This window comes from Micromonospora andamanensis, assembly GCF_016863495.1.
Classification (GTDB): domain Bacteria; phylum Actinomycetota; class Actinomycetes; order Mycobacteriales; family Micromonosporaceae; genus Micromonospora; species Micromonospora andamanensis.
On record NZ_BOOZ01000003.1, the window covers coordinates 1 to 56599 of the forward strand.

General features: G+C 70.5%; 56 protein-coding genes, 1 tRNA gene and 1 pseudogene. 31 read left to right on the forward strand and 27 right to left on the reverse strand.

Annotated features, from left to right (window positions below; translation table 11 throughout):
- Positions 1-38: 38 nt before the first annotated feature.
- The 4 genes from Van01_RS02465 to Van01_RS33420 form a co-directional block, all read right to left on the reverse strand.
- A complete protein-coding gene (locus Van01_RS02465; protein WP_505745406.1) occupies positions 39-2111 on the reverse strand; it encodes a TrbL/VirB6 family protein in 2073 nt (690 codons plus the stop codon).
- A 44-nt stretch (positions 2112-2155) separates the two neighbouring features.
- Positions 2156-2602 carry a pilin gene (locus tag Van01_RS02470; RefSeq protein ID WP_203998978.1) on the reverse strand — a complete coding sequence of 149 codons (447 nt, stop codon included), beginning with the start codon at positions 2600-2602 and terminating at the stop codon, positions 2156-2158.
- Positions 2603-2874: 272 nt separating this feature from the next.
- The gene (locus tag Van01_RS02475) at positions 2875-3699 is read right to left on the reverse strand and encodes a hypothetical protein (protein ID WP_203998981.1); all 825 of its coding nucleotides are present in this window, start codon (positions 3697-3699) and stop codon (positions 2875-2877) included.
- Between the two features lie 460 nt (positions 3700-4159).
- Entirely contained in the window at positions 4160-4282 is a 123-nt protein-coding gene (locus Van01_RS33420) for a hypothetical protein (protein ID WP_275410233.1), read from the reverse strand.
- A 64-nt stretch (positions 4283-4346) separates the two neighbouring features.
- On the opposite strand from Van01_RS33420, the gene Van01_RS02480 reads away from it, so the two are divergent.
- From Van01_RS02480 to Van01_RS33720, 6 genes are all read left to right on the forward strand, one after another.
- Entirely contained in the window at positions 4347-5069 is a 723-nt protein-coding gene (locus Van01_RS02480; RefSeq protein ID WP_204000481.1) for a hypothetical protein, read from the forward strand.
- Positions 5070-5127: 58 nt separating this feature from the next.
- On the forward strand, positions 5128-6309 hold the full coding sequence (locus tag Van01_RS02485) for a TRM11 family SAM-dependent methyltransferase (protein ID WP_239098844.1): 1182 nt from the start codon (positions 5128-5130) through the stop codon (positions 6307-6309).
- Entirely contained in the window at positions 6306-6515 is a 210-nt protein-coding gene (locus tag Van01_RS02490; RefSeq protein WP_203998987.1) for a helix-turn-helix transcriptional regulator, read from the forward strand. The genes Van01_RS02485 and Van01_RS02490 overlap by 4 nt, the downstream gene beginning before the upstream one ends.
- Positions 6516-6518: 3 nt before the next feature.
- A complete protein-coding gene (locus Van01_RS02495) occupies positions 6519-7724 on the forward strand; it encodes a tyrosine-type recombinase/integrase (RefSeq protein WP_203998990.1) in 1206 nt (401 codons plus the stop codon).
- 1546 nt (positions 7725-9270) lie between these two features.
- Positions 9271-9807, forward strand: coding sequence for a Panacea domain-containing protein (locus Van01_RS02500; protein ID WP_203998993.1), 537 nt, complete (start codon positions 9271-9273; stop codon positions 9805-9807).
- Entirely contained in the window at positions 9791-10201 is a 411-nt protein-coding gene (locus Van01_RS33720; RefSeq protein ID WP_203998996.1) for a type II toxin-antitoxin system PemK/MazF family toxin, read from the forward strand. The genes Van01_RS02500 and Van01_RS33720 overlap by 17 nt, the downstream gene beginning before the upstream one ends.
- Before the next feature lie 71 nt (positions 10202-10272).
- Here Van01_RS33720 and Van01_RS02510 read toward each other — a convergent pair whose 3' ends face one another.
- The 3 genes from Van01_RS02510 to Van01_RS02520 all read right to left on the reverse strand — a co-directional run bounded on the left by Van01_RS02510 (position 10273) and on the right by Van01_RS02520 (position 13138).
- Positions 10273-11220: an NAD-dependent epimerase/dehydratase family protein gene (locus tag Van01_RS02510; protein WP_203998999.1), complete on the reverse strand. Its 948-nt coding sequence runs from the start codon at positions 11218-11220 to the stop codon at positions 10273-10275.
- Position 11221: 1 nt separating this feature from the next.
- The gene (locus Van01_RS02515) at positions 11222-12709 is read right to left on the reverse strand and encodes a helix-turn-helix domain-containing protein (protein WP_239098823.1); all 1488 of its coding nucleotides are present in this window, start codon (positions 12707-12709) and stop codon (positions 11222-11224) included.
- 72 nt (positions 12710-12781) lie between these two features.
- Entirely contained in the window at positions 12782-13138 is a 357-nt protein-coding gene (locus Van01_RS02520; RefSeq protein ID WP_203999002.1) for a helix-turn-helix domain-containing protein, read from the reverse strand.
- A 640-nt stretch (positions 13139-13778) separates the two neighbouring features.
- Between Van01_RS02520 and Van01_RS02525 the strand changes: the two genes are divergently transcribed.
- From Van01_RS02525 to Van01_RS32820, 10 genes and pseudogenes are all read left to right on the forward strand, one after another.
- The gene (locus tag Van01_RS02525; protein ID WP_373306200.1) at positions 13779-14024 is read left to right on the forward strand and encodes a DUF6284 family protein; all 246 of its coding nucleotides are present in this window, start codon (positions 13779-13781) and stop codon (positions 14022-14024) included.
- Complete coding sequence (locus Van01_RS02530; RefSeq protein WP_203999005.1) at positions 14024-14398, forward strand: RRQRL motif-containing zinc-binding protein; 375 nt, start codon at positions 14024-14026, stop codon at positions 14396-14398. The genes Van01_RS02525 and Van01_RS02530 overlap by 1 nt, the downstream gene beginning before the upstream one ends.
- 26 nt (positions 14399-14424) lie before the next feature.
- Positions 14425-14736, forward strand: a complete 312-nt coding sequence (locus Van01_RS02535) for a hypothetical protein (RefSeq protein ID WP_204000490.1) — start codon at positions 14425-14427, stop codon at positions 14734-14736.
- Positions 14733-15599 (forward strand): ABC transporter permease, encoded by an 867-nt coding sequence (locus tag Van01_RS02540; protein WP_203999008.1) that lies wholly within the window; start codon positions 14733-14735, stop codon positions 15597-15599. The genes Van01_RS02535 and Van01_RS02540 overlap by 4 nt, the downstream gene beginning before the upstream one ends.
- 94 nt (positions 15600-15693) lie before the next feature.
- Positions 15694-16161 (forward strand): DUF3307 domain-containing protein, encoded by a 468-nt coding sequence (locus tag Van01_RS02545; RefSeq protein ID WP_203999011.1) that lies wholly within the window; start codon positions 15694-15696, stop codon positions 16159-16161.
- Between the two features lie 91 nt (positions 16162-16252).
- Entirely contained in the window at positions 16253-16435 is a 183-nt protein-coding gene (locus Van01_RS02550) for a hypothetical protein (RefSeq protein ID WP_203999014.1), read from the forward strand.
- A 115-nt stretch (positions 16436-16550) separates the two neighbouring features.
- Positions 16551-16721, forward strand: a complete 171-nt coding sequence (locus tag Van01_RS02555) for a hypothetical protein (RefSeq protein WP_203999017.1) — start codon at positions 16551-16553, stop codon at positions 16719-16721.
- On the forward strand, positions 16718-16906 hold the full coding sequence (locus tag Van01_RS02560) for a hypothetical protein (RefSeq protein ID WP_203999020.1): 189 nt from the start codon (positions 16718-16720) through the stop codon (positions 16904-16906). Before Van01_RS02555 ends, Van01_RS02560 begins: the two co-directional genes overlap by 4 nt.
- Positions 16907-17018: 112 nt before the next feature.
- Complete coding sequence (locus Van01_RS02565) at positions 17019-17192, forward strand: hypothetical protein (RefSeq protein ID WP_203999023.1); 174 nt, start codon at positions 17019-17021, stop codon at positions 17190-17192.
- Positions 17193-18380: 1188 nt separating this feature from the next.
- Positions 18381-18851: pseudogene (locus tag Van01_RS32820) on the forward strand (FtsK/SpoIIIE domain-containing protein); the annotation flags it as partial.
- 789 nt (positions 18852-19640) lie between these two features.
- Here the strand turns inward: Van01_RS32820 and Van01_RS02575 are convergent.
- From Van01_RS02575 to Van01_RS02595, 5 genes are all read right to left on the reverse strand, one after another.
- Positions 19641-21206: a hypothetical protein gene (locus Van01_RS02575; RefSeq protein ID WP_203999026.1), complete on the reverse strand. Its 1566-nt coding sequence runs from the start codon at positions 21204-21206 to the stop codon at positions 19641-19643.
- Positions 21203-22249 (reverse strand): bifunctional DNA primase/polymerase, encoded by a 1047-nt coding sequence (locus Van01_RS02580; protein ID WP_203999029.1) that lies wholly within the window; start codon positions 22247-22249, stop codon positions 21203-21205. The genes Van01_RS02575 and Van01_RS02580 overlap by 4 nt, the downstream gene beginning before the upstream one ends.
- A gap of 160 nt (positions 22250-22409) precedes the next feature.
- On the reverse strand, positions 22410-22697 hold the full coding sequence (locus Van01_RS02585) for a hypothetical protein (protein WP_203999032.1): 288 nt from the start codon (positions 22695-22697) through the stop codon (positions 22410-22412).
- Positions 22694-23008: a hypothetical protein gene (locus Van01_RS02590; RefSeq protein WP_239098824.1), complete on the reverse strand. Its 315-nt coding sequence runs from the start codon at positions 23006-23008 to the stop codon at positions 22694-22696. Before Van01_RS02590 ends, Van01_RS02585 begins: the two co-directional genes overlap by 4 nt.
- 147 nt (positions 23009-23155) lie before the next feature.
- The gene (locus Van01_RS02595; RefSeq protein ID WP_203999035.1) at positions 23156-23482 is read right to left on the reverse strand and encodes a hypothetical protein; all 327 of its coding nucleotides are present in this window, start codon (positions 23480-23482) and stop codon (positions 23156-23158) included.
- A gap of 73 nt (positions 23483-23555) precedes the next feature.
- On the opposite strand from Van01_RS02595, the gene Van01_RS33725 reads away from it, so the two are divergent.
- Both Van01_RS33725 and Van01_RS02600 read left to right on the forward strand, forming a co-directional pair.
- Positions 23556-23924, forward strand: a complete 369-nt coding sequence (locus Van01_RS33725) for a helix-turn-helix domain-containing protein (RefSeq protein ID WP_373306201.1) — start codon at positions 23556-23558, stop codon at positions 23922-23924.
- Between the two features lie 62 nt (positions 23925-23986).
- Positions 23987-25501, forward strand: a complete 1515-nt coding sequence (locus Van01_RS02600) for a LacI family DNA-binding transcriptional regulator (RefSeq protein WP_203999039.1) — start codon at positions 23987-23989, stop codon at positions 25499-25501.
- A 120-nt stretch (positions 25502-25621) separates the two neighbouring features.
- Here Van01_RS02600 and Van01_RS02605 read toward each other — a convergent pair.
- Both Van01_RS02605 and Van01_RS02610 read right to left on the reverse strand, forming a co-directional pair.
- A tRNA-Pro gene (locus tag Van01_RS02605) sits at positions 25622-25698 on the reverse strand.
- 65 nt (positions 25699-25763) lie between these two features.
- Positions 25764-26657: a metallophosphoesterase gene (locus Van01_RS02610; RefSeq protein ID WP_203999042.1), complete on the reverse strand. Its 894-nt coding sequence runs from the start codon at positions 26655-26657 to the stop codon at positions 25764-25766.
- A 25-nt stretch (positions 26658-26682) separates the two neighbouring features.
- On the opposite strand from Van01_RS02610, the gene Van01_RS02615 reads away from it, so the two are divergent.
- Complete coding sequence (locus tag Van01_RS02615) at positions 26683-27138, forward strand: GatB/YqeY domain-containing protein (RefSeq protein WP_203999046.1); 456 nt, start codon at positions 26683-26685, stop codon at positions 27136-27138.
- Positions 27139-27249: 111 nt separating this feature from the next.
- On the opposite strand, the gene Van01_RS02620 is transcribed toward Van01_RS02615, so the two are convergent.
- Positions 27250-29709, reverse strand: coding sequence for a penicillin-binding protein (locus Van01_RS02620; protein WP_203999064.1), 2460 nt, complete (start codon positions 29707-29709; stop codon positions 27250-27252).
- A gap of 402 nt (positions 29710-30111) precedes the next feature.
- Here Van01_RS02620 and Van01_RS02625 point away from each other — a divergent pair, with 402 nt between their 5' ends.
- Complete coding sequence (locus Van01_RS02625) at positions 30112-30432, forward strand: WhiB family transcriptional regulator (RefSeq protein WP_203999067.1); 321 nt, start codon at positions 30112-30114, stop codon at positions 30430-30432.
- A gap of 46 nt (positions 30433-30478) precedes the next feature.
- On the opposite strand, the gene bagB is transcribed toward Van01_RS02625, so the two are convergent.
- Genes bagB through Van01_RS02640 form a run of 3 tightly spaced genes read right to left on the reverse strand, consistent with a single transcriptional unit; the run spans position 30479 to position 33275 of the window.
- Positions 30479-31630 carry an ArsA family ATPase gene (gene bagB, locus Van01_RS02630; RefSeq protein ID WP_203999071.1) on the reverse strand — a complete coding sequence of 384 codons (1152 nt, stop codon included), beginning with the start codon at positions 31628-31630 and terminating at the stop codon, positions 30479-30481.
- Between the two features lie 53 nt (positions 31631-31683).
- Positions 31684-32661: an ATPase BagA gene (gene bagA / locus Van01_RS02635; RefSeq protein ID WP_203999073.1), complete on the reverse strand. Its 978-nt coding sequence runs from the start codon at positions 32659-32661 to the stop codon at positions 31684-31686.
- Between the two features lie 26 nt (positions 32662-32687).
- Entirely contained in the window at positions 32688-33275 is a 588-nt protein-coding gene (locus Van01_RS02640) for an Rv0361 family membrane protein (RefSeq protein ID WP_203999076.1), read from the reverse strand.
- Between the two features lie 326 nt (positions 33276-33601).
- Here Van01_RS02640 and Van01_RS02645 point away from each other — a divergent pair, with 326 nt between their 5' ends.
- The 7 genes from Van01_RS02645 (at position 33602) to Van01_RS02675 (ending at position 41563) form a co-directional block, all read left to right on the forward strand.
- The gene (locus Van01_RS02645; protein WP_203999079.1) at positions 33602-34096 is read left to right on the forward strand and encodes a hypothetical protein; all 495 of its coding nucleotides are present in this window, start codon (positions 33602-33604) and stop codon (positions 34094-34096) included.
- A gap of 44 nt (positions 34097-34140) precedes the next feature.
- Positions 34141-34296: a Sp36 family protein gene (sp36, locus tag Van01_RS02650; RefSeq protein WP_013736319.1), complete on the forward strand. Its 156-nt coding sequence runs from the start codon at positions 34141-34143 to the stop codon at positions 34294-34296.
- Positions 34293-34763: a RidA family protein gene (locus Van01_RS02655; protein ID WP_203999082.1), complete on the forward strand. Its 471-nt coding sequence runs from the start codon at positions 34293-34295 to the stop codon at positions 34761-34763. Before sp36 ends, Van01_RS02655 begins: the two co-directional genes overlap by 4 nt.
- A gap of 125 nt (positions 34764-34888) precedes the next feature.
- Complete coding sequence (locus tag Van01_RS02660) at positions 34889-35716, forward strand: MBL fold metallo-hydrolase (protein ID WP_203999085.1); 828 nt, start codon at positions 34889-34891, stop codon at positions 35714-35716.
- Entirely contained in the window at positions 35713-39306 is a 3594-nt protein-coding gene (locus Van01_RS02665; protein ID WP_203999088.1) for an adenylate/guanylate cyclase domain-containing protein, read from the forward strand. The genes Van01_RS02660 and Van01_RS02665 overlap by 4 nt, the downstream gene beginning before the upstream one ends.
- Before the next feature lie 222 nt (positions 39307-39528).
- Positions 39529-40071, forward strand: coding sequence for a hypothetical protein (locus Van01_RS02670; protein WP_203999091.1), 543 nt, complete (start codon positions 39529-39531; stop codon positions 40069-40071).
- Between the two features lie 31 nt (positions 40072-40102).
- Positions 40103-41563, forward strand: a complete 1461-nt coding sequence (locus Van01_RS02675; protein WP_203999094.1) for a serine/threonine-protein kinase — start codon at positions 40103-40105, stop codon at positions 41561-41563.
- Between the two features lie 22 nt (positions 41564-41585).
- Here the strand turns inward: Van01_RS02675 and Van01_RS02680 are convergent, their stop codons facing one another.
- Positions 41586-41921 (reverse strand): hypothetical protein, encoded by a 336-nt coding sequence (locus Van01_RS02680; protein ID WP_203999097.1) that lies wholly within the window; start codon positions 41919-41921, stop codon positions 41586-41588.
- A 225-nt stretch (positions 41922-42146) separates the two neighbouring features.
- Between Van01_RS02680 and Van01_RS02685 the strand changes: the two genes are divergently transcribed.
- Positions 42147-43946 carry an alpha/beta hydrolase gene (locus Van01_RS02685; protein WP_203999100.1) on the forward strand — a complete coding sequence of 600 codons (1800 nt, stop codon included), beginning with the start codon at positions 42147-42149 and terminating at the stop codon, positions 43944-43946.
- 117 nt (positions 43947-44063) lie between these two features.
- On the opposite strand, the gene Van01_RS02690 is transcribed toward Van01_RS02685, so the two are convergent.
- Positions 44064-44417, reverse strand: a complete 354-nt coding sequence (locus Van01_RS02690; protein WP_203999103.1) for a winged helix-turn-helix transcriptional regulator — start codon at positions 44415-44417, stop codon at positions 44064-44066.
- Positions 44418-44494: 77 nt separating this feature from the next.
- Here Van01_RS02690 and Van01_RS02695 point away from each other — a divergent pair, with 77 nt between their 5' ends.
- The 3 genes from Van01_RS02695 (at position 44495) to Van01_RS02705 (ending at position 47284) form a co-directional block, all read left to right on the forward strand.
- The gene (locus Van01_RS02695) at positions 44495-45109 is read left to right on the forward strand and encodes a DUF8737 domain-containing protein (protein WP_203999106.1); all 615 of its coding nucleotides are present in this window, start codon (positions 44495-44497) and stop codon (positions 45107-45109) included.
- 82 nt (positions 45110-45191) lie between these two features.
- Positions 45192-46133: a transporter substrate-binding domain-containing protein gene (locus tag Van01_RS02700; RefSeq protein WP_203999109.1), complete on the forward strand. Its 942-nt coding sequence runs from the start codon at positions 45192-45194 to the stop codon at positions 46131-46133.
- On the forward strand, positions 46130-47284 hold the full coding sequence (locus Van01_RS02705) for a hypothetical protein (RefSeq protein WP_203999112.1): 1155 nt from the start codon (positions 46130-46132) through the stop codon (positions 47282-47284). Before Van01_RS02700 ends, Van01_RS02705 begins: the two co-directional genes overlap by 4 nt.
- A gap of 9 nt (positions 47285-47293) precedes the next feature.
- Here the strand turns inward: Van01_RS02705 and Van01_RS02710 are convergent, their stop codons facing one another.
- From Van01_RS02710 to Van01_RS02740, 7 genes are read right to left on the reverse strand one after another with little or no spacing between them, the layout of a single operon-like run.
- Entirely contained in the window at positions 47294-48457 is a 1164-nt protein-coding gene (locus Van01_RS02710; RefSeq protein WP_203999115.1) for an acyl-CoA dehydrogenase family protein, read from the reverse strand.
- On the reverse strand, positions 48454-50475 hold the full coding sequence (locus Van01_RS02715; protein ID WP_203999118.1) for an ATP-binding protein: 2022 nt from the start codon (positions 50473-50475) through the stop codon (positions 48454-48456). The genes Van01_RS02710 and Van01_RS02715 overlap by 4 nt, the downstream gene beginning before the upstream one ends.
- Before the next feature lie 8 nt (positions 50476-50483).
- Positions 50484-52085, reverse strand: a complete 1602-nt coding sequence (locus Van01_RS02720; protein WP_203999121.1) for an acyl-CoA carboxylase subunit beta — start codon at positions 52083-52085, stop codon at positions 50484-50486.
- The gene (locus tag Van01_RS02725; protein WP_203999124.1) at positions 52082-53293 is read right to left on the reverse strand and encodes an acyl-CoA dehydrogenase family protein; all 1212 of its coding nucleotides are present in this window, start codon (positions 53291-53293) and stop codon (positions 52082-52084) included. The genes Van01_RS02720 and Van01_RS02725 overlap by 4 nt, the downstream gene beginning before the upstream one ends.
- The gene (locus Van01_RS02730; protein WP_204000496.1) at positions 53290-55002 is read right to left on the reverse strand and encodes an acyclic terpene utilization AtuA family protein; all 1713 of its coding nucleotides are present in this window, start codon (positions 55000-55002) and stop codon (positions 53290-53292) included. The genes Van01_RS02725 and Van01_RS02730 overlap by 4 nt, the downstream gene beginning before the upstream one ends.
- A gap of 55 nt (positions 55003-55057) precedes the next feature.
- Positions 55058-55858, reverse strand: a complete 801-nt coding sequence (locus Van01_RS02735; protein ID WP_203999127.1) for a TIGR03084 family metal-binding protein — start codon at positions 55856-55858, stop codon at positions 55058-55060.
- Between the two features lie 25 nt (positions 55859-55883).
- A complete protein-coding gene (locus tag Van01_RS02740) occupies positions 55884-56504 on the reverse strand; it encodes a TetR/AcrR family transcriptional regulator (protein ID WP_203999130.1) in 621 nt (206 codons plus the stop codon).
- Positions 56505-56599: the final 95 nt, after the last annotated feature.

A 56599-nucleotide genomic window follows, 5' to 3' on the forward strand; every position in this document is an offset into this window, starting at 1 on the left:
TACCCGAGCCCGCATCGGCGCCTCGTCGGTGTGGCGGTTCACGGCTGATCACCCCTCGGTGTGGACGGGCGCCGCTGCGGCGCGGACGGTCGAACCCGCCGATCCGGCGGCGGGGACGGAGGCCGTCCAGCGCGCACGGCGGACGGGTCCACCGGAGTCGCGCTGGTGGGTGCGGACGGCCACGCCAGACGAGGCGGGGACGGACGGGGTGGGGACGGTGCCGCCGACCGGCGATCGTCCGGGGACGGCTGGACGGACGGGGACTGCGCATGGGGACGGGGCGTGCCGGTCGCCGTCGCTCGCCGGGCGGCGGTGCTCGCCGCTGGTGGGGTTCGCGCGGGTGTGCCGCTGGCGGGTTGTGGGGTCGGGGTGACACGCCGCGCCGCTGTGGGCCGGGTAGCGGGCGTGGAGCCTCGTGGGGTGCCTCCCGGCGGCACCGACCCGGACCCTCGACGTCCGGTCCGAGTGCCGGTTGTGGGGGTGGCCTGGGCTGCGGAGAACACCGGTGTGACCGGGGCAGGTGGCCGGCGCGGCGCGCTCTGCGGCGCGGATGCGGTCGAGAACACCACCGCCGGTGCCGCACCGCTGCGCGCTGGTCTCGGTGTCGTCGTCCCGGTGTGGCTGAAGGCGACCCGGGCCGGTGGCGCGGCCGGGACTGGCGGGCTCGACTGGGACGGGGACGGGTGGGAGAACTGCACGGCCGGGACACCTGCGGACGGCGGGGACGGTGCCGTGGACGAGGCGGCCGGGTGGCTGAAGGTGGGCGCGGCGTTCGTCCCGGACGGCGCGGGCATCGGCGTGTGGACGGCCGGTGCGTGGCTGAACGCGGCCGGTCCCGGCGGGGACGGCGGGACCGGAGTCGGCCCCGGACGAGGCAGACGGGACGGGCGGGGCGGACGGGGGCCACCCGGCAGCGGACGGGGGCCGGACGGACGCGGTGCCGTCCGGGCGGCGGTCCGGGCGGTGCTCGCGCCGCCCAGGATGCCGGCCGCCGCGCCAATCGTTTTGATCATCAGGAAGGCGTGGACGAGTTGCCCGATCAGTCCCCGGCCGTTGCGCTGCCCGAGCGGGCCGAGGACGAACTGCCGCATCCAGCCCGGCAGTTTGATCAGCAGCCACAGCATCGTCAGGCACACCACGACGCCGAGGAGCCCGTGCCCAGTCGCCGGCACACCCATCACAGTCGGGCCGGCAGGGGTGAGGAACACCTTGATACTGGCCATCACGACGATGGCCTGGGCGATCTGCAAGCCAAGGCAGGCCAGGAAGCAGCGCCACCACAGGTGAGCCACACCCTCCGTGAGTGGACTGGCGTGGCAGATCAACGCCGCCGGGGCAACCCCGAGGAGGATGATCAGGGCGGCGAGCCGGAGCACGAAGGTGAACTCCAGGACGAGGCACATCACGATCACCACGATGACCAGCAACGCCAGCAAGAACCCCTGGCCTTGCAGGGCGTTGTCCACGACCTGCCGGATCGCCGTCGCCGCACTCGGGCCGTCGATCGTGTTACCAGCGATGGCCACGGTCAGCGCGTTGGTCAGCTCGATCGCCTTCTGCCCGAGGATCAAGCTGCAATTGGCCAGGACCACGCCGACGGCGATGCGGGGTAGCACCTGCTTGAGGCCGTACTGCGTTTGCAACGTTTCCCGAGCGGTGACCAGGAACCCTCCGGCCACGATGAACAGCACGATGATGCCGTTGGCAACGATCAGACTGGTGGTCCAGATCGCCTTCACGTGCTCGTTCACGGTGAGATCAGGGGTCGACAGCCACGATGCGCCGAGGGCTTCCATCACCGGCTGGAGGGCCTGCTCAGCAGCCCACACGACCAGGTCCACGACGGCCTTGCGGATCTGCCCGCCGACGTCGTACCAAGCCGGATCGTCATCAACTCCCTGAGACGGCGGGCCGGGAGTCGGGGCCGGGCCGGGAGCGGGTGCCGGCGTCGACGGTGACGGCTCGGCTCCCGGCGGGCGGACGCCCGGGTCGGGCACACCCGGCGTCGGTGTGCTGGGAGGACCAGGGGCCGGGCTCGGCTGCGCGAGCGCCGGCCCAGCGAACACGAGAACCAGGCCGGCGAGAAGCATGACGCCGAGCCACAGCAGCACCACCCGCCGGACAACACGGTGAGGTCGGATCGAGAGAGCGCCCATCACGCCACCCACGCGCCGACGATGGTCACGAACAGCGGCGCAAGCAGCGCGAGGCCGTAACCGATGGCGGCGGACCGCAACGCGAGCTTGGCCTTCTCGACCTCGCCGGGATCACCGTTCGCGGCCAGGTAGCGCAGGCCACCGACGGTCAGGAACAGCGTGGCGACCGCGACGAGAATGCCGACGAGCCAGGCACGGATGTTGTTGGCAACCTGTTGGATCGACTCGGCGGCCAGCACCACCGAGGCGGGCTCGGCCGCGTAGGCGGCGACGGGCACAGCGGCGAGGGCCACCAACACGGCGGCGGCACCGAGCACCACCAGCCCGAGACGGACCGTTCGAAGAACGTATCGACGCAGGCGAGGAACGATCAGCCGTCCCCGCCTGCCCGCCCCGAGGCGGCGGGACGCCGCCACCTCGGGACGCGGGACAGGACGATGGTTCATGGGATCGGGCACCTCCAAGGACGCACGCCGAGGCAGCCCCAGGCAGGGGCGCGGGGTGTGCGAATGGGCTTGGCGAAGGCGGGACCGGGCGATGCGAGGTGACCTGCGGGTGCCGACCGGCGCGGCCGTCCTCCTCACCAGACGTGGCGACGGGGCGGGAGCCGTGCGGGGTGTCAGCGCCGTCAACGGGTCCGGTCGAAAACAAGGTCACCTGCGGAAAAGTCCCGCACTAGGGGATTACAAATCCGAGCCTCGGATTGGAAAACCGCAGCTCAGTCGCGCCGCTTCCAGGCGGCGGGACCGTCGAGGACCACCGTCGCGGTGGCCTCGTTGACCACGTCGGCGTACGGGTCGGACAGGGCGCCGGACTCGATCGCGGCCCGCAGCCGGGCGACAGCGGCGGTGCGCCGCTTGTAGAGGTTCCAGCGGGGCTGGCCGGTACGTTCGGCGTAGACGGTGAGGCTGACCTCTTCCAGGTAGGTCGCGCCGATCAGCTCGGCCTCCTGCGCGGTGATGACCTCGGCGGTGACCGCGCGGGCGAGGACGAGATCCGGGTGGCCGAACGGGGCCGGCGGCACCACCGAACTTGGGGCGTGGTTCGGCGCTCCGGACGAGGCGGGCTCCAGGTCCCGCAGCTCGGTGCGGGCCTTGGAGAACGCGGCGGACAGCAGGTTTCCGACCACGCCCGGCTTGGCTACATCGACCGTGGCGAGAGCGCGTAGGAAGTGCTCAACGATGGCGGCCTGCACGTCGCCGGTGAACAGCTTGGCCAGCAGGTACGCCTTGAACCGTAGGCCCGGCAGCGCGACGCCGACCGCACCGGCACGCCACGCCGGGTCTCCGGTACGAGCACGGCCGACCAGCAGCCGCCATGCCGCGTCCCGGGCGGCGTAGCCGCAGGACGGATGCATCAGAATCGCCGACAACTCCGGCAGAGCAATGGCCCGGCGAGGCAGGCCGTGACCGAGGCTGCGGCCGTCCACCGACAGCGGGCTCGGTCCCTGCCCCATCAGCCGGAACCGGTACTCGATGTCGTTGAGCAACGTCTCGCCACGCGGTCCGACAGCCGGGCCGGTGGTAGGGGTACGACGGTCCATGGTGGTGCTCCCTCGTGATGACCGTGTGCCGTCCGGCGGGAATGCCGGTCGGCGCTGTGCCACCACGCCACCAGGGCCTTTGAACAGATCATGAACACCCGTGATCTTGTTCAAGCGGGCTCGACACGTGTTCAACCCGGCTGTCACCGATGCCGTCGATGCGTCTCGGCGGGAGTCCGCCGGCACCCTGAGTCGAAGTGTTCAATCCGTGGTCAGGCTGTTCAAAGCCCTCCGCGCCGGCCGTAGCCGCTTCGAGGTGGCCGGCTTGAACACACCTACAACAGATCCGCCTATACGGATCGAGTCGGAGGGGCCTTGACGGCCACGGAAACACCTGGGGCGATCTTGTTCAAGGCCCCGAGGCGGTGAGCCCGGTCGTGTGCAAGCAGGCGAGGATCTTGTTCAACCCGGTTGACGATCTTGTTCAACCGGTCACGGCTTCGTCGCGCTCGCCTGCCGATCAGGTGACGCCAGTGGAGAGCGTCTCGATGGCCCTGACCTGGCTGTTCAACCCGTCGATGATCTTGTTCAACCGCTCCGCGTCGGGCAGAGTGCCGAGGCCGGCGCGCGACGGGGCTTCCAATCCGGGGTCTGGATTTGTAATCCCTTAGTGTCAGCGCTTGTCGGCGGACGTGGCCCACACGCCCATGCCGAAGCCCCGCTCCACCGCCCCCGGTGACCGGCCTCAGCCGGCGCCGGTCGGGCTGCTCCTGCCCCGCACCCGCGTCCCGCGCACGTCCCGTCCAGGTGTGCCGGACTGGCACGGGCTATCCCCGAGCCATCTCGCCTACCTCATCCGCCGCTACACCCACGTCGGGGACGTGGTGCTCGACCTCGACGCGCACCCCGCCGCCATCGCGGCGACCGCCTACCTGGACCGCGTACCGGCCCGGCTGTTCACCGGTCGTCGCGGCCTGCACGTGCGGCTCCTCACGTCGGCCCCCGAACGCCGGACGCGCCACACCACGCGACGCCCCGGCCCACGTGTCGACCTGATCTTGGCGACCCTGCCGCAGGGCGCACAGGGCCTTCCCCGAGACAGCATCGCCACAGCAATGAGCACCTGGCGGCCTCTGCTCCGCCCCGGCGGTTTCCTGCTGGTCGAACTCACCGCCTCGCCGCCTCAGGCGGGCGAGGTCAGCCACCGCGCCATGGTCATCGCCGCCGCCCGCGCCGCCGGATTCTTCTACCACCAGCACATCCCCGCAGTCCTCGTCCCGCTGCCCGAGCACGAGCCGCGCACCGCCCCGGAACACCCCGACGAGGCCGACGACGGGCGGCGTCTGCTCGCCGGCCGTCACCTTTCGACGTTCCGGGATCTGGTCGTACTCGGGACCACCGCCACCGGTGAGGAGAACGCCCGTGCCTGAGCCCCGTCTGCCATTCCACCCCGGCGACCCCCGCGACTCCGCATCGCCGTACCCCAGCGTGTCCGACCTGGCGGCACTGCTCGCCGAGGGCTACCTCGGCTCGGTCTGGCTCACCGGCCAACACCCATCCCGTGACCTGCGGCGCGGCCGATACACCCCGCAGTCGTTGACCCATCCCGGCAAGATGCTGCCGACCATCCCTCGGTATGCGATCCGCACCTACACCAACCCCGGTGACGTGGTGCTCGACCCGATGGCCGGCATCGGCACCACCGTCATCGAGGCCATGCACCTCGGCCGTGATGGGGTCGGCGTCGAGTACGAAGCGGAATGGGTGGCCAAGGCAGCCGACAACATCCGCCACGCCGTCCAGGCCGGGGCGCCGGGCCGGGGCGATATCTACCACGGCGACTCGACCGCGCTGCCGTCCCTGCTGCCGGCGAATCTGCACGGGCAGGTCTCGCTGGTGATCACCTCGCCGCCGTACGGGCCGTCCACCCACGGCCACGTCCGTACCCCCGGCCCGAGGCGTGGCAAGGTCCGCAAGATCAACCACAAGTACGGCGGCACGGACAACCTCGCCTACCGCAGCCACAGCCAGCTCGCTGACGGGTTCACCGCAATCCTCGCTGGCTGCCGCCAACTCCTGCGGCCCGGCGGACACGTCGTCGTTACCGCCCGGCCCTACCGCCGCCACGGCGAACTCATCGACATCCCCGGCATGGTCGTCGCGGCCGGCATCAACGCCGGCCTCGAACTAGTCGAGGAGTGCATCGCCCTCATCTGCGGCGTCCGCGACGGCGCAATCATCCCGCGCGCCTCGTTCTTCCAGCAGAAGAACACCCGCGACGCCATCGCCACCGGCGACCCGCAATGGCTCGTCCAGCACGAAGACGTGGTGGTCCTCCGCGCCCCACTGCCGCAGGACAACCGGCACGACTCGGCAACAAGCGGATACGCCCCGGCCACTACGCAAACCGGCCACAGGCTTGATGTCTTCACCCCCGCCAACGTGGATCGACGTCCACACGCGCACACCGTTAACGCCAGCCCCGACGGCCGTGCCACCGGCACCCGGTCCCAGCCGGGCCGGGACGTTGAAAGGACACCTGATCCGTGCCCGCCCTCATTACCCCCCATCCGGGGGGACGTACGATCCGACACCGCCGCCCGGCGGCCCACCGCCCCCACCAAACCCCACCCGCAGGACGGTTCGCCCGCCACAGCAGGCCGGCGATGAGCGCCCCGCCCGCCGCCGAATGGCGGCCCGACCCGCTCTTGACCATCGATGACGTTGCGCTCTGGTTGGGCAAACCGAAGAACACCCTCTACGCCTGGCACAGCCGAGGCAAAGGACCACGCGCCATCCGCGTCGGCAACACCCTGCGCTACCGGCGCAGCGAGGTCGAACGCTGGCTCGACGCCCACACCGACCCGGAGCGCTGAGCCATGGCCCGACCCCCACTCCCAGTCGGCACCTGGGGCACCATCCGAACCGAGAAGCTCGGCCCCAACCGGTACTGCGCCCGAGCCCGATTCCGTGACTACGACGGCAAGACCCGCGACGTCGAAGCCGCCGGCACCACCGGCCCTGCCGCCATCCGAGCACTGAAGGTCGCACTTCGTGACCGCGCTGCACCGAACGACGACGAGATCACCCGCGAGACCCACGTCAGCAGACTCGCCGAACTCTGGGTCGAAGAGATCATCGCTGAGGAACGGCTCGCGCTACAGACCATTCAGCGGTACCAGACCAGCCTGCGCACACGGATCGTGCCAGCTCTCGGCAGCCTACGGATCCGCGAGGCCAGCGTCGGGCGGCTCGACAAGTTCCTACGGGATATCGCCAAGGAACACCCGTCGGCGGCCAAAGGCGCGAAAGTTGTCCTCGGCCAGATGTTTGCCCTGGCGGTACGCCGGGGTGCGCTGACGGCCAACCCGGTGCGCGAGACGGGGCGACTACGCAAGCCGCGCCGTAAGGTCGTCGCCCTTAAGGATGAGCACCTTCAGACCGTCCGTTCGGCGATCCGCGCCTGGCAGCAACCGATTCCCGGCAAGCCCGGTCCCCGGCACTCCGGAGACCTGGCCGACATCGTCGACCTGATGCTCGCCACCGGCGCCCGCATCGGTGAAATCCTCGCTCTGCGATGGGAAGACCTGGACCTCGCCGCGGAACACCCGACCTTGACTATCTGCGGCACGATCGTCTACCTCAAAGGCAAGGGCTTCTTCCGCCAGGAGTGGACGAAGTCCGACGCCGGGTTCCGAACAGTGGTCCTGCCTCGGTTCGCGGTAGGGATGCTGATGGCCCGCAAGCTCAACGCCGCCGACAACCCCCACGATGCGATCTTCGCCTCCCGGCGTGGCACGTGGCTGTCTCCGCAGAACGTACGCCGCCAGTGGCGACAAGCCCGCGCCGACACCGGCCTCGAATGGGTCACCCCGCACACGTTCCGCAAGACCGTGGCCACGCTCATCGACAAGGAGGCCGACGCCAAGAGCGCCGCCGCCCAACTCGGGCACGCCAACGAGGACGTCACCAACATGTACTACATCGCCAAGCCCGTCCTCGCACCGGACGTCTCCAACATCCTCGAACGGTTCAGCGCCGATCGGGCAGCAACTGACCCCGACCCGCCGCGACCGGCTGTCTAAACGGACCGCATAGGGATGAACCGGCGGTCCCCCGACACGTCCCACGGCCGATGCGACGGAGAATCTGGTTGCCGACCGGGTTAGTGGGGGGTTTTCGGGGGACGATTCAAGAGTCCATAGACAAAAATCAACGCCCTGACCAGCGTACTTGCTGGTCAGGGCGTTTCCTCTGGTCGGGGTGGCCGGATTCGAACCGACGACCTCTTCGTCCCGAACGACGTCCGGTCGCTCGATGAGCCTCGGGCTCCCGCAGTACGTGCACGTCAAGCCGTTGGTTTGCATCGGTCCTGACGCGACGCAGACTCCACTTCTTTCTAGATCATCTCCCAAGCCTCTCCCCGCATCCTAAGAAATCTTGCAAGCTGGAGCGTCACGTCGGATGCCATGGCCAGCCACTCTGCACGCGGCTGTGGCGCTGTACCTGTCTACGCGGCGCTCGTGGCGGCGCGGCAGAGGTACCCAGTCGACGGGGGACGTCATCATGAGCAAGTGCTGTGCAACTACTCCATTGACTGGGGCTCAGTGCCTGACTGGTTGGCCGGGATCGGCACCGTAGGCACTCTCGCATTCTTCGGTATCCAACTACGTAACGAGAAGCGCCGCCACCGTGCGGAGGAACAGCGGAGGGTGGACGAGGCGCGGGACCGAGAGGCATCTCAAGCACGCCTTGTCGCGGCACGGGCAGCGTGGGATTACGGGCCGTCCAGCGGGCACGCAGCCCGGATCACCGTGCGGAACGACTCCCCGTCCCCGATTACTGACGTGCAGGTCCAGCTCATGAGCCGAAGAGATCAACCGCCAAGCGCCGACCTGTGGGAGACCGCAGAGGGGCTACCGCAGCCAGTGATTGATGCAGGTGGATCAACCGAGTTTAGGCTGGTTCCACCCCATCAGCCTCCGGCACCCAGGGACGGCATGGACACGGCGGCTTACGACGCGCCCAGGAAACTGTTCGTTCCCTGCGTCGTGTTCACGGACGCCGCCGGCCTTCGTTGGGCCCGCACCGAGAGCGAGCAGCCACGCCGCCTTGTTGCGGACTAGGCATGCGGACCGGAAGGGGTAGACCCTCACACGGTTTCGAGGTCTGAGACCCCCGTCCGGCATCATCCGGCACCGTCCGTAACCTGCGGCTGAGCTGCATCAGGAACACCGCGAACGATCCCGTACGGCAGCGATTGAGACCGCAACTGAGACCATCACGCACCCGCGCGAGGATCGTCGCAGCGCCCCGCTCGGCGTTCCGGTGAGCCGTGTCGAGCATGAGGTCTGTGCTGTCCGGCCGTTCGGTCTCATCCCCAGCCCTCATGCGCTGAGCCGTGTCAACTGTGTTGCGGGCACGCCACCGAGCCCCCCGGGGGACCCTAGCGCGGCCGATAGAACGTGTGTTCTAATGAGTGTCTGCTTGCCTCGTGGGGAAGGTCGGGTAGAGTTGCAAGAGATGGTAGAGTCTTCGCCCCCCCTGTCGGCGTCGCGGCGAACGGTCGCGGCGTACTTGGCGGTGCTCAGACTTGCCCGCGAGCGCGGGTACATAATCACTCGGGTAAAAATGGCTAAGCTGCTCTACCTTGCGGACCTTGCCGCCGTGCGCGAAAGTGAAGATCCCGTCTCCGGAGTGGAGTGGAGATGGCTGAATCACGGCCCGTTCAACAATTCCTTGCAGTTTCTGGAAAATGAACTCGTCGACTATGGCGTGGTTCGATGCGATTCATATTTCCAGGGCTTTCAGGTGCGGCTTGTTGGCGATCTGCCGGGATACGATATGCCTGCGGAGGAAATGGCGATCCTCGAAGGGATCCTAAGGCAATTCGGAAATCTCAGTGCGGCAAGCCTGAAGGATCTGAGCTATCAGACGCCGCCAATGGCGGACGCGCAGCAGCGTGGAGCTGGCGTTGTGCTTGATCTGTCGTTGGCGCGCCCTCGTCCGAAGCTCACGGGGCTCGCGCGGAGGATGTCGGCTGTACTTCGCCAGCTTCCCGAGCAGGAGAATGATCCAGGCGTCTTCCAGGACATTGAGCGGGAGATGGGCGAGCTAGCCCAGGCGCGCCGCCGAGCGACAGGGGCATTGCTTGACGACGATCAATAGCCCCATCATTATCGGCGGCCTTTACTACGTCAAGGATTCGACTATATCTCTACCGCCGAACGATGGCCGCAACGTTCACGACGAGCGTAGGCCGGTAGTGGTCCTGAGTGGGCCTAATACGAACAGCTTTGCTGGCTGGCGTACCGTTCTGGCTGCTCCGACATCCACTTCCACCTCCCTCAAGACGAAATACTGCGTAAAGCTGGGTGCGGGAGAGGGCAACTTACCGAAGAAGTGCTGGGTGCGCGTCGTTGCGGTTCAGCCGCTCCTCAAGTCAGACCTTCAGGACCACTTGGGCGTCCTGTCGGCCGCTCGGCTTGAAGAGATACAAGCGCGCCTCTTTCAATATATGGGCTTGCACATTGAGGACTTGGACGACGTGGAACTGCCCTAAACGGTGCACCAGAGTCGCACTCGGCCGAGCTGCGCTAAGGATGCCCTCGCCGGCTGGCGAGCGCATCCTTCCTAAGCGCAACTACCAGGCCATGCCTGCCACGCATCGGCAAGAATCTCACTTAGCTTCGATCTCGCAGGGTTCCAGCCGAGGTCGGTTTGGGCGCGGTCGATGTTTGCAACCAGTTTCGGCGGCTCCGCCTTGGGCGCCCGGCGATGCACTATTACCGGGTGGCCGGTGACTTGTTCGGCGGTGGCTACCACGGTGGCCATGCTCGTTTCGATACCTGAGCCGATATTGATGGTTTGGCAGGTTCCTGGGTCACAAGCGGCCAAGGCGAGCCGGATGGCGGTTGCTGTGTCAGCCACGTGCACAAAGTCCCGCGCTGCCGACCCGTCTCCGTTGAGCGTCACGTGGTCAAGTTCCCCGGTAATTGCACGGAAGACGTTCGGAATGATCCGTGCCCGATCGGTGTCGGTGACGCCATCGACTGCACCAGCGATGTTGAAGGGGCGGACGGTCACCGCACCTATTGCTCCGGTCGCCGCGTAGGCCGTCACCATTTTCTCGGCCGCGACCTTTGACGCCGCGTACGGGCTTTCAGGGCTCGGTTCAAGGTCTTCAGACAGCACGCCGCTGTGCCGCGAGCCATAGACGATGTTGGTGGAGGCGAAGACCAGGGAGGCCGGGGCGTTGTTAGCTCGGGCTGCGTCTAGGGCCATGAGTAGGTTCAGAGTGCCGGCAGCGTTTACGTCGAAGTAACTGAGCGGTTCAGCGAAGGAGTCCCGGCCGCTGGTCAATGCGGCAAGGTGCACGACTCCTTCGTACCCGCCTTCCTGAACGAGCTGGGCGACCCGTGCGCGGTTCCGGATGTCTCCCGTCACCAGCGCGGCACCACGCGGCAGCGTGCGGTTACCCGGATCTCGGCTCATGACGGTCGCCCGGTGCCCGTTGGAAAGCAGTTCGAGCGCGACGGCGCGGCCGAGGAATCCCAGGCCGCCGGTTACCAGTACGTGCACGTCAACCTCTCCCTAGGATGGTGCGGCGGTGCTCCCAAGCGAGTTGGATGCACCCTGCCGCCGCCGGGGCCAGGCGCCCGCCGGCGGTGAGTTCGTCGATGGTGTGGCGCGTGAACGGTAGTGCCGAGGTCGGCCGTACCCGCCCTGTTTTGACCACGGTGCCCTCGGCGTTGGAGCTGACCATGTTGGCGAACAGGCGGTCATAGGTGGGGCCGTCGAACACGGCCACCGTCAGGATCTCGCCCCAGAGGGTGAGTGCATCCAATGCGACGCCAAGGCAGTAGACCCGCACGCCACCTGCGGCGTAGGCGCGATCGAACGAGGCCAGGGGCTCCGCGCTGTAGTCCGCCGGCTCACCTTCACCGCCGTGCTCGGCGTTGCCGAGGAATTCCTCGCTGTACTCCCGCATCATGTTGCGCCACAGGTCGAAGTCGGCAGCCTGAGCAGCGGGAAGGACGCTCGATGGCTGGAAGACGCCTGCGGGCATGATGTGCAGCATTCCGCCTGCTACTGCGACGTTGCCAGCGGCGCGGTTGTGCAGCACGAAGGACGCTCCGTCTTCGTCTACCCGGAGCGTGAGAGTGTCGGTTGACGGCGCGGTCGGCCGGCGACTCGGCGTAAAGGGGTCGCCCACGAGCCGCCGGAAGGCAAGGTTCCGCCAGGATGCCGGCATAACGCCGCTGCCGTCACCGGCAACGTGGTACGTGGCCATCTCGTGCGCGAGCGCTTCGGAGACATCGACCCCGCCAAAGTACGTGCCGGTCGTGAACGTGAGTGCCTGGCCGGGTTGGCTCCAGTCGACCCCGGCGAGGTGCCAGGCGAGCCGGTTCTCAAAGAGCCGGGGCTGCTCGACATCCCGCAGGGCGAGGCTGTACCGCTGGTGCCGCCGTCCGTCTGACGCCAACGGGCGTACGCCGGCTGACGCATCCTCGGTCCCGGTGACGAGTGGCGCGGTTCCCTCTGGTGCGAGTCCGATTCCGAAGCGTGCCAGCTCGATTGGAGCCTCTGCCAGCCACTCAGGCGCCGCGATTAGGCCGCTGTCGCCTACTCGCTGCTCTGGGTCGTAGAGGCGGGCTGCCTCACGCGCGAGCTGCACTCGGTAGTTGTTCAGCTTACGCCGGACGGCGCGCCATTCCTCCTGGCTGTCTTCGGCTTGCGGGTGAGATGCCGCGTCCTGATAGATCGCAAATCCTCCAGAATCGATCTCGGGACTGTCTCGTTGCTGTGGCGTAACTCGCTGCCTGGTGAGGCCGAGATCCTGCACGGAGACACCGAAGTGCTCGGCGAGAAGCTGTCGGTAGAGGGCCGATGGGAACGTGATTCCCCGCTCCCACCTGCTCACCTGGTTGGCGGTTACGGCGAGCCTCTTCCCGCGCGCTGACCCGAGGTGGTTCAGCCCATCCGCCACGTCCTGTTGAGTCTCGCCCGCTGCGTCCCGGAGGTTGTAGAGCGCGAGATTCGGAGTGGCATCTCTGGCGTGAGCAGGCACAACGGCACTCCTTTGCGGGCTTAGGCGCCGATCGACACGCCCCGTGCCTAGTCGATGCCTAGTGAATGGCGCTTACCCGGCTGACCGACGACGTTCGGATGCGCGCCCGGAACTGGTGTCCTTGTCGTCATGCCCGACATCGACCGCGATCCGTTCCACAGCATCCGCGAGCCGCCGCACCTCGGCGTGAAGCTGATCCAGCCGTGCCAACACCAGCGACGATCTGTCCGCCCGTCCGGTGTCCCCGCCACCGGTCGGCGGCATGGCGCCGGTCAGCACGGCGCGAAGGTAGTCATCTGGCCAGCCGAGAGCCTGAGAGATCGCAGCGAGCGTACGGGCCGACCGCTTGCGCGTTGCGGTGGCGTATTGCAGCTCACGCAGGGTGGCAACCGACACCTTGGACCGCTCGGCCAACTCCTGCTGGGTCATGGGCAACTCAGCCATCCGGCCGTTGACGGCGTTGGCGACAGCCTGCCAGTCCTCCACCCGATGCCTCCCTGTCTGACTGCCTGATCCACCGATCCTAGTCCCTCCCGTCGTTGACAACGCACAACTTAGGCGCTAATTTCAGCGCTGAAATCAGCTACATCCGCCGGTGGGCTACCGGGGAAGGCAGCGCTTCACGGCGCTGCGCGCCAACGAGCCACCGCGCAGCCGTTCATTGAGAACTTCACAGCAGAAGCGCCGCGTTTGATCTGGCTTGCGGTATTCCCGCCTTGAGCCTCACGGACGGCCGACCCCTGTAGATCCAGGGCGAGCGGGCCGAGCGGGCTGGATCTTGGCGCGCGGTACGTCTTCTGCCTCTTCGTGCTTGCCCCGGGGTGGGGTGCCTGCGCTGGTCTGGCGCGGTACCTCACCCCGGCTTTCCCGCCTTGATTCCCCGCCTGTGGAGGTGAGCCGTCATGACCGTGAGTGTCTTCGCTGCCGTTCGCGTGACCACCAAGAACAGCGCCGTTTGGCGTACCTGCGACCGGTGCAAGCGTCTCGCCCCACTGGCTCCCGATGAGCGTCACTGCCGGTCGTGCCTGCCGGTGGTGGGCTCTCGCCGTTCTGGAAGGAACCGACAGAAGTGATCACCGACCGCGCCGCCACTGTCGCCCCGACCGCCGCTGACCTGGCCGCGATCGACGGTGAGTGGCCGCTGATCGCCGCCGACCTTGACGTGCTCGACGCGGAGATCACGCTGATCTACGCCGAGGATCACGGCGGCCCGACCGCCCTGGATTGGCGCCGGCTGCGGCGGGCCGAGTCCCGGGTGACGCGGGCCGCCGCCGACCTGGCCACCCGTACCGCCGGCCCGGACCGCGCGGCCTGATGTCTCGCGTTCGCGCCGCCTACTTCGATCCGGACGGGGCACGGTTCGGGATCCCGACGTTCTGGTGGCGTGGTGCCCCGCCGGGTTACGCCACCCGCCGTCAACTCCGTGCCGCCGGGCTGCGGCCCGCCGGTCAGCCGGTGGCCGCGCAGGTTCTGTGGCGCGGTGTCGGCGGTATCCGGACGGCGTACCTGTACCGGGTGGATCTGGCCCGGCCGAAGCGCACCGCCACCCCCGCCCAACGACGGGCCATCGCTGCCGCGCTGACCGCCCGCCGCACGTGCCGTGTCTGCGGTGTGGTGCGGCCCTACTACATCCCGCGTTCGCTCGGCGAATGCGTCGACTGCGCCTACCCCGAAGGAGAGTCCCCGTGAGCACCCGTAAGAGTCGCCGCGCCGTCATGGCGGAGTTGCTGTTGCTGGCCGACCCGAAGCACATCCACACCCACGGCGATGGTGTGTCGCTGGCGTTCGACTTCGACCGCATCGCCGAGCTGCGGTCGTGGCTGCACCTGGCCGGACTGAACGACCCGGACATGCTGACCGCCGAGCGCACCGGCACCACCGACGACGGCCGTCCCTACGAGTCGATGCACGCCTACCCGACGTGGCACGGGTGGGAGATCTACGCCTACGCCAAGGAGTACACCACCGGCCCGGACCTCGACCCGGCCACCGTCGACCGGCTCTCCGCGCTGGCGGTGGCCGGATGACCGCCCCCACGATCAACGGCAGCGCCTTCCCGCGCGGCGTGGACGACCTGATGCCGGCCGCGCGGCAGGTACCGGTTCGTGATGGCGAGATGGTGCCGTCGCGCCGCCGGCTGATGGCCGGATTGAAGGTCGGTGCCGACAAGGCCACCGCGATCCGTGACCGGCTGATCAGCGAGGCCGAGACGAACGCCAAGAACGAGGCTTACCGGGACCTGTTGGCCCAGGAAGCCGCCGCGCGTGCGCTGCGTCCGGTCGCGGATGACACCGCGCCCGAGTCGACCGGCAGCCCGCACCCGTCCGAGCCGGCAGGCCGGCAGACCGGCGCAACGTCGGAGCAGGTCCGGGTAGCCGAAGACGCGGATGCCACCGACCCGGCACCGCAGCCCACCCACGCCGGTCACCCGGACACGGCCACCCCGCCCGCGTCGGCGGCGCCGGTCCGGTCAGCGGCGGTATGGCCGGTGGTGCTGCTGGCGCTGCCGGCGTTCATCGCGATCTGGTCCGGGTGGGTCGGGCTCGGGGAACTCACCGGGTTCGGGGTGGTGCACCCGCTGCCCGGCATCGCGGACGGGTTCTCCATCAACACCGCGATCACCCTGCCGATCGGCGTCGAAACGTACGGCGCGTACGCGCTGTACGTGTGGCTGTCCGGCCGCGTACCCGAGCGGGCACGCCGGTTCGCCAAGTGGTCCGCCATCGCGTCGCTACTGGTCGGCGCGCTCGGCCAGGTCGCCTATCACCTGCTTGTCGCAGCCGGGGTCACCTCGGCCCCGTGGTGGATCACCACCGCCGTTTCCTGCCTGCCCGTCGCGGTGCTCGGTATGGGCGCCGCCCTGGCCCACCTCGTGCGTTCGCACGACTGATTTCGCCCGGCGGCACAGCCCCTGTGGCCTGGAAACCCGTGCTGTGCCGCCGGTCTCACCCCCTCAGCCGAATCGACCTCGGGAGTTGCCTCTCATGTTCGCAGACCCGACCGGCGTGCACGCGGCCACGTTCGCCGCCGTGTTCGTCGCTCTCTACGTCGCCCATCAGGTCGGTGACCATTGGGTGCAGACCCAGCGTCAGGCCGACTGCAAGGGCCAGCCCGGCTGGCCCGGCCGTATCGCCTGCGTCGCGCACGTCGTCACCTACACCGCCACGGCGCTGCTGGCGCTGCTGTTCCTGACCGCCGGTACCGGGCTGCGTCTCGACCCGTCCGGCGTCGCCGTGGGACTCGGCATCTCGGCCGTGACGCACTACATCGCTGACCGGCGTACGCCGTTGCGGTGGATCGCTGACCGTACCGGGGCGGGCCGCTTCTACCGGCTCGGCGTGCCCCGGCCGGGCCACGACGACAACCCGTCGTTGGGTACCGGCGCGTACGCGTTGGATCAGAGCTGGCACATCGGGTGGCTGTTCATCGCGGCGCTGTTCTGCGCGGTCTGACCGCCCCTATCGGGCACCCCAACTTCCCGGTGGTGCCCGTGTGGGGGCAGTCAGACCCGCTGACCGTCCGTAACCCGGAGGGAGGCCCCGCGTGGGCCGCAAGTTCCTGTTCAGCGAAGACGCCAACGGCCGGTCTCGTGAGATCAAGGTCGATCCGAAGCACCTCGACCGGCAGATCCGCGATGAGCGGGCCGCCGGCCGTACCCCGACCGTCCTCGACGAAGACGAGCGGATCCGCTACGGGCTGCTCTCGCAGCAGCTCAAGGGCCGCTGATCAGCAGCGGCACCAACGTTCACCCCGGCGGCACAGCCCAACGGCCTACGAAACCTGTGCTGTGCCGCCGGTCCCTTTCCCGCAACCCGCAAGAGGTCTTGGGAGGACCACCAGTATGGGCATGCACATCTCCGACCGCCAGTACCGCGAGCAGCACGAGCGACGGGTGAGCCGCAACCGCGAGCAGCGCGAGGCGCAGCTGCGCGAGGTCGAGCAGCGCGCACAGGAGTTCAACCGCCGTCTCGCCGCGCGGCGCGGCGCCGAGGTCCGGCAGGCGAAGCGGTGAGCGCGGGGCGGTTCACCAACGCCTACCAGCAGTGGCGTGACGCCGATGCGGTTGCCGCGACGACCGGCAAGCCGACCGACCGGGCCGACGCCGAGCGGCAGCGGCAAGCCCTGCACAACAGCCCCGAGGTGCAACGCGCCCGCCGGCAGCTCAACGGCCGGGCCGCGCCCCGAGACCGCCGCTAACCCCCTTCTTCCTGACCAGCGTTGCTGTCCGCTTCCGCCGTCACCGGCTCATGACCCGGTGGCGGTGGTGGCCGCCAGACGGTCTGGACGGCTGGGGAGGGGAAGTCGGCAGATGGCGAAGCAGAACACGCCGTACGGCATTGACCCGAACGAGTACGCCGCCGCCGTCGCGGAAGCGGTCCGCCGGGGTGGCGGTAGCCACGACGACGCCCGCGCGGCGGGTCGGGCCGCCCGCAAGGACATCACGGCCCACAGCGACACCAGCAGCACGAGCAAGCGGAAGTGAACACCCGGCGGCACGGCCCTGGCCTCGCAAACTGTGCCGTGCCGCCGGCCCCCGACCCGATCTCCTTGAACCGGTGGAGGAATCCCCATCATGACCAGCGATCCCATCACCAACCCTGCCGGGCCGCCGCCGGATGAGAAGGCTGCCCGGATCGTGGATTTGGCGCAGCGGCGGGCGGACCGGGCCGCTGCTGCTGAGGGCTTGTCCGCCGCTGACGAGGCGGATGCCGAAGCCGTCGTTCCGGAGCCGGTCCTGACTGGCGGGCCGGTCGACCCGCCGGACCGGCGTCTGGATCTGGCGGAGTTGTTGGACCGGCGGGGCGGGCCGGTGCTGCCGTTGTGGCTGACCGATCCCGTTCAGCGGCGGGACATGCTGCGGCGCGCGGTCAACGCGACCGGCTACCACGTTGGTACGCACGTCGTTCTGTCGCCGGTTTACGCGGGCAAGGTCGCCTGGTACGCGCCCAAGGGTGCGGCCCGCCTGTTCGGCCGGGTGTTGGGGTGGACCAGCGCCGAGACCGGGAATTGGCATCTGCGGCAGGACGCGGCGAACCGCAACGACCCGCGTACGTGGCTGGACCTGGACCGGCACCGGATGCGGCAGGCGTCGTGGCGGTGGTGGGTCACCGGCGCGGGCACCCTGGCCACCGGCAGCGGTGGCCTTGTCCTGGCCTCCGATGTCACGCCGTGGTGGGTCAAGGCGCCGATCCTGGCCGCCGGGCTGGTCGGGCTCGCCCGCTACGGACGGCCGATCGACCGGCCGATCCTGGCCCGCACGGTGGTTCGGGCCGCGTACCGGAAGCTGACGGCGGAGCTGACCCGTAAGGGCATCATGGCGACCGGTCTGGTGAAACGCCCGGAGGACATCGTGTTCCCGGCCGGGGTTGGGGAGATCCGCCGTGACGGTCCCGGTTACCTGGCCATCGTGGACCTGCCCGATGGGGTGATCGCGGTGGACGTGGTGGAGGAACGCGACAAGCTGGCCGGTGGGCTGCGCCTGCCGATGGATCAGGTGTGGCCCGAGGTCATGCCGCGTGAGCACCCGTCGCGGTTGGCACTGTGGGTGGCCGACCGGCCCGTCTCGGCCATGAAGCAGCCGCCGTGGCCGCTGCTGCGCGGTGGGCAGACCGACTACTTCAAGCCGTTCGTGTACGGGTTCGACCCGCGTACGCGGCCGGTCGACTACCGCATGGACGAGCGGAACAGCCTGTTCGCCGGCTTCCCGGGCAGCGGTAAGTCGCTGTCGGCGCGGGTGGTGCTCGCGGGGATGGCGTTGGATCCGCTGGTGCAGTTCGCGGTGTTCGACCTGGCCGGACGCGGGGACTTCGACGCCTTCGAACCCCTGTGCCCGCCCGAGTTGTTCGGCTCGGGTGCCGACGAGGGCACGAAGCAGAACGCCTACCGGATGCTGATGTGGCTGCTCAAGGAGTGCGACGTGCGTGGCCCCCGCATCAAGCACTACGCCACCCAGGGCTTGAACAGCGAGAACAAGCTCAACCGGGCGATTGCCGCCAAAGACGCGAGGCTACGGCCGATCGTCGCCGCGATCGATGAGGTACAGGAACTCATCACGGATCCGGAGATCGGCAAATCCAGTGCGGCAGCCATGACCAGCATCGTCAAGCGCGGCCGGGCACTCGGGATCCACCTGGTGATGATGACCCAGCGCATCGACAAGGAGTCCCTGCCCAAGGGCGTCACCTCCAACATCGCGCTACGGACGTGCCTCGCGGTGCCGTCGCACGTCGAGACGGACTTGGCGTTGGGAACCGGCGCGTACCGGCAGGGCGCCCGACCGACGCAGTTCGAGATCGGGGTCGACGCCGGGTGGGGTGTGCGGGTCGGGTACGGGCCGATGTCCGCCGTCCGCGGTGCCAGGTGGACGGTGGCCGGTCGAGGTGGGGCCGGCTCACCGTGTGGATTTCGAGCACTCTGGCGAGTGCGGCGAGGGTCGCGGCTGTCTCAGCGGGGGTGCCGTGCAGCCTGATTCGCACGCTGGGTGCCTTTCGGCCGGTGGCGGTCACTTGTGGAGGTACAGGGAGGTGTCCCTCCAGAAGGACGTAGAGCGGGCCGCTGAGGGCGCCGTAGACGCAAGATCCGGGCAGGGTTGGTGTACGGCATAGGGCGGATGTGTCTGTGTGGCTCTCAGCGGGCCGGGTTGTGTGGGTCGGTGGCGGGTGGTTGGTGCTTGTTGTGTGGGAGGGGCTGAACCATCTCCGCATCTCCGCATCTCCGCAAATGTGGCTGTGAGCTGGGCGAATGCTTGCGGAGATGCGGAGTGCCACTGACCGGTCATCTCCGCAACCAGGGTTCATCTCCGCAAGATCGTGCGGAGATGCGGAGATCGACCATTGCTGATGTTCTGATCTCCGCAGGTTGTTTTGGCTGGTGGCCGGTGGTTGGTGCGGCGTTGCGGAGATGCGGAGATGCGGAGATGGTTCAGCGGGTTTCACCCGTGGTGCTGCTCGACCCAGAACACGGATCGGTCGCCCCGGTCGTTGCGGCCGGTGCGGATGACGTGTTCGCCGCGCCACCGTCCGGCTTGCCCGGTGAGCAGTCGGCCGAGTTGTAGCGGGTTGGGTAGCCGGCCGTTGTGGGTGGTGATGAACTGGCCGTCCCACGGGTCGTGGGTGTCGCTGCCGAGGTGCATCGGTTCGCCGTCTTGACGGAGTTCGGCGGCGGTGAGTGCTCGTCCGCCGTGGCGGTCGTGCCAGCGGGTGAGGAACGCTCGCCAGCGTGTTTCGTCTTCGTCGATGTCACGGATGTCGGCGGCGTTGGTGAGGAACCCGTCGATGCCGTGATGGTGGAGGAACCCGCCGAGCGCCTGCGCCCAGGGGGTGAACTGCCGCATCGACAACCCGGTCACCCGGGGCGCTGCCTGTCGGGTCCAGTCGAGCACCAGCACGAGCAGGTGCCACAGGACGGTGAGTTGGTGGGCCGGGTCGGTGATCCACTGGTCGAGGTGCGGGATGCCGAACCCGCGTTGGTCGCGCAGTTCCGGGCGGGGCATGTCGGGGTCGAGTCGGACGCGGACGGTGCGGGAGGCCATGTCTCCGCCGACTTGCAGGTTGTTGCCGGTGGCCATCCACAGCCGGTCGTTGACGGTGGCGACGTTGCGCGACGCGCCGAGCTGGCGGTCGGACCACACACCGGAGGTGACGAGTTGGGCGAGCACAGCCGAGTCGATGACGGTGCCCTCGGCGAGGTTGTCCCAGATGACCACCCCGACCTGTTCGGCCAGTACGGCGGTGATGGACTTGCGGAGTTCTTCATCGGAGTAGGCCCAGGTCATGACGCGTTGGCCGTAGAGCATCCCGGGTCCGGCCGTGAGAATCGTCTTGCCCGATGACGGCATGGTCGCGTCGATCAACGCGAACGGCGTCAACGAGCGGGTGAAGTGCCGCAGGATCGGCGTGGCCAACAGCGCCACGTAGTTGGCCCGGTCGGCCAGGCTGGCCCAGGGGAAATCCCGGAGGAACCGGTCGAGCAGGAACGTGCGCGCGTCGGCTACCTGCGCCGGGGTCGGTTCGTCCGGCACCGGGGGCAGCGCCACCTTGGAGGCGAGGTAGAGGCCGGTGGCCGGGTCGTAGCCGGGCTGCTGCAACAGGGTGCCGTCACGGCGCAGCACCGGGGCGCCGATGATCCCGCGTAGCGGCGGCACCCCGGGCCACGTCTTGCCGGCCAGCACCGACGACAGGATGTCCCGAGGTGGCGTCACCTCGTCTTCAAACATCTCCGGGTTACCGCTGTCGCTCTTGCGGGTCTTGAGCCGGAACACGTAGGCGTGTTCGGCGAGTAGCCCGGCCAGGCCAGCGGGGTTGACCATGCTCGCGGACACCGGCAGCGGGGAGTCCTCATCGGCGGCGGTGGCCAGGCCACCGGACACGGCTTCCATGTGCACCAGCGACCCGGCGGATACGTAGGTGTCCGGCAGCAGCCCATCGACTAGGGCGGCTTTGAGTGCCCGGATCGTCTCGGGGCCGGATCCGACCTGGAGGCGGGTGCGGTCGCTCATGCGGCCCTCCCGAGGTCGGTCAGCCGGCGGGGTTGGCGTGCGCCGACGCGCAGTCCGGAGGCGATGGTGCGGGAGATCTCCCGATCGGTGAGGGGCCGCCGTCCGGGCAGGGACCGGGCCGCCGGTTCCAGCACGGCGTACACGTCGACGTCGGTGAGGGCGCCCCCGGCGGCCAGTTGGCCGAGCGCCACGGCGGAGGTGAACAGGGCGTGGTTGCGGGCACCTTCTGCGGCGCCGGTGAGGTGGTCGACCTGGCGGCGGATCGCCGCAGCGATGTACCGGCCACGCCGGTCCGGTGGCAGCGCCACCGCAGTCGGCGGCGTGGCCGGACGGGTCGGTGGGGCGGTGAGGGTGGCGATCCAGGCGGGTAGCGGGCCGAGGTCGCAGTCCAACGCCACCGTGTAGGGGCGTCCGTTGACGGTGGAGCCGGCGGCCACGACGTACCCGCCGTGCGCGCGGGTGTCGACTTTCCAGCCCAACCCGCGTCCCCGGTCGCTGGTCGTGTTCCGCAGCACCGGGCCGGTGTCCGGGTGCCGGTAGTAGAGGTGGCTGCCGCCGCTGGGCGTGCTCACGGTGTAGGTGACCTCGATCCCTGCCGGCGGCGGGCCGTCCGGCCCGGACCTGCCGAGCGGGTCGGTGGGGGTGCCGTGGCGGGCGGTGAGGATCGAGAAGACGTCCAGCCCGTCGCCCGCGCCGTCCCATTGCGGCGGCGGCACGTCCCCGGGATGCTTCGGCACGTCGAGATCCACCACGACGAGCCCCGACGGGCCGCAGGCGATACCCACCCCGTAGGGGCGAGCCGACCACGCGCGGCGGATGCGGGCCGGGTCGGTGGTGGCGCGTTCCTCCCACCCGACATGCCGCCCCACCGCCCGGCAACGCGGGTCGGTGCGGTCGCAGCGCTGCGCGGTGCACCGGTTCGGAAACGCGGGCCGCTTCGCCTCGTCCGCGTCGGCGTTCGGGTGGTCGGGGCGCAGCGGGAACACGTGCCAGCCACGCGCCGCGTAGGCAAGCGCAGCGGTCAACAGATCGGCAGAGGGCACGATGAGGTCTCCTTCCGTTCAGTGGCGTCGGCAGCGGCGTACCGGTGGCCGGGTATCGCGGACATCGGCCACCGGGCAGTGAGCGCGCGAAGCGCGCCGGTATCGGTTCTCAGGCGGCCACCATCAGCGAGGTTCGGCGAGCCTCCACGCGGCCAGCGGTTCACCACCTCGGCCGGGGCCGACCCGCGATGGCCGCGCGGGTCACCGTGTGCCGTAGGTCATCGAGCAGGCCGACCAGCTGGCGGCGGGCGGCCAGCTCGCCCGGGGCGAGCGCTACGCGAACGCGGATCTCGGCGTGGTCGCGGCCGGTGGAGGTCCGTACCCGCACGAGCACGGCCCGCGCCCGTCCGGGGATGTCGACCACGATTTCGTCGGATCGGTGTTCGCCGAGGTTGCAGCGGTGGTCCCGGCCGCACCAGTCGGTGTGACCGGCGGGCCGGCGGGTCACCGACCGGCCCGCCGGGTGCGGCGCAGGTGGTTGACCGCGCGACGGCCGATGCGTAGGCGCAGGCCGGTGCCGGTGCAGCGGTGGCAGTCGTGCCGACCGCGCAGGGCGCGGGGGCCGGTGGTGCGGCGTAGGAGCCGCTTCCACAGGGTCAGCGGGGCGGTGCCGGTGCCGTTGCAGCGGTGACAGGCAGTGAACGGGCGGACGTAGCAGGCGGCGCCGTAACCGACAGCAACGAGTAGGGCAATTCCGGCGAAAAGGGCTACGGACATTCCGGGCGTGTTTGTGCTGGTAGCGGCCACGATGAGGGTCACGGGAGACTCCAAACAGGGGGTTACCGGCGGTAGGCGGGATACGCCGCTACCGCTACCGGTGAAGATCGGTGCTGGTGGGGCGGGTAGCGGCCCGGGTAGCGCCGCCGCTACCCGGGCTCGGTCCGCTACCCGCCGCGCTACCGGCGCTCAGCCGGCGCCACCGTCGCGCTGCTGCGCGGCGGTGGTGATGTCCGCGAGGTACGCGCCCTTGCGGGTCGCCCCACCGGATTTCACGTTGCGTGACTCGACACCCTTGCCGCGCACCAGCGCGGACAGGGCCTCCGGGGTCACCGCGGAATACGCCTCCGGGAACCGGTCGGCCAGCCGACCGGCGAGGGTGTCCCAATGCTGGCCGCGCTCGGACGGCACCCACACGGCCCGCAGGTCGTCCAGCACGTTGCGGGCGGTCGGCACGTCGGCCGGGCCGGTGGCGCCGCCGCGCAGCGCCACCCCGCGCTGGCAGACCTTTTCCACGGCGGCGCGGTCGAGGTAGGCGGCGCCGCATCTACCTCGACGCCGTACCCCGCGACCGTGAGGAGCCTCGCCAGTGAAGCCGCACAGCCTGAAGCCTCACCGCGACAACCCGCCCGGCCACCCTGGGCCGCTGCACCGACCAGCAGAAGTTGCCAAAATCCTCCGCTGTTCCGAATGGTGGGTAAAGGAGCAAGCCCGGAAAGGGCGCATCCCGTTCAGTTGGATCGGTGGAGGCTACCGCTTCACGAACGAACACATCACGGAAATGGTGCGCCTGTTCGAGCGTCGCCCAGCGAGCGCTACCCCATTGCGCCGCGAGACTTCCGCACCATTCCCTAGCCGATCAGGTCGATCAGAAAGTGGCGCACCGGCACTTCAACTCAAAGCACGCCGACCCCGCCGGGCGCGCAACACGGCCGAACAACCGTCTATCGCGGCCTAGCTCACCTCTGATGCCGCCCGGCGAGATGCTGGGCGGCATCACCGTCTACGGAAGGAAATCGATTGGGGTACGCCGAAAAGCGCGGAGACTACTGGCGTGGCCGGTACAAAATCGAGCACGGAAAGTACGGGACCGTCAGCGACGAACACGGCAGAACCATTCGCTTCCGCACTAAGCGTGAGGCAGAACGCGCGGCCAACGATGAAGAGGCGAAGGTTCGTGCCGGTCGCCGCCGCGATCCGGCCGAGAGTCGGACAACTTTTGGGCAGTTCGTGAGCCGGTGGTACGCGGCTCAGGACCTGGCCGCCTCCACATTGCAGAACTACAAGCGCCACATTGAGGAACACCTGCTACCCACGTTCGAACACTCCGTCATTGCCGAAATAACGGCCACCGACGTTGCAACCTGGGAGAAGCAAGAAAGAGCGCTCGGCTATGCCGAGTCGAGCATCAAAACCTGGCGCGCAACCCTCCACCTTATTCTTGCCGACGCGGTTGACGAGGGGCTGCGCGACGCTAACCCCGCCACGCGCCGCCGTGGGCGAGGCAAGCGCGCCGGACGCTCCCGCAATCGCGGCCCCGAAAAGGCAGTCACCAACCCTATTGGCATCCTGTTGCTCGCAGAGCGGGCCGCACTCCTGTCCGGCCGTGATGACGAATTCGTCGCGGTTGTTCTCAAGGGCTACACGGGAATGCGGTGGGGTGAGCTGGTCGGGCTCGAAACTCAGTACGTCCGTTCGGCCGGGCTCAGGGTGGAGTGGCAGCTATACGAACTCGACACGGGAGAGTTTCACCGCTGCCCGCCCAAAGACGATTCACACCGCACGCTTGATTTGCCCGCGTGGCTATTCGAGTTGCTGTCAGAGCACATCGCCCGTACGCAGCCGCAGCCCTGCCCGTGTCATGGCCTCAAGTACGTCTTTCGCGGCTACCGCCCCGCCAACGGCGCAGCACAGCGACCGGGGCCAAAGCTCGCGGACGTGGCCCGGCGGGCCGGCGTATCGATCGGCACCGCCTCGACCGTCCTGAACCGACCCGAGTCGGTACGAGAGATGACGCGCGCCAAGGTTGAGGTCGCGGCCGAGGAATTGGGGTACATCCGGGGCGGTGGCCCATCGGGAGAGCTGGCCGCTCACTGGCGGCGCAACAGCTTCACGACCTGGCTTTTCCGCCCAGCGGCTACCGGGTGGTACGCGAAGAAGGCGCCACAGGATGCGCGCCCGGTACCAGTGCTCGCGGACCCCTGGCCCGGGGTGCCGGCACGCGGCCGGAACGCTGCTGGCCGTGCTGACTCATGCTGGCTCCCGATCGCGCCCCGCCTTACGCCGCATGGACTCAGGCACACCCACAAGACGACCATGGTCGAGCTGGGCATACCTGCAAAGCTCATGGATGAGCGGATGGGGCATGAGGACGGCTCGATACAGGCGCGCTACTCGCACGTCACGCCGGACATGCGGCAGCGGCTCGTGGTGGGACTGTCCGGCCTGTGGGAAGCGGCGCTCACAGTCCGCCGGGAGATGGCCCCCGGTTCACCGGTGGCGGCACTTGACCGACTACTGAAAACGCGGACATAGGGACGCCGGGAGAACACAACTCCCTATGATCGTCTCCCAGATTTCTCCCAAGGGCATTCCCGGAAGACGACTCAGGGCCGGGTTCCTTCACAGGAAACCGGCCCTGAGCTGCACTTACTCTGGTCGGGGTGGCCGGATTCGAACCGACGACCTCTTCGTCCCGAACGAAGCGCGCTACCAAGCTGCGCCACACCCCGAGGCGTGCCGACAAATAGTAGCCCACCCGTCCCGGGGCTCAAACTCGGTACCCGGGTGCGGGCGGTCAGCGCGGGATCAGGGTGAGCAGGCTGGCCTCCGGTGGGCAGGCGAACCGGACCGGGGCGGTCGGGTGGGTGCCGAGCCCGGCGGAGACGTGCAGCCAGGAGTCCGACCCGGGCCAGCGGTGCAGACCCTTCGCCATCGACCGGGGCAGCCCGCAGTTGGTCACCAACGCCCCCACCCCCGGTACGCACACCTGGCCACCGTGGGTGTGCCCGGCGAGCAGCAGCCCGAAGCCGTCAGCGGCCATCTCGTCGAGCAACGCCGGCTCGGGCGAGTGGGTGAGCGCGATGGAGAGGTCGGCGTCCGGAGAGGTCGGGCCGGCGACCGAGGCGTAGTCGTCCCGCTCGACGTGGGGGTCGTCCACGCCGGCCATGTCGATCGCCCGGCCACCTGCCTTGACCGTGGTCCGGCGGTTGTTCAGGTCGACCCAGCCGGCCCCGGTGAACACGTCACGCAGTTCCTCGGCGGGCAGCTCGACTCCCTCGGTGTACTCCCGGTCGGGGAGGAAGTAGCTGAACGGATTCTTCCAGACCGGTCCGGTGTAGTCGTTCGAGCCGAACACGAACGCGCCCGGGTAGTCGAGCAGGGGTTGCAGCGCCCGCAGTACGCCCGGTACCGCGCCCGGGTGCGCCATGTTGTCCCCGGTCACCACCACCAGGTCGGGATCGAGGGCGGCCAGTGAGGCGACCCACCGCTGCTTGCGTACCTGGTTGGGGGTCATGTGCAGGTCCGACAGGTGCAGCACGCGCAGTGGCTCGGTGCCGGTCGGCAGCACCGGCACGTCGAAGCGGCGCAGGGTGAACATGTTGCGCTCGACGAGGGAGGCGTACGCCAGGGCGGTGGCACCCGCCGCGGCGGTAGCGGTGGCGAGCCGGAATAGTGTGCGCTTTCGCATGCCGATCAGGGTAGTTTGACCGTCCATGAGCACGCTGAAGGACCGCCTCACCGCCGACATGCGCGCCGCCCTCAAGGCCCGCGACGAGCTGACCACCTCCACCCTGCGGATGGCGCTGGCCGCCGTGGGTACCGCCGAGGTCTCCGGCAAGGCCAAGCGGGAGCTCAGCGACGACGAGGTCGTGGCCGTGCTGACCAAGGAGGCCAAGAAGCGCCGTGAGGCCGCCACCGCCTTCGCCGACGCGGGCCGCACCGAGCAGGCCGCCAAGGAGGCCGCCGAGGGCGAGGTGTTGGACCGCTACCTGCCCAAGCAGCTCTCCGACGCCGAGCTGACCGCGCTTGTCACGCAGGCGCTCGCCGCGGGCGGGTTCACCGCTAAGGCCCAGATGGGCCCGGCGATGAAGGCGGCCCAGGCCGCGGTGGCCGGCCAGGCCGAGGGGGGCCGGGTGGCCGCCGAGGTACGCCGCCAGCTCGGCCTCTGAGTCGTCCTGCCGGACAGCGCGGGTACGCCCTCCGACGGCGGTTGCCGGAACATGAACGGGCGGGCACCCCTGGTTCGGGGTGCCCGCCCGTTCGAGCGTCGCTGAGGCCGGTCAGCCGCCGGGACGGTCCGGTGGACGGCCGGGGCTGCTTGGCGGACCGGAGGACGGACCGTTGCCCGGCCGGCCGTTGCCGCCACCGTTGTCGTTGCTTGCCTTGCCGGCGCTGACCACGATCGTCACGATGCCGCCCTTGATGGTGCGCCCGCTGGGGCTGGTGCCGGCGGCGGTGCCGGCGGGGCAGTCGGAGGTGACCCGGGTGCTGGAGACGATCGGTTCGAAACCGGCACCGGAGAGGCGGGACTTGGCCCGGTCGAGGTCCAGGCAGGAGACGCCCGGGATGGTGCGCTGATCGCCCAGGGAGATCTTCTTGCCGGGCGGCTCGAAGTCGATCCCCTTCTTGCCCTTCATGGCGGCCTTCAACGTCTGCCAGACCGGCGGGTTGATGCCGTCGCTGGTCTTGTGCTTCATCTTGACGTTCGTCTGCGGCCAGTCCGGGTCGGCCAGGATGCCGGCCACCGCGTACTGCTTGGTCATCGCGACCAGCGAGGCGGTCTTCTCGGAGTCGGTGGTGCCGGACTTGCCGGCCACCGGCTTGCCGACGTTCCACTTCACCTCGGCGGCGGTGCGGCTGCCGCCGCACTTGCTGGTGGAGGAGTTGTCACCGACCGGGCAGCGGGCCGCGTCCACCGCGGCGCGGGCCACCTCGGTGCTGAACCGCTTCTCGCAGCGCGGGTTGGCCACGTCCAGCTTGTTGCCGTCCAGGTCCCGGATCTCCTGCACCGGGATCGGCTCGCAGTACTTGCCGTCGGCGGCCAGGGTGGCGTACGAGTTGGCCAGCTCCAACGGGGTGACCTGCGAAACACCCAGGGTGAACGCGCCCCACTGGTGCGCGGCCTCCTTGTTGTTGGCGAACTCCGCGTCCTTGCTCTGCCGGAACTGGATGCCCAGGCGCTTGGCCACGTCCACCACGTTCTCCGCGCCGACCTGCTGCTGCAACGGGACGAAGTAAGTGTTGATCGAGGCGGAGAAGGCGCTCCACATGTTCTGCACGCCGCCGGCCTTCAGGCCGGAGTTGGTCGGGCAGTAGAAGTGGGTGCCGGCGCAGGCGGCGGGGTTGCCCCGATCGATGATGTATTCCGACTTGAACTGCTTCGGCGCGTTGAAGGTGTAGCTGAGCGGGATGCCCTTCTCCAACGCGGCCACGATCGTGTACATCTTGAAGACCGAGCCGGCCTGGTAGCCGGTGATGCCGTCGCCACCGGTCAGCAGCGGGTTTACCGTGTTCGGGTAGTTGCCGAGCTTGCCCTTCCTGCGCTGGACCGGATCGCTGTGCGGCTTGTTCTTCGGCTTGTCCGGGTTGTCAAGCTTGAAGTTCCGGTTGACCGACAGCGCCCGGACCCGGCCGGTGCCGGGCTCGACAACCGCGATCATCGCGGCTTCCTTGGAGTTCACCGACTTGGCGTCGCGGACCGCCTTGTCGGCGCCGGTCTGCGCCTGCTTGTCCAGCGTCGTGATGATGGTGTAGCCGCCGCTCTTGAGCCGCCGCTCCCGGTCGTACGTGGTGGAACCGAACGTCTCCTGCGACATCCACCAGCGGTAGAAGTAGTCACAGAAGAAGCCCCAGGCGTTCTTGTTGGTGGCGACGCAGCCGTTCGGTGCGCGCTTGCCCTTGACCACCAGCTTGACGGCCTTGGCCTCCTCCGCCTGCTGCTGGGTGATCGCCCCGGTCTTGACCATGTTGTCGATGACGTAGTCGCGCCGGGCCACCGCGTGCGGGTAGCCGTCCTTGGTGGTCGGGTCGAACGAGGTGGGGGCCTTCACCAGGCCGGCCAGCATGGCCGCCTCTTCGATCTTCAGGTCCTTCGGCGGCTTGTTGAAGTAGACCTGGCTGGCGGCGTAGACCCCGTACGCGCCGTTGCCGAAGGCGGCGAGGTTGAGGTAGCGCTCCAGGATCTCGTCCTTCGACATTTCCTTGTCGAGCTGGAGGGCGTACCGCATCTCGCGCAGCTTGCGGGCGCTGGTGTCCTCGGTCGCGGCGATCACGTCGGCCGGGTGGGTGGCCGAGTACGCGATGCCCATCCGGACGTACTGCATGGTCAGCGTCGAGGCGCCCTGCCGGTCGGCACCGGTCTGGCTGTTGTTGACGAAGGCCCGGGCCACGCCGTTGAGGTCGACCCCGTTGTGGTTGTAGAAGTCGTGGTCCTCGGCGGCGATGATCGCGTTGCGCATGTTCTCCGAGATGTCGGCGAACTTCACGTCCCGCCGGTTCTCGTCGTACATGGTGGCCAGCGGCGTCTTGCCGTCGGAGGCGAGCAGATAACTGATCTGGGGTGCGCGGGCCACTGTGAGTTCCTTCGGCAGCGCGCCGAAGGTCTCCGCACCGGCCTTCGCGGCCAGGCCCGACATCGCCACCGCGGGGAAAGCCGCGGCGGCAACCACCACACCGGCCAACAGCCCACAGATGAGTAGCGATGCGGCGTTGGTCAGGACGTTGTGGTCACGTTTCCGCATCCAGGTCACCTCGACAGGGTACGCGAACAGGTAACGAGGGGCGCCGGGGCGTCTTTTCCCCATTTCCTGCGCGCGCCGTCCTCGTTGTGCTAGACGCGTGGCACCGGGTGTCCGGTTGCGTGGATCCGAGCCGAGTTTCCTCCTCGTGGAGGTGGCCCGCAGCGTTTTCGCCGACCTCGGTGGGGTAAGCGGCGGTCCCGAGCCCAAGAAGCCGGGAGTGTCCGGAATGATGGATTTCGCCGACAACGTTGCGTAATCGTGCGACTACAGAGCATGATGTAGGCGGCGACAGCGCCACATGTCGTCTGTGCCGCCTTGGGGTAAGGCGTGCCGGACGATCCGGGGGGATTGCCGGCTGGCCCGTGACGGCGTCGGTAGTACTGCAAGGGGGGACGTGTACAGATGGGCATGATCACTGACTGGCCGTCGTTGGCGGCGTGTCAGAACGGGGACCCGGACGCGTTGTTCGTACAGGGCGCCGAACAGAACGTCGCCAAGCGGATCTGCCGGAGCTGCCCAGTCCGGTACGAGTGCCTGGCCGACGCGCTGGACAACCGGATCGAGTTCGGCGTGTGGGGTGGCATGACCGAACGGGAACGTCGCGCGCTGCTGCGTCGCCACCCCCAGGTCACCAGCTGGCGCAAGATGTTCGAGGCGGCGATGAAGAAGAACGCCAAGGACAAGGCCGGCAAGGACAAGATCCTGGCCGGGGCCGGCAACTGACCAACCGGCACTGTCGGTTGCGGCGCACCGCCGCGCCGACAGTCGGTCAGGAACGGCTGATGGCCGTTGCGATCGTCCGTAGCCCGTCGACGTCATGCACGTCGGCGGGCTGCGCCGTCACCGACACCGCCGGCACCTGTGGAAACGCCTCGGTGAACCGCGCTGCCACCTGCTGCTCACGTGCCGCCTGCTCGGCCAGGGCGGCGTGCGCGCGGAGCACCTCGACGGTGCCCTCGTGGCCGCCGGCGGCGGCCAGCCGGTCCGCTGCGGCACGGCTCTCCGCCGCGCCCAGCTCGGCGGCCGTCGGCTGGTGCACCCGGTTGAGCACCAGGCCGGCGAGCGGCATCTTCTCCGCGCCCAGCCGGCCGGCGAAGTAGGCGGCCTCCCGGACCGCGTCCGGCTCCGGCGTCGCGACCAGCAGGAAGGCCGTCTCCCGTGCCTGCAGGATGCGGTACGTCTGCTCGGCGCGCTGCCGGAACCCGCCGAACATCGAGTCGAGCGCGGCGACGAAGCCGGACAGGTCGGTCAGCAGCTGGGTGCCGATGACCTTCTGGACCACCCGGGAGAACATCCCGAAGGAGGCGGTCACCAGGCTGAACATGCTGCGACCGCCGGTCCGTGCCGGAGCGAGCAGCAGCCGAAGCATCCGCCCGTCGAGGAACCGCGAGAGCCGGGCCGGCGCGTCGAGGAAATCCAGCGCCGAGCGCGACGGGGGAGTGTCCACCACGATCAGGTCCCACTCGCCCCGCGCGTGCAACTGGCCGAGCTTCTCCATCGCCATGTACTCCTGGGTGCCGGCGAAGGTGGAACTCATGGCCTGGTAGAAGGGGTTGGCGAAGATCTCCGCCGCCTTCGTCGGATCGGTGTGCGCCAGCACCACGTCGTCGAAGGTGCGCTTCATGTCGAGCATCATGGCGTGCAGCTCGCCGCCGCTGTCCTCGACGTCGATGCCCTTGACCTGCCGAGGTGTGTTGTCCAGCTCGGTCAGGCCGAGGGACTGGGCCAGCCGCCGTGCCGGGTCGATGGTGAGCACCACGGTGCGCCGGCCGTGCTGCTCGGCGGCGCGCAGCGCGAGCGCGGCGGCAGTTGTCGTCTTGCCCACCCCGCCCGCCCCGCAGCAGACCACGATCCGTACGCCCGGGTCAGCCAGGATCCGGTCGACGTCCAGCGGTGGCGCGGCGTTGTCGGAAGGCACCAATCGAGCGTATCGGGCTGACCGGCTCCGCGCGCCAGGCCGAGGTGAGGTGTGAGTCAATCGCCCCCGACGAGCGCGGCGGCGAGCACGTCCAGCCCGGCCCGGTTCACCCCGTCGGGCAGCAGCGGCAGCTCGACCAGGGGCACGCCGAGTTCCACCAGATCGGTGCGGAGCGAATCCTCCAGCTCCCGGCGGATCATCAGGTCGCGTGCCTCGTCGTGCAGGCCGCTGACGATCCCGCCGCTGGCCGGCAGCCCCGCCGCACGCAGGCCGCGGGCCAACTCCGCCTCGGTGACCAGTCGTCCGGTCGGCAGCGGTGCCCGGGTCCCGTTGACGATCACCCGCCCCACCCCGAACCCCAGCGAGGTCAGCTCGGCGATGGCGTCGACGGTCTCCTGCACCGGCATCTCCTCCAGCAGGGTGACCACGTGCACGGCAGTCATCGGTGAGCGCAGCAGTGCGGAGACTCCGTCGCTCTGCGTCTTGATCGGCCCCACCTTGGCCAACCGGGCGGTCTCGGCTGTGACGTTGAGGAAACGCCCGATCCGGCCGGTGGGTGGGGCGTCCAGCACCACCGCGTCGTACACCCGTCGCTTGTCGGCAGTGCGGGTGGTGGCCTCCTTGACCTTGCCGGTGAGCAGCACGTCGCGCAGACCCGGGGCGATAGTGGTGGCGAAGTCGATCGCGCCGAACTTGCGTAGCGCCCGGCCGGCCGCGCCGAGCTTGTAGAACATGTCGAGGTATTCGAGCAACGCCTCCTCGGCGTCCACCGCGAGCGCCGACACCTCGCCGCCGCCGGGGGCGTCGGCCAGGTGCCGTTCGGCGTACGGCAGCGGTTCGGTGCCGAAGAGCTGGGCGATGCCCTGCCGCCCTTCCACCTCGACCAGCAGGGTGCGTCGGCCACCGGCGGCCAGCCCCAGGGCCAGCGCGGCGGCCACGCTTGTCTTGCCCGTGCCCCCCTTGCCGGTCACCACGTGCAGGCGGGCGGGCCAGTCGATGACGGCCCGGTCGGTCGGTCGCTGCGCTGCTCCCACCCGTCGAGCCTATCCATCCGGCGTGCTCAGGCGACCTCGCAGACCCACCAGCCGGTCTTACGAATCACCGTGAAGCGCAGATCCTGGTCGGCGATCTTCTCATCGGCGGTGGTCACGGTCACCGTGGTGGTGACTGTCGCCCGGTCACCTGTCTCGTTGTCCACAGTCGGGGTGTCCCACCGGAACCGGGGGTTCTGGTAGGTCGAGACGTACTCTTCGACCTCGGCCACCTTGGCCCGGATCTTGTCCTGGTCGCGGGCGGCGGTGCAGACCAGACCAGCCGCCTTGGCGGCGTCCCGGTCCTGGTAGACCGCGGTCAGAAAATCGTCGACCGCCACCGACGGATCCGGCGCGCCCTCGCCCGACTCGGTGTTGCGCAGGGTGAGGAACGCGGCCACGCCACCCCCGGCGCAGAGCAGCAGCACCACGACGAGTGCGAGCGAGGCGAGCAGCGCTCCCCGCTTACGCGGCGGTGTGGCCGGTGGCTGATAGGGCGGGTATCCGGCCCCCGCCGGCGGGGCACCCGGCCCGGTGGCCGGCGAGGGCTGGGCCGGTGAGCCGGCCGGCGGAAGGTCGGTGGGGCCGGTCGGGCCGCCGACGGGTGGCTGGGTCATCGGTCCCCCCGGGTGCGGCGCAGCACCGCCTACGGGCGGTGCGCGTGGGATCGGGTGGCCGGGCCAAGCGCCCGTCCAGACGGGAAGGGTAACGGTCCGCGGCCCCGCTGCGGAGGGGCCGGTGTCTCCGGCTTGGAGATCGCGATCAGCTTTCCGCTGGTCGGGTGTCGCAAATGTGACCAAACGCCATCGGGCGCGCGCGTCCTGTTGATGGGACCGGTGTCCCGGTCCTACGGTCGCTCCGGCACGCCCCGGCCGGGGCCGGGCGGTTCGGTCCCGGACCGGTGGGCGGCGCCGTGACCAGGTACGACGCCCGGAGGCAGTGCATGCGCGACACGGACAACACCCCCCGAGCCCAGTTTCCCGACGGGCCACGGCGGCGCAGCCGGACGGCTGGCGGAGACTCCTCCGGCCGGCTGCCGATGAACGAGCGGTCGTACCGGCGTGCCGTCGACCCGGTCACGAGTGTCGAGCCGGCCGGCGGCCGGGAGGAGGACGGCCCCGGCTACGTCATCCACCTGCCCATCCGGGTGACCGATCTGGCCGCCGCCACCGCGCTGGCCGGTCGGGTGGCGACCTCGCTGAACTTCCTGCTCGAACTGGACGCCGGTGAGACCGAGGTGTCCACCGCCGACGACCAGAACAACAGGCACCGGGTCTTCTGCGACCTGCTGCTGCCGGACCGCACGCGCTGCCCCCAGCCCTACGATCACGCCGGCCCCTGTGGGGAGCTACCGCCAGCGCCCGAGCAACGCAGCGCCCCCGAGCAGTGGCCCGGCGCTGACCAGCGTCCCGCTTCCCGGCCGGCCGGTGGCCCGTAGGCTGTGCCCCGAAGTGTCCATGCCACCGAGGGAGCCCTCCACCGATGCAGAAGTGGGAATACGCCACGGTCCCGCTGCTGGTCCACGCGACCAAGCAGATCCTCGACAACTGGGGTGAGGACGGCTGGGAACTCGTCTCCGTCGTTCCCGGGCCGAACCCGGAGCAGCTGGTCGCCTACCTGAAGCGCCCGAAGGCATGAGTGTCGTGGCCAACGGACCCCACGCGAGGCTGGCGGAACTCGGTCTGGAGCTGCCGGAGGTGGTGCCGCCGGTGGCCAGCTACCTGCCGGCGGTGCAGTCCGGGCAGCACGTGTACGTCTCCGGGCAGCTACCGATGGCCGAGGGCAAGCTGCTGGCCACCGGCAAGGTCGGCGCCGGCGTCTCCGCCGAGCAGGCCAAGCAGCTCGCCCAGCGCTGCGCCCTCAACGCGCTCGCCGCGATCGATTCGCTTGTCGGTCTGGAGAAGGTCGTCAAGATCGTGAAGCTGACCGGCTTCGTCGCCAGCGCGCCCGGCTTCACCGGCCAACCCGGTGTCATAAACGGCGCGTCGGACCTGTTCGGCACCGTCTTCGGTGAGGCCGGCCGCCACGCCCGATCCGCCGTCGGTGTATCGGAACTCCCCCTGGACGCCCCCGTCGAGGTTGAGCTCATCGTCGAAGTCTCCTGACCACGCCCTGCAATTCCCCGCGATCTTGCACTTCCGGCCGGGACGAACACCCCTAACGAGGGCGAATCGGGGACCGGAAGTGCAAGATCGCGGGGGCGCGTTCGCGGAGTCGTACGATCGCAGCCATGGGAGGGCATGTGACGGGGGCGGTGACCGCCCTCGCCAGCGAGCTGCCGGACTGGGTGACGTTGTTGCGGGCACCCAACCCGGGGGCCATGACGCTCGACGGCACCAACACCTGGCTGCTGCGGGCCGCGTCCGGCGAGCCGGCACTGGTGGTCGATCCGGGGCCGGCGGACGAGGCGCACCTCGCGGCGATCGTCGCGCAGGGACCGGTCGGGCTGGTGCTGATCACGCACGGGCACCCCGACCACACGGAGGGCTCCGCGCGCCTGCACGAGCTGCTCGGCGGGGCGCACGTCCGCGCCGCCGACCCGGCGCACACCATCGGCGGCCCGCCACTCACCGAGCAGGGCGAGGACCTCGGCGGCTTCGGCCTGGCGGTCCGCCTGGTCACCACCCCCGGGCACACCGCCGACTCGGTCTGCTTCCTGGTCGAGCGCGACGGGCAACGGGTGGTTCTCACAGGTGACACGATCCTCGGTCGAGGTACCACTGTCGTCGCCCATCCCGACGGGCACCTCGGCGACTATCTGGCCAGCCTGGAGCTGCTGTCCACGTACCGGGGAATCCCGGCGCTGCCGGGACACGGCCCGGCGCTGGCCGACTGCGCCGCCGCCGCGGACTACTACCTCGCGCACCGCCGCGCCCGCCTCGACCAGGTACGGACGGCACTCGACGCGGGTGCCCGGACCCCGGCCGAGGTGGTCGCCGCGGTCTACGCCGACGTCGACAGGTCGCTGTGGTGGGCCGCGGAATGGTCGGTACGCGCCCAGCTCGAATACCTGGGCCGGGAATCCGACGGTGGCGACGCGAGGTTGGATCCAGCGTGACCTGCCCGGTGTGCGGAACCGTCGCCGTGCCCGGCGCCCGGTTCTGCCACAACTGTGGCGCCGCGCTGCCGGCCGCCGCGACGCTGCCCGCCGCCGAGCGCCGGGTGGTGACGGTGCTCTTCGGGGACCTGTCCGACTTCACCTCCTGGTCGGAGGATCTCGACCCGGAACGGGTCGGCGCGGTCACCGACCGGGTGCTGGCCGCGCTGGCCGGGGCGGTCAAGACCTTCGGCGGGCACGTCGACAAGCTGACCGGTGACGGGATCATGGCGGTCTTCGGTGCGCCGGTGGCCCACGAGGACGACGCCGAGCGGGCGGTACGCGCCGCGTTGTCCATGCAGCGGGCGGTCCGCCGGGTCCTCGACGACGAGCGCGGCGGCGGCGCGCCGTTGGGGCTGCGGGTCGGCCTCAACACGGGTGACGTCATCGCCGGCATCCAGGCCGCCATCGAGTACACGGTCATCGGCGACACTGTGAACACCGCAGCCCGGCTGGCCGACGCCGCCGCCGTCGGCGCGGTGTACGCCGGTGGGCGTACCTCTGCGGCCACCCGGCACGTGGCGAGCTGGCGGGCGTTGCGACCGCTGCGGCTCAAGGGCAAGCGGGAGCCGGTCGAGGCGTACGAACTGCTCGGCCTGCTGGACGCGCCAGGCACCCGCTCCGGTCTGGGCGACGAGGCGCCGTTCGTGGGGCGGGAGACCGAGATCGGCCGGGTGGCCGGTCGACTCGCCGAGGTGATCGACCGTACCGAGCCCCGGGTGCTGCTGATGACGGCCGAGGCGGGCATCGGCAAGTCCCGGTTCGCCGCCGAGGTGGAACGCCTCGCCGCCGGCTACGACGTCGGCGCCGGCCGGTACGCCGCGCACACCGGTGCCCGGGTCCTCTCGGTGCGTTGCGCGGCGTTCGGTGAGCGGCGCCGGTTGGCTCCCCTGGCCGACCTGGTCCGCGCCGCGACGGGGCTGCCCAACGACACCGCCACGGCTGTCACCCGCGCGGCCGTGGAGGAGCGGCTGCGCCGGCTCGGGCAACGGCTCAGCCGCACCCGGACGGAGCCGGCCCCGGTCGCCATCGACCAACTGCTGGCGCTGCTCGGGTACGCGGAACTACCCGCCGGCGGGCCGACGGAGCAGGGCGAGTGGAGCACCGCCCAGCCGCCGGCCGACGCCGACGCGGTGCCCAACGCGGTGGCCGACCTGCTCAGCGCCCTCGCCGAGGAGGCGCCGCTGGTGGTCATCGTGGACGACCTGCACGACGCCACCGCGGAGACCATCGGCGCGCTGGAGGTCACGCTGTCCCGGCTCACCGGGCCGGTACTGGTGCTGCTGCTCGGCCGACCCGAGCTGGTGCGGGCCGCCGGCACCCTGGCCCGGGTCTCCGACGCCGAGGTGCAGCCACTGCCGCCGCTGCGTGGTGCCGACGCGGCCCGGCTGCTCACCAGCTATCTCGGCGGTGGACGGCTGCCCCAGCCCGACGCCGACCGGTTGCTCGCCACCGCCCAGGGCAACGCCTTCTACCTTGCCGAACTGGTCACCCTGCTGATGGAGCGCGGCGCGCTCACCGCCGGTGCGCGCAACAGCTGGCGGCTCGCGCCCGGCTCGCTGGGCAGCCGGCTGCTCTCCCGGGACCTCGCGGCGGTGCTCGCCGCCCGCATCGACGCCCTGCCCGCCGAGGCCCGCTCGGTGTTGCGGGACGCCGCGGTGGTCGGCGACACGGTGCCCGACGGTGCGCTGGAGGCGCTCTGGGAGCAACGCACCGGTCGGGACGGCCGCCCGGCCGCGGTCGCCGCGGTCGAGCTGGAACGGGCCGTGGACGAGCTGCTGCAACGCCGGATGCTGCACCGCACCCGCAGCGGCTACGCCTTCGCCACCCCGCTGATGCGGGAAGCCGCGTACTCCGGGATCAGCAAGGCGGAGCTGGCGGAACGGCACGCCGCGCTGGCCCGCTGGGCGGCTCCGGCGACCGAGGCCACCGCAGCCAGCGGTAGCGGTACCGGGACCGGCCCGGGTGGTTTCTCGGAGCCGGCCCGGGACGACTTCGTGGCCGAGCACGTCGAGCGGGCCAGCGCGCTGGCCGACGCGGTCACGCTACGTCCGGACGCGCCGGCCCGGGCGGTCGCGCCGCTGGGCGTGGCGGCACTCGGCCGGGCCACCCGCCGGGCGCTGCACGCCGGGGAGCCGGCGCTGGCCGTCGAGTACGCCGAACGCGCCGCCGAACTGGCCCGCGACGGGATACCCGCGGTCGACCGGGTGGCGCACGCCCGGGCCCTGCTCCAGGTCGGCCGGGCCGCCGACGCCCTGGCCTCGGCCGAGAAGATCGCCGCGAACGCGGGAGATCCGGCGACCCGGGCCAGTGCCCTGCTGCTCGCCGGGCAGGCCCAGCAGGTGATGGGTGACCTCCGACGGGCAGAGTCCTGCTGGCGGGAGGCGTTGCAGGTGGCCGGTGACGCCGACCTGCCCGCACTGCGCGCGTCGGCGATGCGTCGGCTGGGCATGACCGACTTCCTGGTCGGGCGGCTGGGCCAGGCCAGCAGTCGACTCGCGGCGGCGTACCAGGTCAGCCTGGCCGTCGGGGACCGCCGGGGCCAGGCGTGGTCGTTGCAGAACCTGGCCTGGGTGACCACCACCCGGGGCGACTTCGCCGGCACCGACGCGGTGCTCGGCCGGGCCGCCCGGCTGTTCGCCGAGCTGAAGGATCCGTACGGGCGGGCGTGGCTGCGTGGCACCACCGCCTTCGCCCGGCTGCTCGCCGGGCGGTTGCGGGAGGCGCGCCGGCTGGCTCGGGTCTTCCTGCCGTTCGGTGAACGGGTCGGCGAGGCGTGGGCGGTGGGCACCCTGCGGGCTGTCGACGCGTACGCCAACGCCGAGCTGGGTGAGCTTGTCGACGCCGACCGGGAGGCCCGGCGGGCGTACCGGGACTTCGCCGCCGCCTCCGACGACTGGGGGCAGGGCTTCGCGCTCGTGGTCCGGGGCGTGGTCGCCCGCGGGCTGGGTGAGCCGGAGCACGCCGCGGACCTGCTCACCGACGCGCTCGCGTACGGCCACCGGACCGGTCACCCGCTGCTCACCGGGATGGCCGGCACGTTGCGCGGCTTCGTCGCCCTGGAGATGGGTGACGTGGCAGGTGCCGAGCGGCACGCCCGCGCGGTGCTCACCACAGTGGAACCGCACAACCCGCAGGCACCGGCCCAGGTCGCCCCTCGGGTGCTGCTGGCCACCGCCAGGTTGGCGGCAGGCGACTCCGGCACCGCTGTCGGTCTGCTCGCCCCGGTCGCCACGATGGCGGCCACCACCCCGTCCCTGCTCTTCTCCCGCCGGCAGTCGATGGCCCGCTACGCCTCGGCCCTGCTCGCCCACGGCCAGCGCGAGCAGGCGCTGGACTGGGCCCGTCGGGCGGTGCGCGTCCAGGCCGAGGACGTCCGCAGCCAGGTGGTCGCGGCGAGCGTACTGGCCGAGGCGCTGGCCGCGTGCGGGCGACCGGCGGAGGCGAAGGCCAGCGCCGAGGACGCGGTCCGGTTGTCCTACGCCACCGAGCAGCGCAGCGAACGGGCCGCCGCGGAGGCGCTGCTCACCCGCCTGCGTACCCCCGGCTGACAGTGCCCACCGGCGGCCGTCGCCTGCCCGGCTGGCGGCGCTGTCGGGACCCGCAGTGCTGTCCGGGATGTCCGTAGGCCGGGCCCGAATCGTCAGGGTGCATCGACGGCGGGTACGGATCTGCCGGTTTCGGGGATGTGGCCGGTCTGAGCGGGCCGCTAGCGTGACGGGTGCACGGAGCCGTCGATGTCGTCGGCCGTGCCGTCGAGGGGGAGGGCGAAGATGAGGCTGCCGCGTTCGGTCGCGGGGTGGACGATCGCGGTGTTCGGCGTGCTGGCACTGGTGATGGGGGCGGTCGGCCTGCTCTGGCCGGAGGCGCTGCTGCGGATGCTCGGCTTCGAGATCCCGCAGACCCGGGCCCCGGGCGACTACACCGGCGTCTTCGTGACGGCTTCCTCGATGGCCTCGTTCAACATGGGGGTCTACTACCTGCTCGCCACGGCCACCGAGTGGCGCGCCTTCTACCGCTTCACAGTGGTGTTCCGGCTCGTCACGTTCACGGTCTTCACCATCGCGGTGCTCGCCGACATCGCGCCGGGGCGGTTCTTCGGGGTGGCGGCCTGGGAGGGCCTGGGCGCGTTGGCCACTGCCGCGGGCCTCTGGTGGGACGCGCGGCGGTCCGCGAGCCCTGGTATGACCGGCGTCCCGGATGTCACCGACCGGGCGGGCGGGAGCGGATCGACGCCTGCCGAGCCGGTGCCGGACGACGCCCGTCGCGGTGCCGGAACATCGGGTGTGGGGCCGGCCACCGATGCGGTTCACTGAGCGGCCGGCAGAGTTCGGTATTTTCGAGGTTGTGACCGACACCCCGCCCGGCGCCCTGCCGACGCCCATCGTGCCTGGTCTGACTGATTTGCAGGTGTTTGCCCGAGGTGGCTACGCCACGGTCTACCGCGCGACGCAGATATCGGTGGGCCGCGAGGTGGCGGTCAAGGTGGAGAACCGGACCCTGGCCAGCGACCGGGACCAGGCCCGCTTCCTGCGCGAGGCGCGCGCGGCCGGTCGGATGTCGTCCCACCCGCACGTGGTGGACCTGTTCGACGTCGGCGTCACCATCGACCAGCACCCCTACCTGATCATGGAACTCTGCGACGGGTCGTACGCCGAGCGGATGCGCAACTCGCCGCTGGGCGCCGTCGAGGCTCGTGATCTCGGCGTCAAGATCGCGGACGCCATCGCCCACTCGCACGCGGCAGGCGTGCTGCACCGCGACGTCAAGCCGGCAAACATCCTGCACTCGCACTTCAACTCGGCGGTGCTCGCCGACTTCGGGCTTGCCGTGGTCGCCGAGATGCGGGACGCCTCGGTCGCGCTGGAGGTGCTCACCCCGGCGTACGCGCCTCCGGAGATGTTCAGCCACAGCCCGCCGTCGCCGGCCGTCGACGTGTACGCGCTCTGCGCCACGCTCTACGCGGTCATGCACGGCCGGCCGCCGCGTTGGCAGAGCGAGCGCAACCCGAGCCTGGTCACCGTGCTGGAGATGTTCCACCAGCCGATCCCCGGCCTGCCCGGTATCCCGGAGGAACTTGTCGACGTCCTGCGGGCCGGCATGGCCAACGACCCCGGCGACCGGCCGTCCGCCGCTGAGCTGCGCGACATGCTCACCAACCTGACGCTTGACGGCTCGGCGGCGTCGACGGCTCCGGCGGGACCTGTCGGTGGCGCCGCCGGTGCCCGCGATGCCGGCCGCCCCGCCCCGCCGGCCGGGAGCGGATCCGCCGAGCGCAGCCGTCGTCGACGCTGGTTCCTGGGCGCGGCCGGGGTGGTCGCCCTCGCCGCCTCAGCGGGCGTCGGTGCCTGGGCGGCGGGTGGTGTGCCGTCGCCGCAGCCCAGCACGCCGGCTCGTCCGGCGGCGACCGGGCTGCTCCGCCCGGGTTGCGCCACCCACCCGGAGGCGCTTCCCGCCGCTGCCCAGTGCGCGCCGGAGCTGGAGTGCTTCGGGCCGGTGCAGGTGCGTGCCCAGCGGGCCGAGGCCAGCCGGATGCCCTGCGATGCCCGGCACACCTGGGAGAGCTACGCCCAGGGGCAGCTGCCGGCCGCCCTCGTCGATGCCGACCACGACGAGATCGTCGCGGATCCGCAGGTGCGTCAGGTCTGCAACGAGGAGACGTTCCGGCTGGTCAGCGGGGTGCGCCAGACTGCTGGATGGAATCTTGAGGTGTTACCACCGGCCGACGCGGAAACCGACCTCACCTACCGTTGCCTGGCGGGCAGGGGCCTGAACGGGCTGGCCTCGCCCACGCTCACCAGCGGCTGAGCGCCCGCACGGATCACCGACGTCAGCGTCCCGGCCGATCGCGGCGGTACCGGTCCCGCATGGCCCGAACCGCGTCCCGGTCGCCAAGGGTCTCCAGCGTGTCGGCATCGATGCCGGACGCCTCGATGCCCGGCCCGGTGGATGTCTGCCCCCGATCCGGCCGAACCTCCGCGTCGTGCTGCCGGGCAGCGGTGACGGCCACCCCGGCCACGGTGGCGAGCACGACGCAGAGCAGTGCCCCCGCGACGCCCAGCAGGTCCTCCCGGCGCCCCACGACAAGCGCCGCCAACAGCCAGAACGCCGCCAGGGCCGCGACCACCGCCACGGTCCGTGCGTCGGATCCTGGGAACCGTCTCACCCGTCCAGAATGTCGGAGAATGCCGATCTGTCAACAGCAGCCGGCTTCACCACGCGTAACACCTGACAAACAACAGCTTGCCGGAGGGAGTGGCCGCCGCGACAGCACCTGCCGAGTCGGAAATGCGCCTTCTGTGCGGGCGGCATTCATCGCCGGACGTCTCTAGAGTGGCGTTTGTCGAGCCCTCGGCTCGACCTGTCCCGTCTCCCACCGGAAGGCGTCCACATGCCACGACCAATCCGGAGCCTGGCCGCAGCAGGGCTCGTCGGTGTGCTTCTCACCGGAGCGGCTGTCACACCCGCCGCCGCGTCCACCACTATCGGCGGTGGTGCCGCGATCGTCTCGCACCGCACCAGCATCGCCGAACGGATGCGGGTGGACCGGGTGCCGACGCCCAAACTGGACTGGTACCGGTGCTACGACTACGCCGAGTGCGCAACCGTGCGGTTGCCGCTGGACTACGACCAGCCGAAGGGGGCGACGACCGAGATCGCTGTGCTGCGGGTCAAGGCGCGGGATCAGAAGCGCAAGATCGGCAGTCTCTTCCTCAACCCGGGTGGCCCGGGGGGCTCGGGCACCAGCATCGCGCTCGCCGCGCCCTACTTCCTCGGTGACGACGTGCTCGACAGGTTCGACGTCGTCGGCGTGGACCCGCGTGGAGTCGGCGCCAGCGAGCAGGTCAAGTGCTTCTCGTCGGTGAAGGATCAGGCCCGGGCGTACGAGGGCCTGTCCGTGGCCTTCCCGTACACGCGGGACGAGGAGAAGGCGTACGTCGCCTCCTCGATCGCGGTCGGCAAGGCCTGCTCCACCACCGGCAAGCCGATCAGCGGCGCGATGTCCACGGCCGAGGTCGCCCGTGACATGGACGTGCTGCGCCGTGCGGTAGGCGACAAGCGACTCACCTACCTCGGCTTCAGCTACGGCAGCATTCTCGGCCAGTACTACGCCAACATGTTCCCGGACCGGGTGCGCGCGTTGGTGATCGACGGCGTGCTGGATGCCACGGCATGGTTCGGCGTCGGCACGGCGGGCGACGTCGGCCAGGAGGAGCGGATGCGCAGCGCGCAGGGCGCGCACAAGGCGCTGCGCGAGATTCTCAAGCGGTGCAAGACCTCAGGTGTGGACGCCTGCCCGCTGGCCTCCGGTGACCCGGTCGCCCTCTTCGAAACGGTGACCAAAAGGTTGAAGGCGAACCCGCTGGTCCTGGAGGACCCGGACCTGGGCGAGTTCACCTTCACCTACGCCGACTTCATCGGCGCGATCCTCGGTGGCCTGTACGGCCCGTACGGCTACCTGGACGTGGCCTACCTCACCTACGACCTGCTGATGCTGACGGACCCGTCGGCGTCCCGGGTGACCCGCGACCAGGCCCGAGCCTCGGTGCTCCAGCGCGCCGTCACGGCCCGCGAGCAGGCCCGTGCCTACGACTTCCCGTACGAGAACGGCCTGGAGGCGTTCCTCGGCGTCGACTGCACCGATGCTAACCACCCCCGCGACGCCGCCTCCTGGCCGGCGCAGGCCGCCAGGGCGGACCAGCGTGACCCGTACTTCGGGCGGCTCTGGACCTGGGCCAGCTCGCCGTGCGCCCGTGACAGTTGGACGGTACGCGACGAGGATCGCTTCACCGGTCCGTTCAACCGCCGCACGTACAGCCCGGTGCTTGTGGTCGGCAACTACTGGGATCCGGCCACCAACTACGCGGGTGCGGTCGCCGCGGCCCGACTGCTGCCGAACAGTCGGCTGCTCGCCAGCGACAACTGGGGACACACCGCGTACGGCACGTCGGCCTGTGTGGACGGCGCCGTCGACGCGTACCTGCTGCGGTTGACGTTGCCGAAGCCGGGCAAGGTCTGCCACGGCGACGTCCAGCCGTTCGAGGATCTGCCGGAGCCCGAGGCGGCGCTACGCGCGGACACCTCCAAGAGTGACCTGGCCGCTCAGGGCGCGCCGGCTCGGGGCGAAGCCAAGCAGCTACCGCCGGTCGTCGCGCCACTGCCGGCCGTGGGCACCCTGACGGTCCGCTGAGGTTCCGCTCCACTACACCGGGGTGCGGCGGGCGTTCGGGTCGCCCGTCGTACCCCGGCCTCCTGTCGGGGCGCCAGCCGAGCTGCTGCCCGCGAGGACGGCCGGTGCCGGCGCGGATCAGTCGGCACCGAGGCGTCGGGTGCCGGGCAGGTGGGTCGTTCCCCAGGTGGCGATGCTGTCGAGGACCGGCGCGAGGTCCCGCCCGCGGTCGGTCAGTCGGTACTCGTACCGCGGGGGGCGCTCGCTGTAGGGGCGGCGCACCAGGATCCCGCACTCCTCCAGCCGGCGTAGCCGGTCGGTGAGCGTGTTCGTGGGCATTGCCTCGGCCGAGGCCGCCAGGTCCGCGAACCGGAGTTCGCCGCGGAACAGCAGGTCCCGCACGATGAGCAGGGACCACCTGTCGCCGATGAGATCCAATGTGCCGGCGATCGCACAGTCCGAGCGGGGTGCCGCGTTCCGGGCCGATGACATTCGCACCTCCAAGTCACTTGCGAGATACAAGTTACCTCCCTAGAGTCACTTGCAAAACACAAGTGACTGGAGGGGTTGTGACGACGCCCGTACTCACCAGGTCTCCCTGGGCGTTGACGCCACCGGCGCTCGCCGCCGTCGGTTGGTTCTGCGCCGTGCTCGCGGCGAGCGCCCTGGGCGCCTTCCGTACCCCACCCGGCGACCCGCCGGTGGCCCTCGCGCTGGCCGCCTGTGTGCCGCCACTCACGGTGCTCGTCCTCGCCGTCCGGTCGTCGCGGTTCCGTGCCTGGGCCCGCCGCCTCGACCTCAGGTTCCTCACCCTGCTGCAGACCTGGCGGGTCGCGGGGTTGGCCTTTCTGGCGCTCCTCGCCGTCGACGCGTTGCCGGCCGGCTTCGCGCTGCCGGCTGGTCTCGGCGACGTGGCCGTCGGGCTGACCGCGCCGCTGGTGGCGGCCTTCGTGGTCGGTCGCGGCCGCCGGCTCTTCGTCGTCTGGACGGCACTGGGCATCGCCGATCTCGTCCTCGCCGTCACGCTCGGTGTCCTCTATTCGACAAGTCCGGCCGGACTCCTGCTCACCGACGTCGACACCGGGCTCATGTCCACTCTGCCGATGAGTCTCATCCCCGCCTTCGGCGTGCCCATCACCCTGGTCGCCCACCTGCTGTCGCTTGTCAACATCAGCGGTCGCTGAACCCGCCGCCCGGATCGCGTCGACTCGACAGGGACGACTACTTTCAGTGCCACACGTAACTCGATCCGTAGCGAGGTGGCCGATGGGTGTAAGCCTCTCCAACTCCCGGTGGCGCTCGGTGGCCACCACCACCGCGGTCGCCCTGACGCTGCTGCTCGGGGCGGCGGCCGGCTGCGACAGCCAACGGGAGCCGGAACTGCCGTCCGTGCAGGAGAAGCTCCGCGAGTCGCACATCTGGGGCCAACCCGTCCTGCGGATCGGGGTGGCCGACGACGAACCGTTGATGGGCGAGGTGCGCAACGGCGTCCACGTCGGTTTCGACGTGGAGATCGCCCGCTACATCGCCGCCTCCCTCGGCTACGAGGGGGAGCACCGCGTCGAGTTCGTGAACGTGTCCACCGAGGACCGGATTCCCGCGCTCCAGGGCGGCGTCGTCGACCTCGTCGTCTCCAGCTTCTCCATCACCGAGGATCGTAAGAAGCAGGTCAGCTTCGCCGGGCCGTACTTCGTCACCACCCAGGAGGTGCTGGTGCCGAACCGGCACCGGGCCGCTATCCGCACCATCGAGGACCTGCGGAACCCGGAGTACAAGATCTGCACAAGTGGTGGCTCCACCACCGAGGCGGAGTTGGAGAAGCACCAGGTCTCCACGCTCGTGGTGAAGGACGTCTGGGACTGCGTCAAGGGCATCCGGGCCGGCAAGTACGACGCGGTCAGTTCGGACGAGACGATCCTCGCCGGCTTCGTGGCCCGACACCCGACGGAGTTCGAGATCGTCGACATGCCGTTCGGCACCAGCGAGCTGCTCGGCGTGGGGGTGCCGATCGGTGACCCCGCACTGCGCGACCTGGTGGCGTACTTCCTGGACAAGAGTTACCAGCAGGGGCGCAACGGGGAAGCCAGCCCGTGGCAGACCGCGTACAACCGGACCCTGGGGCCGTGGTTGCGGGCTGAGAAGCGACAACCACAGCCGCTGGACGTGCCGAAGCTCGTCGACTTCGACGACAAGGCACCACAGCGATGAGTACCGCGCCCGCCACCACCTCCGGCGGGTCGGACGCCGGTCGGCCACCGCCGTCCGTGCCCCGGACCGCCGTGCCACCTACCGCCACGCCACCCACAGTGACGCCAGCCGGGTCGACGCCGCCGGCGGAGCAACTCGTACCCGCCTCCGTCAGCACACCGGCGAGGGGCGACAGCGGCTGGGACCCGGCCGAGCGCCGGGCCCGAGCGAGCCAGTCGTTCTGGACGGCAGTGGTCGGCGTACCGGCGATCTTCTCGGTGCTGCGGCTCGGCATCGAGGCCGGCGGCGAGTTGCAGACCACCCTGCTGCTGGTGGCCAACGTGGGACCGGTCAACCTGCTCGCCGGTTTCCTCACCACGGCGGCCCGCCTGCTCTCCACGGTGCTTGTCGCGGTCTTCGCGCTCGGTGGGGTGCTCGTCGCCAGCGGGCACCGGTTGGCCCGCCGGCCGCTCTTCGCCAGGTGGACCGAGATCACGCCGGGCTGGTTCGTCGCGGCGAGTTTCCTGATGGCCCTGGTGACCTGGCCGATGCTGTACCTCCCGCTGCTGCTGCCCGCCTTCGCGGCGGCCTTCCAGCTCCGGCCGGAACGTCTGCACGAACGCCCCGCCGTACGCGCCCTGATCGTCGTCGCGGCGTACGCCGGCTATCTCTGGCTGCTCGTGCCGACGCTGCGGGACGCCTGGCGGCAGGCGGAGGCGCTGCCGATCGTGCTGCTTGTGGTACCGCCGCTGCTGGCTCTCTTCGTGGCCGGACCGCTGCCCAGGATGGTCATCCGGCCGCTCGCCCCGGTGACCCAACTCGCCGTGCTGGTGGTGCTGGTCTGGGCGGCCCTGCCGGTGATCAGCACGCCGGTGCTGCCGTTGACGGTGACCACAGTGGGTGAGCCCGGCGCGACAGCCGCCGGTGCCACCGAGGAGATCCGGGGACACGTGGTGACCACCGACGACGTCAACATGGTGATCCTCCAGGAGCGCGGCGGGGTGCGCTACGTGCCTGTGGACCAGGTACGCGGGCAGGTGCTCTGCCCGTCCGAGGAGGAACTGCCCCGGTACCGGCTACGCATCCACGACTTCCACGTCGAGGACTCGCTGCTGGAGGGGCTGGGCCGTCGGGTACGCCCGGTCCACCGGGTCGACGCCGCCTGCCGCTGAGCCGCGGTCTCAGTACGACTTGTCCTGGCCGAGGAGGTGCTGGGCGACGAAGTTGAGGATCATCTCCCGGCTGACCGGGGCGATCCGGCCGGCCCGCACCGCGCCGAGCAGGGTGGCCACCCCGTACTCGGTGGTCATGCCGGCGCCCCCCAGCGCCTGCACGGCCGTGTCCACCGCCAGCGCCGCCGCCTCGCCGGCCGCGTACTTGGCCATGTTGGCGGAGACGCCCGCCTCCAGGTCGCGGCCGGCGTCGTAGAGCGCCGCCGCCTTCTGAATCATCAGCCGGGCCAGCTCCACCTGCACGGCAGCGTGCGCGAGGGGATGCGCGACACCCTGGTGGGAGCCGATGGTGCGACCGCCCCACACCGCACGGGTCGCGGTGTACTCGGCGGCGCGTTCGATGGCGTACCGGCCGGTGCCGGCGCCCATCGCGGCGACAGTGATGCGTTCCGGGTTGAGCCCGGCGAAGAGGGCCGGCAGACCGGCGTCCAGCGACTCGCCGACAAGCGCGTCGGCGGGCAGCCGTACGTCGTCCAGGTAGAGCAGGAACTGGTTCTCCGGAGAGACGATCTCCATGTCGAGTTTGGAGAAGGTCAACCCGACGGCGTCGGTGGGCACGATGAACAGCGCCGGCTTCAACTTCCCCGTCGAGGAATCCTCGGTGCGGGCCACCACCAGGACGTGTCCGGCCTCGTCGACGCCGGAGATGTAGCACTTGCGACCCGACAGGACCCAGTCGCCACCGTCGCGGCGGGCCACCGTGGCGAGGCGGTGGAAGTTCGAACCGGCGTCCGGTTCGGTGATCGCGAAGACGATCTTCTGGGAGCCGTCGGCCAGCCCCGGCAGGTGGCGTTTGCGCTGCTCCTCGGTGCCGTGCCGGTTGATGACAGTGGCCGCGATGGCGGGGGAGACCACGAGCAGCAGCAGCGGGCAGCCGGTGGCGGCCAGTTCCTCGCAGACGATGGCCAGGTCGGTGATGCCGCCGCCCCCGCCGCCGTACTCGGTGGGGATGTTGACGCCCAGGTAGCCGAGCTGGCCGGCCTCCCGCCACAGCTCGGTGGTGTGCTCACCGGCCTTCGCCTTCGCCACGAAGTACCTGTGACCGTACCGCCTGCCCAGCGACCGGACGGCGTCGCGGAGCTGGTCCTGCTCGGGGGTGAGGTCGAAGTTCATGACGGCGACTCCTCATCGGGGGTGACCACGGCCAGCACGGCATCCGTGTCCACCTGACCGCCGGCCGGTACCGGCAGCTCGGTGACCAGACCAGCGGTGGGGGCGAGCACGGGATGTTCCAGCTTCATCGCTTCCAGGGTCAGCAGCAGGTCACCGGCGGCGACCCGTTGGCCGACCTCGACGTGCACCCGGGCCACCGCGCCGGGCAGCGGCGCGAGCAGCGACCCGGCGGCCAGCGCCGCGGTGGGCAGCGGGAAACGTGGCAGCTCGGCCAGGCCCGTCGCCCCGGCCGGGCCGTCCACGAAGACCGCCGACCCCACCCGGTGTACGCGGTACACCCGTCGCACCCCGTCGACGTCGAGCACGACCCGCGCCGGGGACGCCTCGACAAGAGTGACGTCGGACGTCGCCAGATCGGTGCCGCCCTCGGCGGCCGGTGTGCCGTCGACGGCCGGGTCCACCGACCACTCGGCGAGGCCACCGGAGCGGTCCAGTCGGTAGCGGACCTCGATCTCCCCGCCGCCCGCGTCGGTGAACCGGGTGACCTGTGGGAAGGCGGGTACGTTACGCCAGCCCGACGGCAGCCCGCCGAGCACGCCAGCCTGGGTGCGGCGGTCGGCCGCCGACGCCAGGGCGGCGGCCAGCGCGACCAGGGGGAGCTGCTCGGCCGGCAGCAGCGGAGCGAAGACCTCCGGGTGGCGGTCCAGGAAGCCGGTGTCGACGTCGACGGCGGCGAACTCCGGGCTGCGCAGGACCCGGACCAGCAGGTCCCGGTTGGTGGTGACGCCGTGCAGCTCGGCCCGGGCCAGCGCGCCGGCCAGGGCACGGGCCGCCTCCGCGCGGGTGGGGGCCCAGGCGATCACCTTGGCGAGCATCGAGTCGTAGTGGACGCTCACCGCCGACCCGTCGAACACACCGGAGTCCAGCCGCAGGCCGGGCGCGCTGAGCGACCCGAACTCGGTGGCCACGCCGGGCAGGGTGAACCGGTGCAGGGTGCCGGTGGCCGGCCGGTAGCCCTGCCCGGGGTCCTCGGCGCAGAGGCGTACCTCGATCGCGTACCCGGTGGCCGGTGGTGTCGCGACCAGCGGCAGCGGCGCGCCCTCGGCGACAAGCAGTTGCAGCCGGACCAGGTCCAGCCCGGTGGTCAGCTCGGTGACCGGGTGCTCCACCTGGAGGCGGGTGTTCATCTCCAGGAAATGGATCTCCCCGTCGGGCGCGAGCAGGAACTCGACGGTGCCGGCCCCGACATAGTCGACAGCCCGCCCAGCGGAGACCGCCGCCTCGTGCAGTCGCTCCCGCACCTCGTCGGTCAGGACGCCGGGCGCCTCCTCGACGATCTTCTGGTGGCGCCGCTGGATCGAGCAGTCCCGTACGCCGAGCGCCACCACCGTCCCGTGGCTGTCGCCGAAGATCTGCACCTCGACGTGCCTGCCACGTTCGACGTACCGCTCGATGAACACGGTGCCGTCGCCGAACGCCGCTGCCGCTTCGCGGCGCGCGGCGGCGACGGCCTCGGCGAGCCCGTCGGCGTCACGGACCACCCGCATGCCGCGCCCACCGCCCCCTGCGGACGCCTTCACCAGCACCGGAAAGGTCGTCACCTGGGCCGGGTCGGTCCAGGTGGGCAGCATCGGAACGCCGGCCTCGGCGAGCAGCGCCTTGGCGGCTATCTTGTCGCCCATCGCGGCAATCGCCTTGGCCGCCGGGCCGACCCAGGTCAGCCCGGCGTCGGTCACCGCCGTGGCGAACCCGGCGTTCTCGGCGAGGAAGCCGTAGCCGGGATGGACGGCGTCGGCACCACACCTGCGGGCCGCGTCCAGGATGAGATCGGTCCGGAGGTACGTCTCGGCGGGCGCGTTGCCGGGCAGCCGGACGGCCTGGTCGGCCTCGGCGACGAAGGGCGCGTCGGCGTCAGCGTCGGAGTGCACGGCGACCGTCTCGATCCCGAGCGCCCGGCAGGTGGCGAAGACCCGGCGGGCGATCTCCCCCCGGTTCGCGACAAGCAACTTCGAAATCACGACAACTCCTACATTCGGAAGACGCCGAAGGCGTCGGCGCCCTTCACCTGTCCGTTGTGGATGGCCGACAGGCACAGGCCGAGGACGGTACGGGTGTCCCGGGGGTCGATCACCCCGTCGTCGTAGAGCCGGCCGGAGAGGAAGAGCGCGCCGGACTGGGACTCGATCTGCTGCTCGACCATCATCCGCATCGCGGCGTCGGAGTCTTCGTCGAACTCGCGACCCCGGGCCGCGGCGGCCTGCCGGGCCACGATGGACAACACCCCGGCCAACTGCGCCGGGCCCATCACCGCCGACTTGGCGTTCGGCCAGGTGAACAGGAACCTCGGCTCGTACGCCCGGCCACACATGCCGTAGTTGCCAGCGCCGTACGAGGCACCCAGGTTCACCGTCAGATGCGGCACCGTCGAGTTCGACACCGCGTTGATCATCAGAGCGCCGTGCTTGATGATGCCGCGTTGCTCGTACTCGGTGCCGACCATGTAGCCGGTGGTGTTCTGGAGGAAGATCAGCGGGGTGTCGGCGGCGTTGGCGAGCTGGATGAACTGCGTGGCCTTCTGCGCCTCCTCGCTGAACAGCACCCCCCGTGCGTTGGCCAGCACGCCCACCGGATACCCGTGCAGCTCGCCCCAGCCGGTGACAAGCGCGGTGCCGTAGGCCGGCTTGAACTCGTCGAACTCGCTGCCGTCGAGCACCCGGGCGAGCACCTCGCGTGGATCGAACGGCACCTTGAGGTCGGCGCTGGTGATGCCGAGCAACTCCTCCGGGTCGTACCTCGGTGGTTGCGGCATCGGGTTGCGCGGCGCCGGGCCCCGCTTGCGCCAGTTGAGGCGGCGTACGCACTGCCGGGCCAGCCGGATGCCGTCGCGTTCGTCGGCGGCGAGGAAGTCGGCCAGGCCGGATTTCGTGGCGTGCATGGCCGCGCCGCCCAACGACTCGTCGTCGGCGTCCTCGCCGGTGGCCATCTTCACAAGCGGAGGTCCGGCCAGGTAGACCTGCGAACGGTCGCGGATCATGATCGTGTAGTCGGACATCCCGGGCACGTACGCGCCGCCGGCCGTGGCGTTGCCGAAGACCACGCTGACCGTGGGGATCCGCTCGGCCGAGAGCCGGGTCAGGTCGCGGAACACCCGGCCGCCCGGAATGAAGATCTCCGCCTGGGTGGGCAGGTCCGCGCCGGCCGACTCGACCAGGTTCACCATCGGCAGCCGGTTGGCCCTGGCGATCTCGCCGGCCCGCCGGGTCTTCGCCAGCGACCACGGGTTCACCGCGCCGCCGCGTACCGTCGGGTCGTTGGCGACGATCAGGCACTCGACACCCTCGACCACGCCGATCCCGGTCACCACGCTGGCTCCCACCGGAAAATCCGTGCCGAACGCGGCGACAGGTGACAGTTCGAGGAACGGGCTGTCCTGGTCCAGCAGCAGCTCGATGCGCTCGCGGGGGAGCAGCTTGCCGCGCTCGTGGTGCCGGGTCACGTACTTCTCGCCACCGCCGGCACGGGCGGTGGCGAGCGCGGCGTCCAACTCGGCGAGGCGTTCCAGCAGTGCGTCGCGGTTCGCCTGGAAGGCCGGCGAGGACCCGTCGATGGCGGTGTCGAGTGTGGTCACAGGCCCATGCCCTTCGCGATGATCTCGTTCATGATCTCGGTGGTGCCGCCGCCGATGCCGAGGATCCGGGCGTCGCGGTAGTGCCGCTCCACCTCGGCGTCACGCAGGTAGCCGAAGCCGCCGTGCAGTTGCAGGGCCTGGTCGACGACCCAGCCGGCGGCCGAGACCGCCACGTTCTTGGCCATCGCCACCTCGGTCACCACCGGCTCGCCCACGGCCACCCGGGCGGCCACCTCGTGCACGTACGCCCGGGCGGCCTCGGCCCGGGTGTGCATCTCGGCCAGCCGGTGCCGGACCAGCTGCCGACTCGCCAGGGGTCGGCCGAAGGTGGACCGGTTGCGGCACCAGGTGGCGGCCAGCTCGACGCAGCGCTGCGCGATGGCGTACGCCTGGGTGGCCAGGGAGAGGCGTTCGGCGGCGAACTGCTGCATGATCGCCAGGAAGCCGGTGTCCTCCTCGCCGATCCGGTTCGCCACCGGCACGCGCACGTCGACGAAGGAGAGTTCGGCGGTGTCCGAGCAGTGCCAGCCGAGCTTCTCCAACCGACGCCCGACGGTGAAGCCGGGCGTTCCCCGGTCGATCACCAGCAGGCTCAGCGTTCCGCTGCCCGGCATCCCTGTGCAGACCGCGGTGGTCACGAAGTCCGCCCGAACCCCGCTGGTGATGTAGGTCTTCGCCCCGTTGACCACGTAGTGGTCGCCGTCGAGGCGGGCGTGGGTGCGAATGCCCGCCACGTCCGAGCCGGTGTCCGGTTCGGTGATGGCCAGCGCGCCGATCATCGAACCCGCAAGCGTCGGCCGGACGTACCTGTCGATCAGGTCGTGCTCCCGGCCGGTCGGATCGACGCTTTCGGCGGCATCGCCGGGTCGCCGGGGAAGGGTGCCGCCGGAGCGGGCACCGGCCGCGGTGACCATGTGCGGCAGCGCGATGCCGTGGGTGAAGAGGGCAGCCACCAGCCCCGACGAGCCACCCGAGCGGATGATCTCCTCGGTGACGATTATCGAATCGAGAAGGTCGCCGCCGCTGCCGCCGACCTTCTCGGGAAAGCCGATGCCGAGCAGGCCGATCTTCGCCGCGGTCGCGTGCAGCTCCCGGGGGATCTCGCCGGCCCGCTCCCAGTCCGACAGGTGCGGCAGCACCTCCCGGGTGACGAAGGCGCGGGTCAGTTCCCGCAGTTGTCGCCGCTCGGGAGTGTCCACGATCGTCACGGCCGTACCTCCCCGCCGGTCGGTGCCGGTTCGCCGCTGCCCGCCGACTCGACCGGCAGGTCGACGATCCGGGACCGGAGCAGCTCACCGAGCGCCTTGGCCTGCGGATCGAACCGGGTGGAGGCGGCCACCCCGGCTCCGAGCAGCCCGCGGATCACGAAGTTGACGGCCCGCAGGTTCGGCAGTTCGTACCGCTCCACTGTCAACGGGGCGGTCTCCGGCAACAGCTCGGCCAGCCGCGCCACGGTGAGCCAACCGCGTAGCCAGGCCCAGGTCGCGTCGGTCCGCGCCCAGACCCCCAGGTTCGCGTCGCCGCCCTTGTCACCGGATCGCGCGCCCACCAGCTCACCCAGCGGCCCCCGCCGGGTCGGACCTGTCGCCGCCGGGCCGGCCAGCTCGGCCGCCGGCTCGGCGGCGACCGGGACGGTCACCGGCGGTGGGTCGATCGGCAGCCGGGTGCCGTCGGGCAGCACGGCGACGTGGTCGACCGCGTCCTGCGCCACGGCGTCGGAGGTGAAGACGCCGTACGGGGTGGCGTCGCCGGGCAGGGTGGTGAGGGTGCAGCCCGGGTAGGAGGCCAGGGCCAGCTCGACAGCCGCCGCCGAGAACGCCCGACCGGCCCGCGCCCGGTCGCCGTCGCGCAGGTGTACGTGCAGCAGGGCACTTGCCGTCTCGGTGTCGGCGGCGTCGGGATGGTCGGTGCGGGCCAGCGTGAACTCCAGGCCGTCCGGGCCGACCGCCTCCGTCAACTGCTTCCGGACCAGGTCCGCCTTGGCCGGGATGTCCAGCCCGCAGAGCACGAACGTCATCGAGTTGCGGAAGCCGCCGAGGTTGTTGACGCCCACCTTGAGCGTGGCCGGTGGCGGGGTGCCCCGGGTGCCGCTGACGAGCACCCGGTCCGGACCGTCCTGGCCCAGCCGGACCGAGTCGAGCCGGGTCACCACGTCGGGGCCCAGGTACGTCGGCCCGCCCACCTCGTACAACAACTGGGCGGTGACCGTCTCGACGGTGACCGCGCCGCCGGCGCCGGGCTGCTTCGTGAGCACCGCCGAGCCGTCCGGACGCAGCTCCGCCACCGGAAATCCGGGCCGCTGCCCGCCGTCGGGCAGCTCGGTGAAGAAGCTGAAGTTGCCCCCGGTGACCTGTGCCCCGCATTCGATCAGGTGTCCGGCGATTGTGGCCCCGGCCAGCGCGTCGAGATCGTCGCGCCGCCAACCGAAGCGGGCGATGGCCGGGCCCACCACAAGCGAGGCGTCGGTGACCCGCCCGGTCACCACCACGTCCGCCCCGGCGTCGAGGCAGGCGGCGATGCCGAACGCCCCGAGGTAGGCGTTCGCGGTAAGCGCGTCCGGCCGGGCCAGGGCGTCACCCTCGACGTACCCGATCCGGACGGGCAGCCCGAGCCGGTCGGCGAGGGCGCGGATCGCGGCGGCCAGCCCGGCCGGGTTGAGCCCACCGGCGTTCGTGACAAGGGTGACCCGCCGGTCGAGCGCGGTGCCCAGGCAGCCCTCCAGCTGTCGGAGGAACGTCTTCGCGTAGCCCAGGCCCGGGTCACGCATCCGGTCCCGGCCCAGGATGAGCATTGTCAACTCGGCCAGGTAGTCCCCGGTCAGCACGTCCAGCTCGCCGCCGTCGAGCATCTCCCGCCAGGCGGAGAAGCGGTCGCCGTAGAAGCCGGAGGCGTTGCCGATCCGCAGCACGTCGCTCATCGGCGGCACCTCCGCTTCGCCGCCGTGCGGCTCCGCCGCGCTGCGTGCCACGCGCTCACCTGCGGGATCCCGGGGCCGCGGTGCGCGGGGCGGGGCCGGTGCCGGGTGGCCCGGCGAAGGCCTGGGCCACGTCCAGCCACCTGTCGGCGATCGGCCCGGTGGCGACCAGGGCCAGGTCGGCGCGGTGCCGGCGCCGGGTCACCAGCAGGCAGAAGTCGAGCGCCGGGCCGGTGACCAGGTCGACCGCGTCCGCCGGACCGAAGGTCCAGCTTTCTCCGTCGGGTGCCGCCAGCTCCACCCGGACCGGTGCCGTGGGCACCGCCAGGCCGTGGGCGGCGAAGCTGTGTCCGACGGTACGGAAGCCGAGGTAGGCGACGTGCCGGAGCCGGTCGGTGGCGGGTCGGGTGACGCCGAGCGCCTCGGCCACGTCCTCGCCGTGCGCCCAGGTCTCCATGATCCGGGCGGTGGCCATCGAGGCCGGCGACATGCGAGTTCCGTACCAGGGCAGCTTCTCGCCGGCAGGGGCGGCGGTGAGCGCCGCCGCGAGTGCCGCGCGGCCGGTCCGCCAGCGGGCCAGCAGCGCGTCGGGTGGGCCGAGGAAGGCGACCGCGCCGTCGTCGACCAGCCGGGCCGGGTCCGGTGCGGCGGTGACCGAGGCGTAGAACGCGTCGGCGTCGGTCGCGGCAAGCCGGGCCACGTGATCCGTCCAGGCCAGGTGGGCGATCTGGTGGGCGATCGTCCAGCCCGCCGCCGGGGTCGACAGCTCCCACTCCTGCGGCGGCAGCGGTGCGACGAGCGCGTCGAGCTGCTCGGACTCGGTGGCCAGATCGGTGAGCAGGGCGGTGAGGTCGACCATTGTGCCTCCGGGTGGCTCGGTCCGGTCAGGGTGCGGTTTCCGCGCTGGTGAGCAGCGCCGCCAGCTGGGTCTTCCAGGCATGCAGCAGCGCGGTCCGGCGGGCGGTGTCGTCGCTGAGCAGGTTGGCCACGCCGAGACCGCGCAGCAGGTCCAGGGTGGCCTGCACCGCCTCCCGTACGCCGGGCCGTCGTTCGTCCACCCCGAGCAGCTCGACCGTCAGCCGGTGCATCTCCCGACCGACCCGGGCTTCGAGCGGCAGCAGGGCGGCCCGCAGCTCGGCGTCGGTGCGGGCGGCCACCCAGAGTTCGAGGGCGGCGACGAAGAGCGGCCCGGTGAAGGCGGCGGCGAGCAGGTCCACCACCCGGTCCAGCCGGTCGGCGCCGGCCGGCAGGGCGTCGGCCTCGGCCCGCAACTCGGCCGCCCGCCGTTCGGTGAGGTGCCCGACGGCGGCGGTGACCAGGGCGGTGCGGGTCGGGTAGTGGTGCAGCTGGGCGCCCCGGGAAACGCCGGCCCGGGCTGCCACGACAGTGGTGGTGGTGCCGGACCAGCCGTGCTCGACCAGGCAGTCGACTGTCGCCTCCAGCAGCCGGGCCCGGGTGGCGCGGCTGCGTTCCTGTTGAGGGACGCGGGTCGATGCGGCGGGCATGCGGACAGCCTGCCGCCCAGGAAACAAACAGTCAAGACTGACTTTTTACGTCGCCACATACGCCTGCGCGGTGCCGACGAGGTCCGTCGGCACCG

Excerpts from the sequence above, each read along its gene's own strand:
- Van01_RS02470 (WP_203998978.1), bottom strand. The coding sequence starts at position 2,602 with ATGAACCATCGTCCTGTCCCGCGTCCCGAGGTGGCGGCGTCCCGCCGC.
- Van01_RS02475 (WP_203998981.1), bottom strand. The coding sequence starts at position 3,699 with ATGGACCGTCGTACCCCTACCACCGGCCCGGCTGTCGGACCGCGTGGC.
- Van01_RS02480 (WP_204000481.1), top strand. The coding sequence starts at position 4,347 with ATGCCGAAGCCCCGCTCCACCGCCCCCGGTGACCGGCCTCAGCCGGCG.
- Van01_RS02490 (WP_203998987.1), top strand. The coding sequence starts at position 6,306 with ATGAGCGCCCCGCCCGCCGCCGAATGGCGGCCCGACCCGCTCTTGACC.
- Van01_RS02495 (WP_203998990.1), top strand. The coding sequence starts at position 6,519 with ATGGCCCGACCCCCACTCCCAGTCGGCACCTGGGGCACCATCCGAACC.
- Van01_RS02500 (WP_203998993.1), top strand. The coding sequence starts at position 9,271 with ATGGCTAAGCTGCTCTACCTTGCGGACCTTGCCGCCGTGCGCGAAAGT.
- Van01_RS02520 (WP_203999002.1), bottom strand. The coding sequence starts at position 13,138 with ATGACCCAGCAGGAGTTGGCCGAGCGGTCCAAGGTGTCGGTTGCCACC.
- Van01_RS02530 (WP_203999005.1), top strand. The coding sequence starts at position 14,024 with ATGTCTCGCGTTCGCGCCGCCTACTTCGATCCGGACGGGGCACGGTTC.
- Van01_RS02535 (WP_204000490.1), top strand. The coding sequence starts at position 14,425 with ATGGCGGAGTTGCTGTTGCTGGCCGACCCGAAGCACATCCACACCCAC.
- Van01_RS02540 (WP_203999008.1), top strand. The coding sequence starts at position 14,733 with ATGACCGCCCCCACGATCAACGGCAGCGCCTTCCCGCGCGGCGTGGAC.
- Van01_RS02545 (WP_203999011.1), top strand. The coding sequence starts at position 15,694 with ATGTTCGCAGACCCGACCGGCGTGCACGCGGCCACGTTCGCCGCCGTG.
- Van01_RS02555 (WP_203999017.1), top strand. The coding sequence starts at position 16,551 with ATGGGCATGCACATCTCCGACCGCCAGTACCGCGAGCAGCACGAGCGA.
- Van01_RS02565 (WP_203999023.1), top strand. The coding sequence starts at position 17,019 with ATGGCGAAGCAGAACACGCCGTACGGCATTGACCCGAACGAGTACGCC.
- Van01_RS02575 (WP_203999026.1), bottom strand. The coding sequence starts at position 21,206 with ATGAGCGACCGCACCCGCCTCCAGGTCGGATCCGGCCCCGAGACGATC.
- Van01_RS02610 (WP_203999042.1), bottom strand. The coding sequence starts at position 26,657 with ATGCGAAAGCGCACACTATTCCGGCTCGCCACCGCTACCGCCGCGGCG.
- Van01_RS02615 (WP_203999046.1), top strand. The coding sequence starts at position 26,683 with ATGAGCACGCTGAAGGACCGCCTCACCGCCGACATGCGCGCCGCCCTC.
- Van01_RS02620 (WP_203999064.1), bottom strand. The coding sequence starts at position 29,709 with ATGCGGAAACGTGACCACAACGTCCTGACCAACGCCGCATCGCTACTC.
- Van01_RS02625 (WP_203999067.1), top strand. The coding sequence starts at position 30,112 with ATGGGCATGATCACTGACTGGCCGTCGTTGGCGGCGTGTCAGAACGGG.
- Van01_RS02640 (WP_203999076.1), bottom strand. The coding sequence starts at position 33,275 with ATGACCCAGCCACCCGTCGGCGGCCCGACCGGCCCCACCGACCTTCCG.
- Van01_RS02645 (WP_203999079.1), top strand. The coding sequence starts at position 33,602 with ATGCGCGACACGGACAACACCCCCCGAGCCCAGTTTCCCGACGGGCCA.
- sp36 (WP_013736319.1), top strand. The coding sequence starts at position 34,141 with ATGCAGAAGTGGGAATACGCCACGGTCCCGCTGCTGGTCCACGCGACC.
- Van01_RS02655 (WP_203999082.1), top strand. The coding sequence starts at position 34,293 with ATGAGTGTCGTGGCCAACGGACCCCACGCGAGGCTGGCGGAACTCGGT.
- Van01_RS02660 (WP_203999085.1), top strand. The coding sequence starts at position 34,889 with ATGGGAGGGCATGTGACGGGGGCGGTGACCGCCCTCGCCAGCGAGCTG.
- Van01_RS02670 (WP_203999091.1), top strand. The coding sequence starts at position 39,529 with ATGAGGCTGCCGCGTTCGGTCGCGGGGTGGACGATCGCGGTGTTCGGC.
- Van01_RS02685 (WP_203999100.1), top strand. The coding sequence starts at position 42,147 with ATGCCACGACCAATCCGGAGCCTGGCCGCAGCAGGGCTCGTCGGTGTG.
- Van01_RS02690 (WP_203999103.1), bottom strand. The coding sequence starts at position 44,417 with ATGTCATCGGCCCGGAACGCGGCACCCCGCTCGGACTGTGCGATCGCC.
- Van01_RS02700 (WP_203999109.1), top strand. The coding sequence starts at position 45,192 with ATGGGTGTAAGCCTCTCCAACTCCCGGTGGCGCTCGGTGGCCACCACC.
- Van01_RS02705 (WP_203999112.1), top strand. The coding sequence starts at position 46,130 with ATGAGTACCGCGCCCGCCACCACCTCCGGCGGGTCGGACGCCGGTCGG.
- Van01_RS02710 (WP_203999115.1), bottom strand. The coding sequence starts at position 48,457 with ATGAACTTCGACCTCACCCCCGAGCAGGACCAGCTCCGCGACGCCGTC.
- Van01_RS02730 (WP_204000496.1), bottom strand. The coding sequence starts at position 55,002 with ATGAGCGACGTGCTGCGGATCGGCAACGCCTCCGGCTTCTACGGCGAC.
- Van01_RS02735 (WP_203999127.1), bottom strand. The coding sequence starts at position 55,858 with ATGGTCGACCTCACCGCCCTGCTCACCGATCTGGCCACCGAGTCCGAG.
- Van01_RS02740 (WP_203999130.1), bottom strand. The coding sequence starts at position 56,504 with ATGCCCGCCGCATCGACCCGCGTCCCTCAACAGGAACGCAGCCGCGCC.